This is a genomic window from Saprospira grandis str. Lewin, assembly GCF_000250635.1.
Lineage (GTDB): Bacteria > Bacteroidota > Bacteroidia > Chitinophagales > Saprospiraceae > Saprospira > Saprospira grandis.
Map to the genome: position 1 here is coordinate 2,967,843 of NC_016940.1, position 57,671 is coordinate 3,025,513.

43 protein-coding genes (2 of these 43 cut by a window edge) are annotated in these 57,671 nt (G+C 46.3%); 20 read left to right on the top strand and 23 right to left on the bottom strand.

What is annotated here, in order from left to right; all coding sequences use genetic code 11:
- The 4 genes in view from SGRA_RS13145 to SGRA_RS13160 are tightly spaced (at most 50 nt apart) and all read left to right on the top strand, a layout consistent with a single transcriptional unit that may run on beyond the window.
- Window positions 1-499: the end of an aminopeptidase gene (locus SGRA_RS13145; protein WP_015693221.1), read on the top strand. It extends 599 nt beyond the left edge of the window; 499 of the gene's 1,098 nt are visible here — the last part of the coding sequence; its start codon lies beyond the left edge, outside the window; the stop codon is at window positions 497-499.
- A 42-nt stretch (window positions 500-541) separates the two neighbouring features.
- Complete coding sequence (locus SGRA_RS13150; protein ID WP_015693222.1) at window positions 542-1,432, top strand: 3-hydroxyacyl-CoA dehydrogenase family protein; 891 nt, start codon at window positions 542-544, stop codon at window positions 1,430-1,432.
- Window positions 1,433-1,482: 50 nt separating this feature from the next.
- Window positions 1,483-2,586 (top strand): potassium channel family protein, encoded by a 1,104-nt coding sequence (locus SGRA_RS13155; RefSeq protein ID WP_015693223.1) that lies wholly within the window; start codon window positions 1,483-1,485, stop codon window positions 2,584-2,586.
- The gene (locus SGRA_RS13160) at window positions 2,579-3,238 is read left to right on the top strand and encodes a hypothetical protein (RefSeq protein ID WP_015693224.1); all 660 of its coding nucleotides are present in this window, start codon (window positions 2,579-2,581) and stop codon (window positions 3,236-3,238) included. Before SGRA_RS13155 ends, SGRA_RS13160 begins: the two co-directional genes overlap by 8 nt.
- 61 nt (window positions 3,239-3,299) lie before the next feature.
- Here SGRA_RS13160 and SGRA_RS13165 read toward each other — a convergent pair whose 3' ends face one another.
- The 4 genes from SGRA_RS13165 to SGRA_RS13180 form a co-directional block, all read right to left on the bottom strand.
- Complete coding sequence (locus SGRA_RS13165; protein WP_015693225.1) at window positions 3,300-4,001, bottom strand: SDR family oxidoreductase; 702 nt, start codon at window positions 3,999-4,001, stop codon at window positions 3,300-3,302.
- A gap of 245 nt (window positions 4,002-4,246) precedes the next feature.
- Complete coding sequence (locus SGRA_RS13170) at window positions 4,247-6,511, bottom strand: PD40 domain-containing protein (RefSeq protein ID WP_015693226.1); 2,265 nt, start codon at window positions 6,509-6,511, stop codon at window positions 4,247-4,249.
- A 42-nt stretch (window positions 6,512-6,553) separates the two neighbouring features.
- Window positions 6,554-8,800, bottom strand: a complete 2,247-nt coding sequence (locus SGRA_RS13175) for a carboxypeptidase-like regulatory domain-containing protein (protein ID WP_015693227.1) — start codon at window positions 8,798-8,800, stop codon at window positions 6,554-6,556.
- Window positions 8,801-9,926: 1,126 nt separating this feature from the next.
- A complete protein-coding gene (locus SGRA_RS13180) occupies window positions 9,927-10,442 on the bottom strand; it encodes a hypothetical protein (protein ID WP_015693228.1) in 516 nt (171 codons plus the stop codon).
- Between the two features lie 1,771 nt (window positions 10,443-12,213).
- Here SGRA_RS13180 and SGRA_RS13190 point away from each other — a divergent pair.
- The 4 genes from SGRA_RS13190 to SGRA_RS13205 all read left to right on the top strand — a co-directional run bounded on the left by SGRA_RS13190 (window position 12,214) and on the right by SGRA_RS13205 (window position 19,065).
- Window positions 12,214-13,110: a DUF6615 family protein gene (locus SGRA_RS13190; protein WP_041329659.1), complete on the top strand. Its 897-nt coding sequence runs from the start codon at window positions 12,214-12,216 to the stop codon at window positions 13,108-13,110.
- A complete protein-coding gene (locus tag SGRA_RS13195) occupies window positions 13,103-15,973 on the top strand; it encodes a caspase family protein (RefSeq protein WP_015693231.1) in 2,871 nt (956 codons plus the stop codon). The genes SGRA_RS13190 and SGRA_RS13195 overlap by 8 nt, the downstream gene beginning before the upstream one ends.
- 90 nt (window positions 15,974-16,063) lie before the next feature.
- Window positions 16,064-18,100 (top strand): AAA family ATPase, encoded by a 2,037-nt coding sequence (locus tag SGRA_RS19570; protein WP_015693232.1) that lies wholly within the window; start codon window positions 16,064-16,066, stop codon window positions 18,098-18,100.
- On the top strand, window positions 18,094-19,065 hold the full coding sequence (locus SGRA_RS13205; RefSeq protein WP_015693233.1) for an HNH endonuclease: 972 nt from the start codon (window positions 18,094-18,096) through the stop codon (window positions 19,063-19,065). The genes SGRA_RS19570 and SGRA_RS13205 overlap by 7 nt, the downstream gene beginning before the upstream one ends.
- Window positions 19,066-19,742: 677 nt before the next feature.
- Here the strand turns inward: SGRA_RS13205 and SGRA_RS13210 are convergent.
- From SGRA_RS13210 to SGRA_RS13220, 3 genes are all read right to left on the bottom strand, one after another.
- On the bottom strand, window positions 19,743-21,413 hold the full coding sequence (locus tag SGRA_RS13210) for an ArnT family glycosyltransferase (protein ID WP_015693234.1): 1,671 nt from the start codon (window positions 21,411-21,413) through the stop codon (window positions 19,743-19,745).
- Between the two features lie 1,661 nt (window positions 21,414-23,074).
- Window positions 23,075-24,943, bottom strand: coding sequence for a DNA mismatch repair endonuclease MutL (gene mutL, locus SGRA_RS13215; RefSeq protein WP_015693236.1), 1,869 nt, complete (start codon window positions 24,941-24,943; stop codon window positions 23,075-23,077).
- 20 nt (window positions 24,944-24,963) lie between these two features.
- Window positions 24,964-25,293 carry a hypothetical protein gene (locus SGRA_RS13220; RefSeq protein ID WP_015693237.1) on the bottom strand — a complete coding sequence of 110 codons (330 nt, stop codon included), beginning with the start codon at window positions 25,291-25,293 and terminating at the stop codon, window positions 24,964-24,966.
- Window positions 25,294-25,648: 355 nt separating this feature from the next.
- On the opposite strand from SGRA_RS13220, the gene SGRA_RS13225 reads away from it, so the two are divergent.
- Complete coding sequence (locus SGRA_RS13225) at window positions 25,649-26,227, top strand: hypothetical protein (RefSeq protein ID WP_015693238.1); 579 nt, start codon at window positions 25,649-25,651, stop codon at window positions 26,225-26,227.
- Here the strand turns inward: SGRA_RS13225 and SGRA_RS13230 are convergent.
- The 7 genes from SGRA_RS13230 to SGRA_RS13265 all read right to left on the bottom strand — a co-directional run bounded on the left by SGRA_RS13230 (window position 26,224) and on the right by SGRA_RS13265 (window position 34,104).
- Window positions 26,224-27,171 (bottom strand): WD40/YVTN/BNR-like repeat-containing protein, encoded by a 948-nt coding sequence (locus tag SGRA_RS13230; RefSeq protein WP_015693239.1) that lies wholly within the window; start codon window positions 27,169-27,171, stop codon window positions 26,224-26,226. The genes SGRA_RS13225 and SGRA_RS13230 overlap by 4 nt on opposite strands.
- Window positions 27,158-28,555: a M20/M25/M40 family metallo-hydrolase gene (locus tag SGRA_RS13235; protein WP_015693240.1), complete on the bottom strand. Its 1,398-nt coding sequence runs from the start codon at window positions 28,553-28,555 to the stop codon at window positions 27,158-27,160. The genes SGRA_RS13230 and SGRA_RS13235 overlap by 14 nt, the downstream gene beginning before the upstream one ends.
- A gap of 12 nt (window positions 28,556-28,567) precedes the next feature.
- Window positions 28,568-29,275 carry an SAM-dependent methyltransferase gene (locus SGRA_RS13240; protein ID WP_015693241.1) on the bottom strand — a complete coding sequence of 236 codons (708 nt, stop codon included), beginning with the start codon at window positions 29,273-29,275 and terminating at the stop codon, window positions 28,568-28,570.
- Window positions 29,276-29,654: 379 nt separating this feature from the next.
- Complete coding sequence (locus SGRA_RS13250) at window positions 29,655-30,824, bottom strand: pyridoxal phosphate-dependent aminotransferase (RefSeq protein WP_015693243.1); 1,170 nt, start codon at window positions 30,822-30,824, stop codon at window positions 29,655-29,657.
- A gap of 73 nt (window positions 30,825-30,897) precedes the next feature.
- Complete coding sequence (locus tag SGRA_RS13255; protein WP_015693244.1) at window positions 30,898-31,776, bottom strand: lycopene cyclase domain-containing protein; 879 nt, start codon at window positions 31,774-31,776, stop codon at window positions 30,898-30,900.
- On the bottom strand, window positions 31,777-32,619 hold the full coding sequence (locus SGRA_RS13260; protein ID WP_015693245.1) for a phytoene/squalene synthase family protein: 843 nt from the start codon (window positions 32,617-32,619) through the stop codon (window positions 31,777-31,779).
- A 12-nt stretch (window positions 32,620-32,631) separates the two neighbouring features.
- Entirely contained in the window at window positions 32,632-34,104 is a 1,473-nt protein-coding gene (locus SGRA_RS13265; RefSeq protein WP_015693246.1) for a phytoene desaturase family protein, read from the bottom strand.
- 570 nt (window positions 34,105-34,674) lie between these two features.
- On the opposite strand from SGRA_RS13265, the gene SGRA_RS13275 reads away from it, so the two are divergent.
- The 7 genes from SGRA_RS13275 (at window position 34,675) to SGRA_RS13305 (ending at window position 40,967) form a co-directional block, all read left to right on the top strand.
- Window positions 34,675-35,418 carry a hypothetical protein gene (locus tag SGRA_RS13275; protein ID WP_015693248.1) on the top strand — a complete coding sequence of 248 codons (744 nt, stop codon included), beginning with the start codon at window positions 34,675-34,677 and terminating at the stop codon, window positions 35,416-35,418.
- Window positions 35,419-35,421: 3 nt separating this feature from the next.
- Window positions 35,422-36,261 carry a DUF3822 family protein gene (locus tag SGRA_RS13280; protein ID WP_015693249.1) on the top strand — a complete coding sequence of 280 codons (840 nt, stop codon included), beginning with the start codon at window positions 35,422-35,424 and terminating at the stop codon, window positions 36,259-36,261.
- 188 nt (window positions 36,262-36,449) lie between these two features.
- Window positions 36,450-37,004: a 16S rRNA (guanine(966)-N(2))-methyltransferase RsmD gene (gene rsmD, locus SGRA_RS13285; protein ID WP_015693250.1), complete on the top strand. Its 555-nt coding sequence runs from the start codon at window positions 36,450-36,452 to the stop codon at window positions 37,002-37,004.
- Window positions 37,005-37,014: 10 nt separating this feature from the next.
- Window positions 37,015-38,064, top strand: a complete 1,050-nt coding sequence (locus SGRA_RS13290) for a cytochrome c biogenesis protein (protein WP_015693251.1) — start codon at window positions 37,015-37,017, stop codon at window positions 38,062-38,064.
- A 389-nt stretch (window positions 38,065-38,453) separates the two neighbouring features.
- On the top strand, window positions 38,454-38,669 hold the full coding sequence (locus SGRA_RS13295) for a CcmD family protein (protein ID WP_015693253.1): 216 nt from the start codon (window positions 38,454-38,456) through the stop codon (window positions 38,667-38,669).
- Window positions 38,670-38,755: 86 nt separating this feature from the next.
- Window positions 38,756-40,177, top strand: a complete 1,422-nt coding sequence (locus tag SGRA_RS13300) for a Glu/Leu/Phe/Val family dehydrogenase (RefSeq protein WP_015693254.1) — start codon at window positions 38,756-38,758, stop codon at window positions 40,175-40,177.
- A gap of 292 nt (window positions 40,178-40,469) precedes the next feature.
- Window positions 40,470-40,967: an Lrp/AsnC family transcriptional regulator gene (locus SGRA_RS13305; protein ID WP_015693255.1), complete on the top strand. Its 498-nt coding sequence runs from the start codon at window positions 40,470-40,472 to the stop codon at window positions 40,965-40,967.
- A gap of 385 nt (window positions 40,968-41,352) precedes the next feature.
- Here SGRA_RS13305 and rodA read toward each other — a convergent pair whose 3' ends face one another.
- The 4 genes from rodA to SGRA_RS13335 all read right to left on the bottom strand — a co-directional run bounded on the left by rodA (window position 41,353) and on the right by SGRA_RS13335 (window position 47,619).
- A complete protein-coding gene (gene rodA / locus SGRA_RS13310) occupies window positions 41,353-42,768 on the bottom strand; it encodes a rod shape-determining protein RodA (protein ID WP_015693256.1) in 1,416 nt (471 codons plus the stop codon).
- 116 nt (window positions 42,769-42,884) lie between these two features.
- Complete coding sequence (locus SGRA_RS13315; protein ID WP_015693258.1) at window positions 42,885-44,282, bottom strand: thioredoxin domain-containing protein; 1,398 nt, start codon at window positions 44,280-44,282, stop codon at window positions 42,885-42,887.
- A 9-nt stretch (window positions 44,283-44,291) separates the two neighbouring features.
- Entirely contained in the window at window positions 44,292-45,212 is a 921-nt protein-coding gene (locus SGRA_RS13320; RefSeq protein WP_015693259.1) for a hypothetical protein, read from the bottom strand.
- 877 nt (window positions 45,213-46,089) lie between these two features.
- Window positions 46,090-47,619 carry a SulP family inorganic anion transporter gene (locus SGRA_RS13335; protein ID WP_015693261.1) on the bottom strand — a complete coding sequence of 510 codons (1,530 nt, stop codon included), beginning with the start codon at window positions 47,617-47,619 and terminating at the stop codon, window positions 46,090-46,092.
- 408 nt (window positions 47,620-48,027) lie between these two features.
- On the opposite strand from SGRA_RS13335, the gene SGRA_RS13340 reads away from it, so the two are divergent.
- On the top strand, window positions 48,028-49,452 hold the full coding sequence (locus SGRA_RS13340) for a DEAD/DEAH box helicase (protein ID WP_015693262.1): 1,425 nt from the start codon (window positions 48,028-48,030) through the stop codon (window positions 49,450-49,452).
- 424 nt (window positions 49,453-49,876) lie between these two features.
- Here SGRA_RS13340 and SGRA_RS13345 read toward each other — a convergent pair whose 3' ends face one another.
- Window positions 49,877-50,098: a DUF2795 domain-containing protein gene (locus tag SGRA_RS13345; protein ID WP_002657397.1), complete on the bottom strand. Its 222-nt coding sequence runs from the start codon at window positions 50,096-50,098 to the stop codon at window positions 49,877-49,879.
- A gap of 291 nt (window positions 50,099-50,389) precedes the next feature.
- Between SGRA_RS13345 and dcd the strand changes: the two genes are divergently transcribed.
- On the top strand, window positions 50,390-50,926 hold the full coding sequence (dcd, locus tag SGRA_RS13350; protein WP_015693264.1) for a dCTP deaminase: 537 nt from the start codon (window positions 50,390-50,392) through the stop codon (window positions 50,924-50,926).
- Here the strand turns inward: dcd and SGRA_RS13355 are convergent.
- Window positions 50,923-51,171: a hypothetical protein gene (locus SGRA_RS13355; RefSeq protein WP_015693265.1), complete on the bottom strand. Its 249-nt coding sequence runs from the start codon at window positions 51,169-51,171 to the stop codon at window positions 50,923-50,925. The two genes, dcd and SGRA_RS13355, sit on opposite strands and share 4 nt — an antisense overlap.
- A 127-nt stretch (window positions 51,172-51,298) precedes the next feature.
- On the opposite strand from SGRA_RS13355, the gene SGRA_RS13360 reads away from it, so the two are divergent.
- Window positions 51,299-52,162, top strand: coding sequence for a hydroxymethylglutaryl-CoA lyase (locus tag SGRA_RS13360; RefSeq protein ID WP_041329663.1), 864 nt, complete (start codon window positions 51,299-51,301; stop codon window positions 52,160-52,162).
- A 209-nt stretch (window positions 52,163-52,371) separates the two neighbouring features.
- Here the strand turns inward: SGRA_RS13360 and SGRA_RS13365 are convergent, their stop codons facing one another.
- The 3 genes from SGRA_RS13365 to SGRA_RS13380 all read right to left on the bottom strand — a co-directional run bounded on the left by SGRA_RS13365 (window position 52,372) and on the right by SGRA_RS13380 (window position 57,155).
- Window positions 52,372-54,810: a bifunctional UDP-N-acetylmuramoyl-tripeptide:D-alanyl-D-alanine ligase/alanine racemase gene (locus SGRA_RS13365; RefSeq protein WP_015693268.1), complete on the bottom strand. Its 2,439-nt coding sequence runs from the start codon at window positions 54,808-54,810 to the stop codon at window positions 52,372-52,374.
- A gap of 264 nt (window positions 54,811-55,074) precedes the next feature.
- Window positions 55,075-56,016 (bottom strand): thioredoxin-disulfide reductase, encoded by a 942-nt coding sequence (gene trxB, locus SGRA_RS13375; RefSeq protein WP_015693270.1) that lies wholly within the window; start codon window positions 56,014-56,016, stop codon window positions 55,075-55,077.
- Between the two features lie 692 nt (window positions 56,017-56,708).
- Window positions 56,709-57,155: a Eukaryotic cytochrome b561 gene (locus SGRA_RS13380; protein WP_015693271.1), complete on the bottom strand. Its 447-nt coding sequence runs from the start codon at window positions 57,153-57,155 to the stop codon at window positions 56,709-56,711.
- Between the two features lie 190 nt (window positions 57,156-57,345).
- On the opposite strand from SGRA_RS13380, the gene folP reads away from it, so the two are divergent.
- Window positions 57,346-57,671: the 5' portion of a dihydropteroate synthase gene (gene folP, locus SGRA_RS13385; protein WP_015693272.1), read on the top strand. The gene runs 529 nt beyond the window's last position; the window shows 326 of its 855 coding nt (coding positions 1-326); it begins with the start codon at window positions 57,346-57,348; its stop codon lies off the right edge, out of view.

A 57,671-nucleotide genomic window follows, 5' to 3' on the forward strand; every position in this document is an offset into this window, starting at 1 on the left:
AATCGATATTCAGTTTAGTACAGCTGGCCGCAAATGGATCAACTCCGACGGAAAAACAAATATGCCTTCCGGAGAGGTCTATACCGCCCCCGTAGAAGATTCCGTAGAAGGCCAAATCCATTTCGCTTATCCCTCCATTTTTCAAGGCCAAGAGGTCGAAGGAATTACGCTTTGGGTTAAAGCTGGAGAAATTCAACGTTGGGAGGCCAAAAAAGGACAAAAACTATTGGACCAAATCTTTGAAATCCCCGGCGCCCGCCGCTTCGGCGAGGCCGCTATCGGCACCAACCGAGATATTCAACGCCCCGTCAAAAATATTCTCTTCGATGAGAAGATTGGCGGAACGGTACATATGGCCGTGGGACAAACCTATATGCAGTGTGGGGGCAAAAATCAATCTGCTATCCATTGGGATATGATCGCCGAAATGAAAAATGGCGGAGAAATCTGGGCCGATGGCGAAAAGATTTATGACTCTGGCCAGTTTTTATTAGGCTAAATAATTAAAAATCAGTTTAACAGAACTAAATAAAGTATTCAAATGAAAAATGTTGTTGTGATAGGTGCAGGAACTATGGGAAATGGAATTGCCCACGTTTTTGCCATGCAGGGCTATAAGGTCCAATTGGTAGATGTATCTGAACAAGCACTAAGCAAAGCCATGGCGACCATCGAAAAGAATTTGGACCGCATGCTGCGCAAAGAGAAAATTGATGAGGCCGGCAAAACAGCTACTCTCGCTAATATTACTCCCGGCGCTGATCTCACTAAGGCCGCAGCCAATGCCGACCTAATCGTAGAGGCCGCTACAGAAAATGTAGATCTCAAACTCAAGATCTTTAAGCAAATGGATGAGGCCGCTCCCGAAGGCTGTATTTTGGCCACAAATACCTCTTCTATTTCTATTACAAAGATCGCCGCCGTGACTAGCCGCCCCGAATTGGTCATCGGTATGCACTTTATGAACCCCGTACCCGTCATGAAACTGGTCGAGGTCATCCGTGGATATGCCACCTCCGATGAGACTCTAAATACCATTATGGAGCTCTCTAAAAACCTGAAGAAGGTCCCTGTAGAAGTGAATGATTATCCCGGCTTCATTGCTAACCGTATCCTCATGCCGATGATTAACGAGGCCATTTATAGCCTTTATGAGTCGGTAGCTGGTGTAGAAGAAATTGATACCGTGATGAAGTTAGGCATGGCGCATCCTATGGGCCCCTTGCAACTAGCCGACTTTATCGGACTAGATGTTTGTTTGTCTATTCTCAATGTTCTCTATGATGGCTTTGGCCAAGATAAATATGCTCCCTGTCCCTTGCTGGTCAATATGGTCACTGCAGGTAAACTAGGCGCCAAAACAGGCGAAGGCTTCTACCGCTATACACCTGGCAGCAAAGATAAAGAAGTGGCTCCCTTCTTTAAGAAATAGACTATTTCCTTAGGCAGTGGGCTTGCCCACTGCCTCTTTTTCCTCTTGCCATGCTCACGAATAAATTTAAGGTTAGAAAACATAAAAATAAAACTCGCTCTACTTCTCAACAGCATTATCAGCGAGTGAGTAAGTACCTGCGCAATATTGCTTTAGCTGCAGGCTTACTGGTCCTTACGGTCCTTATTGGGGTCGTGGGCTTTATGTTTATTGATAACTATAGCCTTTCCGATGCGTTTTATATGACCATCATTACTTTATCGACGGTGGGCTATGGCGAGATTCAGCCGCTTTCTTTTAATGGGCGCCTGTTTACCTCTTTCATCATTATTTTCAATATCGGAATTTTTGCCTATGCTATTTCGGTCCTTTCTTCTTTTATCATTGAAGGGGACCTGCGGAAATTCATGAAAGATTATCGTATGTATCAGAAAATACAATCTTTGCATAACCACACGATTATTTGTGGCTTTGGGCGACACGGTCGGGAGATTTCTCAGGAGCTGACCAAAAATAAGTTGCCCTATGTTATTATTGAAAGCGATGAGGAAAAGGTGGAGGAGCTCCGCAAAGGCGGCTATGCCTTTATTGAGGGAGATGCGGCTATGGACCAAACTCTTTTGGATGCGGGCATTGAGCATGCCATGTCTATTGTGGTCACTTTTGGCGATGATGCCTTAAATGTATATACGGTACTTACCGCCCGAGAACTAAATAAGTTGGTCCGAGTGATTGCCCGGGCCTCTAACCATTCGGTAGAGCGAAAACTCTTGCGCGCTGGGGCCGATTATGCCGTTTTATCAGAGGTGATTGGAGGCTTTTATATGGCCACTCTTATTTATCAGCCCCGAATGGTGGAGTTTCTCAACCTCTTGTCCAATTTGGGCAATGATGTCTCTATGAGCTTTAAGGAGGTAGATTATAAAGATTTGCGGCCAGAGTTTAAAGATAAACAGATTAGAGACCTGAATCTGCGCTCCCAAACTGGGGTAAATATCATTGGGGCCCGCTTGGCCAATGGTAAGTATATTATTAACCCTGGACCAGATACGGCGATTATCAAAGGGATGAGTCTGGTTATTCTAGGCGATGAGGAGCAGGTAGAAACCTTTGAGCGGGTAGTCATGCATCCCAAACATCGCCCACTTGCGTAGCTGGGTCATTTTGTTGTATGAAGGGCTGTTTCCTAGGCCTCTTCAACTGACTCAAGCGGAGGAGCAACTGCTTGAGCAGCTCTTCCCTGAGTTGCAAGGGGCCAAGATTGAATTATACGAGCAGCTGCCTTGGTTTATGCTGGGGAGTTTTGCCGTGGGGGTGGCCTTGCCGCATAGTTTTAGCCGCCGAAAAATTAGGCTGTACATTGATAAGCCCGAAGGCCCTTTGGGCCTGAATAATTTAGCCACTATTGTGCATGAGCTTTGCCATGCGCAGCAATATGCTTTATTGGCCCGCAAGCATTGGGGCTTTGGTTTTTTTAGGCCGTTTATGGGCTATTATTTTGGGCATTTTATGGCCCAGTTTTTCAACTTACTGTTTAGAGAGGGCTGGCGCAAAGCGGCCTATCTGGCTTATCGAGAACATCCTTTGGAGCGCTTACCTTATGCCTATGAGGCCGATTTTATGGCCCATTATCCTCAGTTAGCCTCGCTTTCTCCTTTTCGGCAGCCGATGCCTAAGCGCCCGCCTTTATGGGCCCATGCTCTGGGCTTGTTCTTTGCCTTTATACTGGCCCTGATTCGCCCATGTTTAGAGGGCTTGTTATTATTGAGCGTTTTTCCACTCTATCATTTGCTTCGACGGTTATAGCGGAAAGCAAAAAGGGAGCAACAGCCTAAGCTGTTGCTCCCTTTTTGCGCTGCGGTCCCGATTAAAACGGATTAGTGGCCCAGACGGTGAGTTCTGGAATAAAGCCGCGGTCGTCCATTTCTAGGGCAGAGGCAATGGCGTGTGCAATCTCTTGGCTGCGGAGCTTTTTGGCCTCTTCTGCTCGCTCGACCCGATCTTTTTGGTTAAAGGCCGTAGTGACCTCTGAGGGGTTGACCAACTGCACCCGAATATTGTGGGGGCGGAGTTCGGCCTGCCAGCATTGGGTGAGTCCACGAAGGGCAAATTTAGAAGAAGCATAGATAGAGCCGGTGGCAAAGCCTTTGAGGCCAGCGGTAGAAGCAATATTAACAATATTGCCCTTTTGGGCCTTGAGTTGAGGCAAAAAGGCTTGGGTGAGTAAGCTAAGGCCAAAGACATTGGTCATATAGACCTTTTGGAACTGCTCTAGGCTGAGCTCGCCCAAGGGGGCAAACTCTCCGATGCCCGCATTATTGATGAGGACATCAATGGGGGCGCCCATAATATCCTGGACCTTTTGAGCGGCTGTAGCAAACTGCTCGCTATCGGCCATGTCTAGGGCGAGGGCTGTAGCGCCAATTTCTTGGGCCACCTTTTCGAGCTTTTCGGCATTGCGGCCTGTGATGAGGACCTTGGCCCCTTTTTCAATGAGTAGTTGAGCCGTGGCTTTTCCGATTCCCGAGCTTCCGCCCGTAACGACTACTGTTGCATTTTGGAGTTGCATATTCTAATTTTATAATGGTGATTAATGGCGTTCTACAGGGCCGAAGGCCCGCAGGCCTAGCGATGTGAAAGGGGGGGCGTTAGGCCAGACCGAGCCAGCTTGCTGGCGAAGGGCCGAGCGAATAGCGAGCCCTGAAACGTAGCGCCGCAGCTTTGCTGCGGAGGCCCCAAATCAATATAACAGCAGAACAAAAAAAAGTTGAGCGAGCATAAAAAAAGCAGCCGAAAAAATCGACTGCTTAGGGCTTAATTCTTATCAATAAGTCCGGCATCTTCATCTAGGCCACGGAAGCCTTCTCCGACCCGTTCTCCATTTTCGTAGCGGCCCACAAAAGCCGTTTTGAAGCGGCTATGGTCCAGAATATAAGAGAGTACATTGAGGGCTTCTGACTTGGTTTTGAAGCCTTCGGAGCCGTCTGCATTGCTTTCTAGGGGCAGAATCATGACTCGGGTAATGCCGCCATCAATGGGTTCGAAGCCCAGGCGATAATCGAGTAGAGGGCCCTCTTGCAGTTCCTCGAAGCGGTAGGCGCGATATTTACGAACGGCGGCCACTTGGATTTGGTAGGCCACGCCTTCTTCGGCTTCGGGAGTGGGGGCATAGAGTTCAAAAATACCTGCTTCTTCGGGCGTTTCTTCGGGCTCGGTATTGGCGGTAGTTTCGCTCATATAAGGGACGAGGACCTCATCTTGCCAGTAGACCTCTCCGGTCATAGAGAGTTTGGCCACTTCTTGGGCTTTGATGAAGAGGTCATAGACCTCGCTATCCTCGGCATAGGGCTCGCCAGTGCTTTCATTTAGGGGCACTTCATCGGGTAGGAGGTAGGCCATGTCTCGGTCCGAAAACTCCTCGGGGACCACAATAAAGCGGGCCTCTATTTGGGGGGCTTCGGGAGTGATTTCTGGAACGGCGGCTACCTTGGCCTTGGGCAAAACGAAGTTGCGTTGTTTCTTTTCATTGGGTTGGGTGTCCTCTGTAGAGAGAGTTTTGAGGAGTTTGGGATAGCCCTCCGCGCTAATTTCAAAGAGATATTCCTTTTTGGTTTTGAGGTCAAACTTATACTCGCCCACGGCCAGCATTTTGTCGCTAATGAGTTCTTCATTGCCATCAATAACCTCAAAGAGTTTGATATTGACATCTTCTAGGGGGCCTTCTTTGCCCTCTCCCATAATTTTACCCGAGAGGAAGAAGCGGCTTCCTTCTTGGCCAAAATGGAAAATATCATCATTGGTGGTGGTCACTTTATGAGGGTCAAAGGTGCGGTTAGAGACCAAATAGCCGCCTTTGTGGGCTTCATTGATGATAAAATAGAGGTCGTCCGCTGCCGAGTTGAGGGGGAAGCCTACATTTTGGGCCACCTCCCATTTGAGCATTTCGCCCTTAGACTTAAAGATATCAAAGCCCCCTGCGCTAATTCTGCCATTGGTAGAAAAGTAGAGCGTTTGGGAGGGAAAGTGATAGAAGGGGGTGATTTCATCGCCTGCGGTATTGATATTGGGGCCTAGGTTTTTGGGCAAAGAGAATTTGGCCTCCTTATCCTTTAGGTCTCGGCTGGCATACCAAAGGTCGAGGCCGCCCTTGCCGCCTTCTCGGTCAGAGGCAAAGTAGAGAATTTCCTTATCCTCTTTGGTGATTACAAAGGGGTGAGTGGTATTGCTTTCGGGAGCATTGATATAATCGGCTAGGGCTTGGGGATTGGCCCAGCTGCCATCCTCATTTTGCGACATGATATAGATCATGCACTGTAGTTCTCCGGCTTTCACAAAATCACATTCGGTAAAATAAAAGCGTTTGCCATCGGCCGAAAAGCTACCGTTTCCATAATGGGGCTTTTCCATTTTGCCTGCAAATAGGGTAGGGACCTGTCGGCTGCTCCAGCTATCTTCGCCTGTTTTTTGGCTGCGGTAAATCTTAGAGACCCCACTAATAGAAGAAGAAAAATAGAGCACATTATTGCTAAAGGGGATGGGCGCAAACTCGGTTTTCTCTGTGTTGATATTGAGGGCCAAGTGATTGAGCGAAATATTGGGGTTGGTATACTCCTGCGCCTTAAGGGCAAAGTTACAGCCTTGAATTTCGGTAGTAATTTTAGCCTGCATCTCTGCCTGATCGCTACCTTTATAGACCTTCAAAAATTCATTAAAGGCATCTTTGGCAGCCTGATATTGCCCCGTTTGCTTTAGGGCTAGGGCGTATTGGTAGCCGGGCTTATCATAGTTTTTCTCATTATTCTTATCCTTTACATCGGCCAAGCATTTTACGGCATTGGCATAATCGCGGACCTTGAGATAGCAAACCCCAGCCATATAGAGCAATTCTGGTTTAGAGCTCTTTTGCGTATAGGCAGATTCATAGTAGAGCGCTGCTCGACTATTATCGCCCAGCTTTTCAAATTCTGCAGCTTCTCGCTTTAGCTTTTTCCAGCTTTTCTGTGGAGCTCTTTGAGCGTCAAGCATAAAAGGAAGGAGCAGTAATCCGAGAGAGAGTAAAAGGTAATTTGTTCGTTTCATTCTAATTAGTCGTGGTTAGTTCTATTGACCGCTTAGGCCCATTTAGATTTCATCATCTTGGCTCAGGCCTCTAAAGCCCTTACCTACGCGTTCGCCATCTTTATATTCAACGACAAAGGCTTTGGTAAATTGAGTAGAGTTGATAATATGATATAAGATGTTTAGTGCTTCCGTTTTCTTTTTAAAGCCAATGCTGCCGTCTATATTGCGGCCCGGCGGCACCACCAACACCCGAGTAATATTGAGCTCGATGGTCTCAAAGCTCAGTTCATAGTCGCCCAAGGGGCCTTCTTGTAGCTCTTCGTATTTAGCGGCCTTGTATCGGCGCACGGCAGAGACCTGAATGACATAAGAAACGCCTTCTTCGGCTGCATCTTCTTGGCTTTCGTCATAGTGTTTATGTAGGCCTTTGCCTAGCTTTTTATTGTTGCTGGGCGTTTCTTCTTTGGGTTCTTCCTTGGGGGGCGTATTGGCCACAATAGGCTCTTCCTCTTCCATCAGTGGCAAGAGGTTGTTTTTGGCCCAATAGACTTTATTGGAGGGCGAGCGGGCGGCAATTTTAGCCACTCGTTCATAGAGCTCGGCCTCGGTACTGCCTGCTGGATAAGCCTTGCCCGTTTGAGGGTCTTCTGCTCGCTTGGGCAATTTAAAGGCCTTTTCTTCTCCAATATATTCTTGAGGAACAATGGCAAAGAAGGGGCTCTTAAATTCCTTTTTGGGAGCTTGAGCAACAAGCTCCGCTGCTCTTAAAGCAATGGGGTTGTTCTGCGTCTCCGATCGCTTAATGTCTAGGGTGGCCAGCTCAAAACTAGCCGTTTGATAGCCTTCTGCGGTGAGTAGGACCAAATAGCGCTTGTTGGCGTCTAGGCTGATGCTATAGCCCTGAGCAGTAAGTTTGGCACTATAAACCAGTTCTTCATTGCCTGCGGTTTGCTCAAAAAGCTGTAGTTGTACGCCTTCAATTGGCGTCTTTTTGGGGTCGTTCTCGGCATAGATAATTCCCTCCACTTTGAGCTCGATATTTTTAGCGGCTCCCAGATAGTAGATGTTTTCGTTGGCTGGAGCGGTCTGTCCTTCTATGCTGCGGTTAGATACAAAGAAACTCCCTTTGGCCCCTTCTGTATAATAGAGCTCATCGGCGGGAGAGTTGATGGGGAAGCCCAGGTTTTGGGCCAGCTCCCAACCCTTGCCCGTAGATTGGGCCTTGAAAAGGTCTAGACCGCCCGCACTCAAATGCCCATTAGAGCTAAAGTAAAGCGCCTGATCTTTTTCCGAATAGTAGGGACTCAATTCATCGGCAAAGGTGTTAATATTGGGTCCTAGATTTTGGGGCAAAGAGAAGTTGAAGGACTTGCTTTCTGCCTGTCGAATCGACCGCCAGATGTCATAACCGCCCTTGCTACCTGGACGATCCGAGGCAAAGTATAGGATTTCTTTCCCATCTTGCTCAACCACAAAGGGGTAGCTACTATTATAGTCGCTTCCATTGATATAAATGGGCAGCGGAATGGGGTTGGACCAGCGCCCACTTTCCTGCACGAGTAGATAGATGGCATATTTCCCCTTATTATTTTTCATCGAAAAATAGAAGCGGCGACCATCTGCGGTAAAGCTTCCCCCGGCAAAGTCGCCATTGATTTTGGCATTGCCATCAAAGGGGGCGGCCTTGCTCCAGCTATCTATATCGCCTGTTTTTTCACTGCTATAAAGCACCGTTTTGCGGTCTCTGCTCGAGCTAAAATAAAGCTGTCCATTTAACCAAATGGGGGCAAACTCATTCTTTTCGCCGTTAATCTGGCTCGACAAGAGCTGTAGGGGCAGCTCTTTGGCCTGTTCTGCGGCCTTGATTCCAAACTGGCAGCCATCAATTTCATGGCTAGCCCGCTCCTTCCAATAATCGGCTTGGGGACCATCATACTGTCCAATAAACTGTCGAAATGCCGATTCTGCCTGTTTATACTCTCCAGTTTGCTTTAGGGCCAAGGCATATTTCATCCCCACCAATTCATAATCTTTTTTGTCTTCGGCCTTGGCAATGACCAAATACTTTAGGGCCTGGGAATAATCTCTGGCCTTCAAAAAATAGTCTCCAGCCAGATAGGCGAGGTCTAGTTGGCTGCGCTTAAGCTCAAAAGCTTGTCCATAACGGATGCCGGCCAGGGCAAAGTCTCTGTCGGCCGCTGCGGCCTCGGCTTCTTTCTTTAGGTCTTTCCAATTTGTCTGTGCAGACAAACTCCCCCATCCCAAACACAATAGAAGCAAAAAAATAGAAGTGGTTCGTAGTATCATTATTTACACCTTTTAGCGCGCCTTTTAGCAAAAGAAATTCCTAACTGGCACTTTAATCAAACTTTTTTTGGGGGCTAATTATTTCCTCAAGCAGAATTTTGCTGCCTACAAAAATACAGCTTTTAATCATAATGAGCACTGCCCCTATAGTTTAGAATCGCTTTTTTTGTCTTTTGATGCGGCCTTTAGGTCCTTATAGTGAGTGGTTTTGGGGCCCGCGGCCGGCTAGCCTTTGGCTAGCTCGGCCGCCGCTATGCTTTGGGGCTCGCTATTCGCTCGGCCCTTCAGGCTTCACTTCGTTTCGCCTTTGGTCTGGCCTTCGGCCACCCCTCCGCAGCGCTGGGCCGTTTGGCCTTCGGCCATGGCGGCTTTGCCGCCTGCTACTTATGGCTTAGGGGCTTGGCCCTAGGGTAAATGGATGTAGAGGAGTAAAACAGGAGCAGCCAATCATCGCCTAGGGACAAGCCCCTAGGTTAATCTAATGGGGTCAGCCCTAAAGGGCCTCAACTGCTAAATAAGGCTTGGCTCAATCATTATAGCAAAGAAGGGCCTGAACCAAAGGCCCTCTTTAGAGGGCTGTCTAAAAAAGTTAGCCTAGGGGCTTGTCCCTAGGCGCAGGAAAGGGCTGTGGGTTTCCCCCATAATTAAAAAAGGTAGGGTGTTTTAGCTAATTGATTATAGCTAGGGAGCAATTGTTTTTCTTTGCACATCAGGTTGTTGCTGGGGTAAACAGAAAATCCCCTCGGATGAGGGGATGCTGTTTTGGGGGTAGATGTAGAGGAGTAAAAAAGGAGCGGCTAATCATCGCCTAGGGACAAGCCCCCAGGCTAATCCAATGGGGGCAGCCCTGACAAGGGCCTCAAATACTAAAATATAGGGCTTGGCTTAATCATTACAGCAAAGAAGGACCTGAATCAAAGGCCCTCTTTAGAGGGCTGTCTGAAAAAGTTAGCCTAGGGGCTTGTCCCTAGGCGCAGGAAAGGGCTGTGGGTTTCAACCCAGAGGTATTATAATTTCTAACAATTAAAGCAAGTGTGTGGCCAATAGGGATGATAAAAAAGTAGCCAAGGGGGTATTCCTCGGCTACTAATTAAAGGCTTTATGCCTTTTCCATTTTCCAACAATCCTAATCCTCTTGTTCTGCAGTATTATCCACATCTTCTTCTTCGGCCATGGCCTCTAGGTTGATGCGGCTACGTTTGAAGAACTGGGCCATTTCGGCTACCCAAAAATCAACACCAGGTACGCCAGATTCGCTCATGTTCTTTGCCTGCTTATACATTTGAGAAGAAAAGCGCATAGAGTCATAATCAAGTAGGGTGCGGGTATCGCGAAGCTTTTCATAAAGCTCATTGGTGCGACCTTCTAGACCCTCAAAAACCTGACGAGCATTAAAGTCTTTTTCGTACTCCACTCGATCAAAGTAGCTAGGAAGCAATTGCCCCTTTGCTTGATAAAAGCTGTGTGCTTTGAGGATAAAGAGCTTGTTCTGCTCATTGATGCTTCCATAACGTTGACGGTCGCTGGGGCTGAGGTTAATGACCTTGCCATCTAGAAGCTGATCAATTAGGTCAAAAGCGCCGTTAATCTGCTGAATAGCAGTCGCTAGCAATTCAATGCTAATCATATTGTTTTTAGCCATAACTAAAAAAGATTTAAGTAATTAAAAATAAACAGTAGAGACTAGGTAGAGCAATCATAGCCTAAAAGCTATGGGGGAACTCCTGTCTTTTGTTTATATATTGTGTTATAGTTATAAATGTAGGGGTAACTTTTTGTAAATGCAAGTTATAACTAAATTTATTTACGCATTTGCTTTAAAAAAGCATCTATTTTAACGTTTTAGTTAGTTTTTGGGCTTGTATAAGGTCTAAAACCTCGTCTTGGAAGGTAGTTTTAGTGCTTCTGAACCTTAAAGGATAGGTCTTATAAATACTTGCGTATCGTTCAGTAGCTAGACAGTGAGGTCCTAACCCTTAATTTAGAGCTTATAAAGTGCATTGCTGCGGTCCTTTACTTCAAGCTTTAGCTTCCTAGACTCCTTTTTTGAGGTCTGTTAGATCGTAATTGAGCTTATTTACCTAATTTTCTAGGTCGCAATACTGCATGCAACTACTTCATTTATATATGACATAGCTTCATTACTCTAGCTATGTAGTTCTAATACTCTTTTCAAGGACTAACAAGACCTCAACAAAGGACTTCGACAACTTATCTGCTGGAGTTCGGGACGTCTCTCATGCAGTTTGACAACTTATCTGCTGGAGTTCGGAACGTCTCTTATGGGGTTCCACAACCTATCTAATGGAGTTCGGGACGTCTCTTATGGAGTTCCACAACCTATCTAATGGAGTTCAGGACGTCCCTCATGCAGTTTGACAACCTATCTAATGGAGTTCGGGACGTCTATCATGGGGTTCCATAACCTATCTGATGGAGTTCGGGACGTCTCTCATGCAGTTTGACGGCTATTCGGGACTGTTCAGGATTTTGTGTATCCGAATAAAATTTAGGCCTTTAGCTGCTTAGGATTTGGCCAATAGTTGCCTAGGGACAAGCCCCTAGGCTAATCCAATGGAGTCAGCCCTGACAAGGGCCTCAACTATTAATATATAAGACCTTGTTCAGTTGTTATCGCAGAGAAGAACCTTATCCAAAGGCCCTCTTTAGAGGGCTGTCTAAAAAAGCTAGCCTAGGGGCTTGTCCCTAGGCGCAGGAAAGGGCAGACACAAAACTTTAAATAGACTCTAAAGCCCAGTTTGGCAGCCCTTGGGCTGGGGCATGAAAAAGCCCAAGCAAGCTTGGGCCAGAAAAAAATAATTCTTCAAATCTATATAGGGTGGATAGTTGTGGGGTAGGTTTGTGCTGTTCAGGCTTTTGGCTCTTCTAGCAAAGGTTGGGCCTTTAGGCAGTTTAATAAAAGTAGAGCTTGGTCAATCAGCGCCTAGGCTAATCTAAATGGGAGCAGCCCTGACAAGGGCCTCAAAGGCTGATATATACGGCTTTGCTAAATAGTTATTGCAGAGCAGGTCCTTGTCCAAAGGCCCTCTTTAGAGGGCTGTCTGAAAAAGCTAGCCTAGGGGCTTGTCCCTAGGCGCAGGAAAGGGCAGGCACAAAACTTTAAATAGACTCTAAAGCCCAGTTTGGCAGCCCTTGGGCTGGGGCATGAAAAAGCCCAAGCAAGCTTGGGCCAGAAAAAAATAATTCTTCAAATCTATATAGGGTGGATAGTTGTGGGGTAGGTTGGGGGGAAGAGGCTAAAAAGCTGGCCAAAGCTCTTGTCTGCAAATACTGCTTTGGGGCGTTTAGGCTTTTCGTTTTATAAGAAGTAAGGTATCTAAACATCAGTCAGTTCTTGTTATAAATATTTATATTAGGAGTGAGTTTTCTATAACCGAATAAAGTAAATGCAAATGATTGAGCTAATTAAAAACTTTTGCTTTCAAAGAGATAATTTGATTTACAAGATCTTGAAAGAGTGTTCTAAAGAGGTCTGGGCTAGACAAAAAGCGGCTAGCGAGTCTGCTGCTTCAAAGGTTAGTGAGGTGACATTGACTGAAAATCTTATGTACAAAATCTACTCTTATGTAAAAGAGAAGAAGCTAGGAGATCGAATTGGTCTTTATCATTCAAAAGATGAAAAGACAAATGGGGCAGATATTGAGATTTGTCTAAAGGTTGGTAGTAACCAATATCTCTGTTTGGCTTGTCAGGCTAAACGACTCTATATGTTTGACACAACGAAAAACAAAACATTTAATAAGCCAAGATATGGAGCACTTAATCACTATGTAGGAGGGGATAAAAGCAAGAACCAAACAGACCTTCTTATTAAGTATGCAAAAAGGAAAAAGGCAATACCGTTGTATCTACTGTATAATTATCATAAGGATGAGGCTTATATGAAAGGACTGGAAGATGATGCTGAACTTTATGGCTGTACACTTTTAAGTGCTTATTATGTACAAGATACGTTGAAAGCATCTTCTAAATGTTTTGAAAGTGCGCATGGACCAGCCAAGCCTATTACTAGTCTTAGTTGTTTGTTGTTTAACAGCAGTCTAACTGAGCTCCAAAATAACTGGGGCCAGATAGACAGTGCCCATCGAATATCATTTTTGACAGCAAGAGAAATAGAACGAGACGGAAATTGGATCAAATCTATTGACTCTGATGAACCTTTTCGTTTTGTAGCGACGGGGGGACCTGAATTAGAAACTGTACGAAATGAGGATATTGTATACCCTCATAAATTTTCACCTAGATACCGAATTGTTATTTCACCTAAAGAGACAGAAACAGATGAATAAATCAAAGACATATATTATAAGTGTAGCCCTAGATTATGAATCTAAAGAGGAAAAAAAACTTGAAAATGCAGTGATTGATAGTCAGCTGATTGTAGATGCGATAACTAAAAAGTTTGATTTAGGAGGGGTGGAACCCTATTTCTTGGTGAACAAAAATGCTACAGAAGAAAAGCTAAGAGAAACCATAAAAAAAATTGAAGTCCTAGCAAGTGTTGGCGATAGCTTACTGTTTATTTATAATGGTCATGCAGAGAAGACTAATGAGGAGAAAGTAACTTGGAACCTTTATGATAAAAAAATTAGCGCAAGTGACTTTATTGAGGATATAGCCTATAGTAACCTTAAAGATGAGGTAAACTCTATGGTTTTTATTTTAAACCATTGTTATGCTACTAGTCTTCAGAATCGACCAGAATTAGAGCTGCAGAAAAGGGGGGACGAAGATAGTCTTATGGAACTCGCTTATCTGATTACAACAGGAACTGTAGGTAGTAAAGTGGAGGATGAAGGATATAGAGAAGCATTAGTTGAAGCTATAGAAAGTGTTAAATATTATGAGGAGAAAACTAACTGGGGAAAGTTACTAGAAGAGGCAAATAAAAAATTAGAGAAGTCTGAGCAGGAATTTAAGAGTAAAAAAATCCTCATAAGGACAGACAAAGAGTTTAGAGCAATTCCCCTCTATGTTAAGCAGTCAGAAGAAAAAGAACGAGAAGAGCTAGAGAAAGACGGCGGTCCCATATCTGCTTATGAACAATTTATCAATAAGTATCCAAATTCACCAGCTGTAGAAAAATTTAAGCTAAAAGTTGATTCGGCTAAAGAAATTCAAAGAATCGACTTGAACCGCATTAGAGATGCTATTAAATTTTTTATTGAGCGATTTCCAATCCAAGAAAAAACACTAGAGGATGCTCAAGATGTAGAAGATGTAAGAGAACTTCGTGAGTTATTGCTAGAGGTCAAGAATAGTAATAGTAAATATATAGATGAGGTATTCAAGGTTCAAAATACAGGCGAACAACTAAAGAAGATACAAAAAATAATAGATGATAGGGAGGTAGATAAGGCAAAAGCTGAGCTTAATAAGTTAAAAGCAAATAAAGTTGAGACTCGGATACTTAGTATTTTTGAATCTAAAATTCAGAAACTTCAGTCTTTTATTGATGCGGAAGAAGAATGGGAAGGTATAAAGGTTAATGTCAAAAGAGGGCTCCTAGCAAATCTTTCTACTAAGGTGGCAAATTTTATAGGAAGATACCAAGATGTTGATTTGTGTAAAGATTTAGTTGTAACTGCTAACCGTAACTTAAAGTCTATAGAACTCTATAAAAATTATAAAGCAAAAGAGTCTTGGGAGGAGCAGTTGGAAATACTAGAGAAAGCTGTAAGCACTGATGTCCCAGAGTTATCTAAAACTCGCCTAGAAAAAGAAATTAGTGATGTTTTAAATGAGGTGCCATTATTTACTCATAGTGATACGGCCTTAGTTGCTGAAGAAGATGAGGAATTCTTTGCTAAGCTAGATGATGTTGCGACTAAAATGCTAAGGTTGAAACTATTAGCTAGACCACTAGCTAGCATTAGAGAGAAGGTGTGCAACTGGGATCAGTATAAGAATGTTGTAAATCGTTTAGAACAAGCTGAAGAGCAAATCAAAAAGGTTCTAGCTGCCTTTAAGCGTAATGTCTCGGCTAAAAAGAAAATAATTGCTAATCAAATTTTACTGCAAGCCCTGAATAAAGATAGTCACTTCTTCGAACTTGCGGAGTTGTGTGGAATGCATGAATGGATTTCTATTCTACCTATATATAGGGAAGTAAGTGCTAAACTAAATCAAGAAGATTTGCCAGAGGGTTTGTTTGATGCTTTGAAAAACGATGTGAAATCTGAAAAATTGATGAGTGAATATGAAAGTATATGTATTGACTATATTCGATCAATTGAATTGACGTGGCACTTAACTCAGGAAAACAAAGAACTTAAGGACTTTGAAGAATTAGAGCGTGAATTTAGCGATATCATTGCTAGTTCGAAACTAAATGATTATATCCAAGAAAAGAAAAATGCGTGTAGACTAAAAGATGCAAAAAGAGAGCTAAAGAATGAAAATCTTAGCCCAGAAGCAAGGCTAGAGATTTACGATAGAATCCTATCCTTGGAATTGAGTGAGGAACAAAAAGCCCGCTATCAGCAACAACGTGATGAGCTAATAAGTCAGATTGATCAACAAGAAGAGCAGAAGAAAAGCGAAGAAGTAGGTCCTCTGTTGGAGAACTTAAAGGACAAGCTCTTAGTACTTTCCGTTGATGAAATAAAAGGGGCAATTCTCGAATTAAAAAAATATCTCGACTTAGATTCTGTTAGAGGAGAGGTTGAACGAATTATAGAACGGTCAGAATATTTTTTGATGCTTGTTGAAAAATGGCAAACTGCACAGCATAAAGAAGAAACTATTGATGAGTTCTTAACTGAACTTTTATCAAGCCCTTATCAGTACACCGATATTTCAAACCATTTTGACCTTGAAGTAAAAAAGGCAAGAGCTGCTTGTCGGGAAAAGCAAGAGCAGTCAAGTATTACAAGACTCTTAGAACAACAGCTTGTCCTTTTAGAGCAACAGAGGGCAAAGCAAGAAGAGCAAGAAAAAAGGCAAGAAGAACAACAAGCTTCTCTTTTCGAGAAGCAGAACGCCAAGCAAGAAGAACGAGAAAAACAACAAAGGGAACAGCAGAAGGAAATTATAGCAGTATTAAAGGATCACTCAGAAAAGCCAGTAAAATTGCCAAGATATTTTTTGGTAGTTATCCTGGCGCTTGTGGGAGTACTTATTGTTATAGCAGTTAAGCTATTATGGAGCTAGAGACTCGTCTCATCCCCCAGCCCAAGAACAATACTTAAGCAAAAAAACTATTTTAAAGGGCTTCCCTTTTCACACAAAAAAAATAAATACATGCAACTCCTCTATCTGTGGATCAAGGATTACAAGAGTATCAAAGAAACAGGGTTTAACTTTAGCTCTGAATGGAATTTCAGTTATGATGCGCAGCAGAATAAATTGACAGCAGAGCGCCAAACTTCTATACCCAAAAACTTTTTTGGAGAGCAGTTTTTAGATGTAACTGTTATTGTTGGTGAGAATGGAACGGGGAAAAGCTCTTTGTTGGATTTTATTGTATTGCCTATAGGACATTACCTACAAGAGAAAGGAGTAATTTTTTTATTGGGAGATGAATTTGGCAATTTGTATACATTTAGCCTGTATGAAGATATTCAATATGTTGGCTTAGATGGAGTTAGCATATACTCTTGCAAAGACTATCCCGAAGATTGTGTTACTACTATTTTCCAGTTTTTTGATTCAGGGAAAAAGAATGCCATTCTCTACTATTCTCCAGTTATAGATTATCAAAATGTAGAAAATATTAACCTGCGTTTTGATAAAAATACAGAAGCTGGTATGGATGATAGAATATTTAATATCTCATCTAATTACTTCCTGAAGAAAGAGGAGAGAGGATATGTCTATAATGATGTATTAAGATCAATCAGGTTTTTGAATAGTAGTCTAGTAAGGTCATTAGGAAATCTGATATTTAGCTATACACCTAATGATATTACAATTTTTTATAGCAAAGTTTTAGGAGAAGAGAGTTACCTTTTAGACTCTCCTAGTAGCTTTAAAGAGGTTGTTGCTAGCTCTATAATTCATCTTATAGAGAAGGAGTATCAAAAAAATGAGGGTTTTTCTGTACAAGGTCTTGAAGAACTAAAAGCTTTTTATGTACAGATAATTAATGGAAGAAAAGAAGAGGACAGTGATTTTGAGGTGTTAAAGAAGGCGCTAAATGAGGCAGGTGTAAACAATAAATTTTTGGATTACTTAGATGAAATAAGTAGCAAAGGAAGTTATAATGCTTCAGAATGGGCTTTTGATATCCCTCTAAAGGGCAATACTAACTTGATTTGTGATTTTATTGAGTCGTACCAAAGCTTAAATCTAGGATATCGATTTAGAAGCAAATGGGGGGATTCAATAACAGATATACTAACATTTTCTTGGAGAGATTTAAGCTTTGGAGAAAGGACCTTGTTAAATATTTTAAGCCGATTCTTTAGCTTAAATGAAAAGATTCATGAAGATAATGAGGTCTTACTGATAGCAATAGATGAGGGCGATTTAGGCTTTCATCCCGACTGGCAAAAGAAGTATTTTAGCATTCTTGTAAAGTTCTTGCCATTGATTTTTAAAAATCAGAAAATACAACTAATCCTCAGCACCCACTCCCCATTCATCCTCTCTGATATTCCCAAGTCTAACTGTATCTTCTTAAAGAAGGATGAAAAGGGCAATAGCAAGGTGGATGAAGGCTTAGCCATTAGCAATACTTTTGGGGCTAATATACATGAGCTTTTAGCTGATGCCTTTTTTATGAAAGGGGGGCTTATTGGAGATTTTGCTAAGGGGAAGATCAATGAGTTATTAAAGCGGCTTAGTCCTATTGTGCGCTATAAGCAGTTGCGCTCAAAGGCTATACTGGCTGGGGTAGTGGGGACAATAGAACAACTTCTAGAAGAAAGAGAGGATTTAGAAGCTTGTATCAAATGGCTAGATAGTAGTGCAAAAAGAACGAAAAAGATAAAAGCCATTATTAAGAAGCATAATTTAGCTGAGTTGGATAGTAACTTTTCAAACTGGAGGAAAGTGCTAACAACAGAAGAGAAGAGTATTATTAAGGACTACATTCCCGCGCATTATGGCTTCAAAGCAAAGCAAGAAGAGGATAGGAAGTTTATTGAGATGATTGGGGATCGTTTTGTCCGACAAAAGTTAAGAGAGCTCTTTGCGGAGGCTAAAAACTGCATCCCAAAGCCCCTGAAAGAAGATGAGAAAGAAGGTAAGAAAGTAACTGGAGTAACAGAGGAAATCGCACTTCTTGAGCAGCAAATAGAACACTTGAAATCTAAACTGAAGAATAAGTCATGCTAAAAATTAACAGTACTGAGTTGGATAAGTTGGCAAAGGCTTATTTAGATGAAATGAAAGAAAAGATAGAAGATTATCTTTCCATAGAAGAAACAGAACCTGCAACAGAAGATACAGAACTTAGGCTACCTGGAAAACTCATAAAAAAGATTCGAAAGCACTTAAATAAGGACTTGTTAGATGGTAGTCCTGATGATTTGGCTAGGATTATTAGTGATCTAAGTTTGGACTTTGATCTAAAAACAGTTAAAAAATACAAGTTAGCATTAAAGAGAATATTCTCATATGATGATTATAAATGGGGAGCCTACAAGCTTGCTAAAGCCTTAAAAGTAGATTCTTGTTGCTATTGTAATCGGCAATATACTTTTACGCTGGGGACGGATAAAGAGAAAGTGAGTCGCCCTCAGTTTGATCATTTTTTTCCTAAGAGTAGATACCCCTATTTGGCCCTGTCTTTTTATAATTTGATTCCCAGTTGTTCGGTCTGTAATAGTGGTCTGAAAGGGGATGTAGACATGACCTTGGAAGACAATGTACATCCTTATAAAGAGGGCTTTGAAGACAGTCATTCCTTTGCAAGTTTGCCCTCCTGCTATGAAGACTTAATGGGCTTACCCTCTACTGGCGAGCAGCAACTAGAGCTGTATTTTCGCAGTTTTGTCAATGAGTCTAAGTTTGAACATAGGGTGCGGCAAAACATACATCTGTTTAAGTTGCGAGAGCTGTATAGTGAGCATCGGGATTTTGTCCAAGAACTATTGCGATTAAGGGCTATCTCTAGTGGGGCTTATTTCAAGAACCTTATGGAGCAATATGATGGCCTATTTCAGTCAGAAGAAGAATTCTATCGGCTAGTATTTGGGAATTATTATGCAACTGAGGACTTACTCAAGCGGCCATTGGCCAAGCTCCGCCGAGATATTTTAGAAGAATTAGGGGTCGTTCGGCCTATAGATATCAAATAGTAGCTAGCTTAAAAAAGGCTGTATCAGCTCCTAACAAACTGAAATCCTCAAGCGGCGAAGCTGTTACAATCAAAGCGGAGAACTCCTATTTGGCCTAGCGATGTGCAGCAGTGGCCCGCAGGGCCAGACCAAGGCAGCGAAGCTGCCGAAGGGCCGAGCAGACCTGCGAGCTGCGAAACGTAGCGCCGCAAGGCGAAGCCGCAGCGGAGGCCCCAAAACAACATCGAGCTGCGACAACAAGAACTTTAGTTCGTCTTCGACGACCCAAGGGAGTAAACGTAGCGCCGCAAGGCGAAGCCGCAGCGACAACAAAGACTTTAGTCTGCAGTTCGACGACTGAAAGGAGTAACGCCCCAAAACAACAGCATCTAGTATATGCTTATAAATAGCGGGACGGTTCAGGATTTTATGTATCCGAATAAAATTTGAGCCTTTGGCTTGCTAGGATTTGGCTAATCATCGCCTAGGGACAAGCCCCTAGGCTAATCTAAATGGAGTCAGCCCTAAAGGGCCTCAAAGGTGGATATATAGTGCCTTACTAAGTGGTTATTGTAGATAAAGGTTTTATCCAAAGGCCCTCTTTAGAGGGCTGTCTGAAAAGCTAGCCTAGGGGCTTGTCCCTAGGCAGCAAAAAGGAAAAACACAAAATTTTAAATAGTCTCCAACAGTAGCAAGACCTATTGGGGGAAAAGTAATTGGGGCCAAGCCGCTTTGGGATCAGTGATTTCGAGGAGGAGAATGGCCCCCTCTTTTTGGCTCTCGATTAGTTTTAGGGGAAGTTGTTTTTGGTCCTGATAATAGGCCTGTACCAAAGGGGGGAGTTCCTCCCAACTGCTATTGCTTTGATAGCGACTAAAGCCATTGAGCAATAAATAATAGCGGGTATTGGGCTGGGGCTGTTCTTGCGCCGCCTGTTGGTAGTCCCAGAAAAGGACCTGAGATTGAGGGGCAAACTGCATATAGTATTCGCCAAAATTGCGCTGTACCGGATTGCTAATGACTATGGCCGCCTGCTGCTGATCGGGAGAGAAATGCCGCAGGATTAGCTCCCGCTGTTCGATATAGCCTTGGGTTTGGGCATATTGCATACTTTGGTAAGTCGGGTAGGCCAAAGCCAAAATAAAGAGCGAGATAGAGAGTGCCCTTGCCCCAAGCATTAAGCGCTGGGGAGAAAGCGCAAAAAGCGAAAGGGCCAAGGCCCAAGCCCCAATAGATAAGGCATTGCCATAGTCTAGCCAATAGGCTAAGGCGGTCCAAAGCCACAAGGGCAGCAGTAGTCCAAGCGCATACTGCTTGCGCTGCCAAAAGGCCTGCAAATAAGGGGCGGCGGCAATGGCGGCCAAGGGGGCCAAATATAAAAAGTGACGGACATCCGTGCCGCACATGGGCACATAAGCCTTATAAGAAATCGTCATGAAATAGGCCGAAAAAACACTGAGGCCCAAGCTAAGGCTCCAAAAGGCGGACTCGCTGTCTAGTTTCCAGAGCCTGCCTTTTAGGAAAAAGAGACTGCCTAGGCCCATGCCCAAAACAGGCAGCAAACCGCTGCGAAGAAATAAAAGGCCCAAACCATAGCTAATGCGTTCTAGTAAATGGGAAATTGGGAGTTGGTCGTAGCTGCAGGGATTGAAATAACTGCCCAGCTCTATGGCTTTGAATCGATAGAGAAAACTACCTGTTTGGCCATAAATTACCCCAAAATAAAGGGTGAAAAAGAGGATCGAAAAGCCAATCGCCCAAGTCCAAAAGGCGAGGTATTCACGGCGGTAAACATCTAGAAGAAAGAAGACAAAAAAGACCGGCAGCGATAAGATAATCGTCTCTTTGGCCCAAAAAGAATAGAGTAAAATCAGGCTAAAGCTCAGGGCATAGGGCCAGCTTGGACCGCCTTGCCGCTTAAAGCGGAGTCGCCAAAGACAGAGAAAAAGGCCTAGGGTCCCTAAAGCGACAAGAATATCGGGCATGACCTTATCCGAATAAAACAGGCTCCATTCATTGAAGAAAAAGAGCAGAACGCCCCAAATGCCGGCCCCTTTCCAAGGGCCGCCCAAACTCCAAAAGATCAGTAGGGCCGTAGCGCCCGTGATGAGCATGGCGGGTATTGCTCCAGCAAAATCATTGATGCCAAAAAGGGAGTAGGAGAGGGCCGTGGGGAAGATCGTTCCCCAGCGATAGGCATAGTGGTCGTCGCCTAAATGAAACTGCCCTTGTACCAATTGAGCGGCCTGATACATATAGCCCATGACATCATCATAGCCATAGTGACCATAATAGCCAAAAAAATAATGCCCCAACAATAGGAGGGAGAGCAGGGCGCTAAGGCCCAAATAGGAGAGAAGTGATTTCATGCTGCTTGTTCTTGGGCCAAAGGTAAGCAGTGGAGGGCAGAAGAAAAAAAGATATAGGTTGCTGTGGGGGAAATGCTTGGCTCCTAATGAGTAGATTGGAGCGGCTAATCATCGCCTAGGGACAAGCCCCCAGGCTAATCCAATGGGGTCAGCCCTAAAGGGCCTCAACTGCTAAAATATAGGGCTTGGCTCAATCATTATAGCAAAGAAGGACCTGAATCAAAGGCCCTCGCAGAGGGCTGTCTGAAAAAGCTAGCCTAGGGGCTTGTCCCTAGGCGCAGAAAAGGGTTGTGGGTTTCAACCCAGAGGTATTATGATATTCAATATTTAAAGTATTCATTTCAAAGACTAGGAATGATAAAAAAAGGAGCCCAGGGTTAAAACCCTCGGCTCCTAACAAGCAGATATTGTTCTGAGCGGAAGGTTTCAACCTTCCGCTCAGCAGCAGGATGTTCTAAAGATCCTTTGTTGCTGTGGGTTTCAACCCAGAGGTATTATAATTTCTAACAATTAAAGCATTTAATTCAAAGGACCTGTAGGTTAAAACCTACAGCAAGTGTGTGGCCAATAGGGGCGATAAAAAAGGAGCCCAGGGTTAAAACCCTCGGCTCCTAATGAGTAGATTGGAGTGGCCAATCATCGCCTAGGGGCAAGCCCCCAGGCTAATCCAATGGGGTCAGCCCTAAAGGGCCTCAAATACTAAAATATAAGGCTTGGCTTAATCATTATAGCAAAGAAGGGGCTTATCTAAAGGCCCTCTTTAGAGGGCTGTCTGAAAAAGTTAGCCTAGGGGCTTGTCCCTAGGCGCAGAAAAGGGCTGTGGGTTTCAACCCAGAGGTATTATAATTTCTAACAATTAAAGCATTTAATTCAAAGGACCTGTAGGTTAAAACCTACAGCAAGTGTGTGGCCAATAGGGGCGATAAAAAAGGAGCCCAGGGTTAAAACCCTCGGCTCCTAATGAGTAGATTGGAGTGGTCAATCATCGCCTAGGGACAAGCCCCCAGGCTAATCCAATGGGGTCGGCCCTAAAGGGCCTCAAATGCTAAATAAGGCTTGGCTCAATCATTATAGCAAAGAAGGGCCTGAATCAAAGGCCCTCTTTAGAGGGCTGTCTGAAAAAGCTAGCCTAGGGGCTTGTCCCTAGGCGCAGAAAAGGGTTGTGGGTTTCAACCCAGAGGTATTATAGTAATTCAAAAGACCAAGGTCGGCCAATCATCGCCTAGGGACAAGCCCCCAGGCTAATCCAATGGAGTCGGCCCTAAAGGGCCTCAACTACTAAAATATAGGGCTTGGCTCAATCATTATAGCAAAGAAGGGGCTGTCTGAAAAAGCGAACAAGGACTTTAGTCCGTCAGTTCGCTCAAGTTTACAAGCCTAGGCTTCAGCCCAGGGCGCTAAGCACAGCAATTGTTTTTACCCCTGAATTTTTTGTGTGGAGTTGTGTTGTGGCCATGGGCTGAAGCCCATGGTTGCGGGGCTATGCAAACTGGCGGGCTAAAGCCCTTGTTTGCTGATGGAGCCTAGTGGAACAGAAAATCCCCTCGGATGAGGGGATGGTATTTTTTAGTTAGCCTAGGGCCTTGGCCCTAGGGGTGTATATGCAGAGGAGTAAAAAAGGAGTGGCCAATCATCGCCTAAGTCTAGAGCAGATGACAAAATTAAGACTCAAAACGGCTATCGAGTTCTTCAAAATTGTAGCGAATAAAACAGCGACGTCCTCTAGGCGATCGCTCTGGATTTTGGCAGGCAAAGAGTCGATCAATAAGGGCCTGCATTTCCATGGGGCTGAGCCGTTTAGGTTGTTGTTTGGCCATGCGCATGGCCATGGCTCTGGCCATATTTTGCTCAAAGGAGAGCGAGAGCGATTGGCCCAACTGGTATTGCTCCAAGATTTCTTCTAGCCAGCCATCTTCTTCGCCCAATTGTTCTAAATAGGCGGGTACCGAAGAGATGACAAAGGTGGTTTCGCCCATAGGAACCAGCTCAAAGCCCATCTTCTTGAGTTCGGGCAGCAGCTCTTGTAAAAGCTTGGCATCTCGCAAATTTAGGCTCACACTAATAGGGAAGAGGCTGTGTTGTTGGACCAGCCGCTTATGTTCTAGCCGCTGCAAATAATCATCATAAAGGATGCGCTCTAGGGCGGTCTGCTGATGAATCAATAAATAACCCGCTCTTAATGGGCTAATCATATAGCCTTGGCCCAAATAAAAAAGCTCTTGCTTGGGACCTTGGCCCATTTGCAGGGTCTCTTCCTCTTCCTGTTCAAAAAGTGGGGTTTGCTTAGACAGCTTGGAAGGGAGGGGCTGTTGCTCTTCTTCCTCCTCATTTTGTAAACCCGCATAGAGCTTCTCCCAATGCGCCAGATTGTTTTTTTCCTGCTCCGTTTTTTGAGGGGGACGATAGCCACCGCCACCGCCGCTAGTTGTAGACTTTGGGCTGCTCGTTTTATTGGAAAATAGCTGTTGTTTTTCCATCTGTTCCCGCTCCAATTGCTTACTAATGCTCGACTCCTGATCAAAATCAATGCTGGGCGTCACATGATGCTGGGCCAAAGCATGGCGGGTACAAACTCTGAGGTAATTATAGATCAGACGCTCATCCTCAAACTTAATTTCTTGTTTGCTGGGGTGGACATTCACATCAATTTTGGCCGGGTCTAGCTCAAAGAAAACCACATAAAGCGGATACATCTTTTGCGGCAAGAGGTCCTCATAGGCCTGAAAAAGCGCATGCTGCAAATAATTGCTTTTGATATAGCGCTGATTGACGTAGAAATATTGATCCCCACGCATCTTGCGAGCAAAATCGGGCTTGCCCACATAGCCCCAAATCTTAATAATATCGGTCTCTTCCGAGATCGGAATCAGCGCTTGGGCGTATTTCTTCCCCAATACCTGAATAATCCGCTGTTTGAGGTTGCTGGCAGGCAGATGAAACTGCTTTTGACCATTGTGGTGCAGGGCAAAAAAGATATCGGGATGAGCAATGGCAATCTGCTGAAACTCATCGAGAATATGCTTAAACTCTACCTTATCAGACTTGAGAAAGTTGCGTCTAGCGGGAATATTATAAAAGAGGTTCTTGACCGAAATACTGGTCCCCGCCGCCGCCTGACAAGGCTCTTGCAAAATGAGTTCAGAGCCTTCTACTTGCAGACGAACGCCCAGTTCTTCGCCCCGCTTTTTGGTCCGCATTTCTACCTGGGCCACCGCAGCAATAGAGGCTAGGGCCTCGCCCCGAAAACCCATCGTGTGCAGGTTAAATAGGTCTTCTGCCTTCTGAATTTTAGAGGTCGCATGCCGCTCAAAACTCATCCGAGCATCAGTTTCACTCATCCCAATGCCGTCATCAACCAACTGAATGAGGGTTTTTCCCGCATCATTAATGATTAGCCGAATGTTTTGCGCCCCAGCATCAATGGCATTTTCCATCAATTCTTTTACCACAGAAGCGGGCCGTTGCACTACCTCTCCGGCGGCAATTTGGTTGGCAATATGATCGGGCAACAGGCGAATAAGGTCTGCCATAAGGAATATAAATTAAGAAACTAGGAATTGGGAAACCAAAAGTTAAGCAAGCCGGGCAACCAGCGCTCTAGGGCCGCATAGGCCGCAGCCGTCAAGATGCCCAAGATAATTAATAAGCGCAAAATACCACCAGACCAAAGCCCACGATGCTCCCGCTTGGCAATCTCTCTGGCCAAACGCAGCTCTTCACGAATGCGCATTTTGGTCACTTCTCGGTCAATATCTCCCGTTTTTCGGCCTTCCGCCGCACGTACGCGGTTCTCCAAAGCCTCTTTGTCCGCATCATAAAAACGCGGCTGATAACCAAATCCACGAGGCTGATGCCCCCCTAGTTTGAAGAATTTAAGCATAATGATTTCTCTATTAATTGGAATGAAGATAACGAACTTATCTCAAACTAAAAAGCTTTGGCAAATCTCCTAATATCTACAGCCATTTTAGCTTTTTGTTTTATTTTTTTGGGGCCTCCGCAGCTTTGCTGCGGCGCTACGTTTCAGGGCTCGCAGGTCTGCTCGGCCCTTCGCGGGCTTTGCCCGCTCGGTCTGGCCTTCGGCCACCCTTGCACATCGCTAGGCCAAATGCCCCTGCTTCGCTTTGGGCCTCAAATCCATAAATAATAAGATTATTTAGACAGAAAACTGGCAATTCTAAAAAGAAAAACTTACCCTACTGTTACATTAGTTATTTACGACAAAAACGACAGTTATGAAGTTACCTTCTTTTTATGCTCTTTTCTTTTTGCTTTTTGCCGCCCTTCCTCTTTTGGGCCAAAGCCTTCCTACAGAGGTCATCACCGCCGATAGTCGGCTCGCCAAAGCCTCCGATGCAATGATCGCACATTTGGTCAGTCGGGCTCAGGCCTATCATATTTGTGCCGAAAAGCCAGAAATTAGGGCCAAAATCAAGTCCTTTAATCGCCGCTCCAAAAAAGCAATCAAGGCCTATAATAAAGCCAAAACCACTAGCGAAAAACTAGCCGCTACCAAAGAATTGCTGCTGCTCATTGAGCTACGGCTTGCCATTTTAGACTGCTTGCCCTATCATGATAATGCAGTGCTCTCTCCTGAAGCAGAACAAGCAGAGTTTTGTAAGCTGCTCGGGCGTAGCCATATACCAGAGCTGGACCGAGAATATATGCTGGCCCAACTTGAGCTAAATCTCTATATTCTAGAGCATTTGCCCGGCCGCAAGAAAAAGAAATGGCTGTTGAAGTATGCACAGCAAAGTATTGACTTTATAGCGGCCATGCATGAAGTGAATAAGGGCCTAAAAAAACGAGACTAATCGCTAAAGCGCCAGATATGTCCCTGGGCCGTGCCCAAATACCAAAACTGCCCATCATGGGCCAAGGATAGAATTTCTTCGCCCTGTAAACCCTGAAGTTTTTGCCAGTTTTCTCCGCCATCATAGGAGAGGAGCAGGGCCCCATCTTTTCCCCCTACGGCCAGACGGTTTTGGTCTAGGGCCAAAATAGAGCGCCAGCGGTATTTGGGGTTCATGGTTTGGCCAGACAGCAGCTTTTGCCAGCTTTCTCCGCCATCTTCGGTTTTATAAACACTACCGTAATCGCCCGCTACAAAGGCGTTTAGGCTGTCTGGCCAACTGATGGCCCTAAAGTAGTTGCCTTGGGGCGGCATAGGGCTCCAGTTTTGGCCCCCATCAGTGGTCTTTAAGATCAGGCCATAGCCTACGGCTAGGGCTTGGCCATTGGGCCTGCCCGCCAAATCGCTAAAGCTGTGCAAAAAGCTGTCGGCTTGTAGTAGGTTGGGAAATTCTCCATTGGCCCTTAGGCGATGGATGCGCCCCTGGCCCAGATTTTCGCCAGCAACGACTAGTCCCGCAGAGTCAGAAAAGAAATGGCCGGCAGAAAAAAACTCCCAGCCAGGCATATAAAGGCCCGACCAAATTCCGCCTTCTCGATAATAAACGGTATTGCCAATAGGGTAGGCATAGAGTCGGTCCTCTAGCCACTGTAAATCTCGGACGGCATGATTGAGCAGGAGCAAACTATCCCAATTAGGGCTATCTAAGGCGGTGGCCCAAACTCCTCCACGGTCAAAAAGATCGCCCAAGCCAACATATAGGCTATCGCCATGAAGCAATAGGCTATTTACTGGCAATTGATCGGGGGCTTGCCATTGCGTCATGGGCCGTTCTAGGGGCGCTATCTTTTGGCAGGCCAAGCAACTCAAGCCGAGCAAAAAAAGTAGAAATTTATTGTAGGCCATATTTATCAATCAGGTATACCCAGGCGGCAATACCTGCGGCGCCTAGTTCTAGTTCTCTGCGATGCACATTTTCAAAAACATCAGTTCTAGAGTGGTGGTAGTCAAAATAGCGTTGCGAGTCGGGACGGAAGCCAAAAAGGACCACGCCCAATTTTTTGAGGGGACTAATATCGGCCCCAGAACCTCCAGTTGTGAGTTCATAAAAGCCATAAGGGGCCACTAAACTTCTCCAGTTTTGGGCCTTGGCATAGGCGGGTTTTAGAACATGGGGCAGGGCATCCATGGCAAAGCCTCTAGGGGCATGTCCCCCTCCATCAGATTCAATAGCGGCAATATGTTTTTCGCCTTTGCGCTCGGCTTCGGCGGCATATTTACGGCCACCAGCTAGGCCGCTTTCTTCATTGGCAAAAAGCACGCAGCGAATCGTATGTTTGGGCCGAATACCTAGGGCTTTAAAGCTGTGTAGGACCTGCATGGCATGCACGCAGCCGGCACCATCATCATGGGCCCCTTCACCCAAATCCCAAGAATCGAGATGGCCACCAACAACAATAATCTCATCGGGATAGACCGAGCCCTTAATTTCGCCAATTACATTATAGGTTTTGCGCTTGCCCAAATCTTGGCAATTTAGCTCTAGCAAAACCTTGGCCTTGGGTTCTTGGGCCAAAAGGGCCGATAGTTTATCGGCGCTTTGGATGCCTAGGGCCGCGGCTGGAATGGGCTTTTCTTGTTTGAAAATGGTCACACCAGAGTGGGGAACATCATCATTTTTGAGGGTAAGAGAACGGACCAGGGCGCCTACTGCTCCTTTTTGGGCAGCTACTCTTGGTCCAGAGGTCCGCTGTGAGCCTGCGGCCCCATAAGCGTGAAAGGTATTGATCTTTTTGGGGTCCATAGGCCCATTAAAAAAGACAAACTTGCCTTTGACTTGGCTGCTGGGCAGTTTGCGCAGCTCGTCTAGGGATTTCACCTCGATTACTTCTGCCTTTAGGCCCAAGTTTGGGGTGGGGGCAGAGTAACCCAAAGCGACCACAGAGAGCTCCAAATCGCCTAGGGTATTAGATTGGACTACCTTACATTTTTCTATGCTTCCGCGGCTCCAGTGGCGGACCTCCACCTCTTGGGTCCAGACCTTATCGCAGCCAATGCTATCTAGAATTTGCTGGCTATATTCTACAGCGGCAGCCCCAGCGGCAGAGCCTGCTACTCTATGGCCTACTTCTTTGCAGAGATAGTGCAACCAAGGATAACATTGTCCTTCGGTCAAAACATGGTCAAAGAATTTAGCAACTTGTTCTACTTCCTCATCTCCGCTTTGGCCAAATGCCTTTGGACCAGATAAAAAAAGAGAGCAGACTAAAAGAGCAAAAAGGGAGCGCATAGCGTAGGTAATTTAGGCAAGGAAAAGAAATACGGTAGGCCGTTTATGGAGTTCGGGCAGCTCTCCTTTTTTCCATTCGGCTACAGTTTGGCTTTTAATATACTGGCTGGGCAGGCTAATATCTGCGGCCACACAAAGTCGGCAATGCTTGGGCAACTGGGCCAAAAGGTCCTCTAGCATGGCCATATTGCGGTAAGGCGTTTCGATAAAAATTTGGCTACGGCCTTCTTTTTTAGATTGGGCGTAAAGCTGTTTAATTTTTCTTTGGCGATCTCCTTTTTTGATGGGCAGATAGCCCTCGAAGCCAAAGCATTGGCCATTGAAGCCAGAAGCCATTAGGGCCAATAGGATAGAAGAGGGACCAACTAAGGGGACCACCTCAATGCCTTTGGCATGGGCCATTTCGATAACGGCGGCGCCGGGGTCGGCTACGCCGGGGCAGCCTGCTTCAGACATCAGGCCGATGCTTTTCCCCATCTTGAGGGCAGGCTCTAAGAAAGAGGGGAGTTCGGCTAGGTCGGTGCGTTTGTTGAGTTCAAAAAAGGTCATTTCTTGAAAGGGGACGGGGGTTTTCCAATCCTTGAGAAAGCGGCGGGCGGTTTTGCCTCGCTCCACAATAAAATGGTCCAAACTATGCACCACTTGAATCACTTGTTCTGGGACAGGTAAATAATCGGAGGGGCCCAAAGGGACGGGGATAAGGTATAATTTAGCCGGCATAAAGGCAGAAGGTTGAGATAGTTTAATGCCTACAAGATACGGAAGTCCGCCAAATTCTTAAAACAGAGGACCAAAAGCGGCAGAACTCTTTTGCTGCAGGGGTTAGTTGGGGGGCTTTGGCGGCTGGGCGGACCCTGCGCTGGGCGCAGCCCAGCGCAGTGGCTGAGGGATGGACAGCAGTGGCCGCAGGCCAGACCCAGCCGCCTTTGGCGGCGCAGGGCCGAGCAGACCTGCGAGCTGCGAAACAGCCCGACCCGACCGAAGGGAGGGGCAGCCCCAAAAAAACAGCAGGATAAAAAAGAAGAAAACCTTAGTGTTGGCGCATAAAAAAAGGGAAGAACAGCCTGTGCTATCCTTCCCTAGAGGTATTGGAATATGGTTACCCAATGATTTTTTTGAAAACGCCCATGCCTAGAATCAGGCTCGCATTTTTGAGGCCTTGGCCGAGTTGCTTCATGATTTTATGGCGCAGAGAGGTTTTGCTGGGCATCTCTTTGAGGGCCTTGATGAGGCGTTTATTTTGTTCCTCTTGGCCGACAGAAATGCGGATACAATGCTCTAAGTTTTTATCAATTTGGAAGGCGGGAAAGACCTCGATGCCTTCTGACTGCAGGTATTCATAAGTTTTTGGGCCCTCTTTGACCTTAAAGAGAATGCAATTGCTGTTGGAGAGGAACACCTCTTGGACTAGAGGCAATTGGTCGAGTTTTTCGATAAGGATTTTGCGTTGTTCTAGGGTTTGTTCGAGCACGCGATCCTTTTGGGCGGGCAGGCGCATGGCCTTTACGGCGGCAGCTTGGGCCATGGCATTGACACTAAAGGGCGTTTGCATTTTTTGCAAAATCTCGATCAGTTCGGCAGAGCCGAAAGCCAGTCCTAGGCGGAGGCCCGCCAGGCCCCAGAGGCTAGAAAAGGAGCGAATAATCACTAGATTTGGAAAATCTTTGAGGTAGGGGAGTAGGCTAAGATCTTGTTGATAATCCAGTTGTCTTTCATCTAGGATGACCAGGCCCTTAAAGCCCTCGATCGCATCTACAATATCGATCCCTCGGAGGCAGCGGCCAGAGATGGGGTTGGGATGGCTCAGGAATAGGATTTTGACCTCTTTGCGGAGTTCTGCCCGCAGTTTGAAGAGTGAAATTTGATGATCTTCATTGAGGGGGAGCAGCTCGAGATGGCTACCATTGAGATCGGCTAGGTGGCGGACCTCGGGAGCGATAGGGCTAAAGCTGAGAATATGGTCCTTATCATTTTGGCAAAAGACGCGAAAAATCAGGTCGATTAGGGCGCTACCGCCATTGCCGGCGATAATTTGTTCTTTTTTGAGGCCATAAAACTCGGCGGCTTCGTCACGGAGCAGCTGGCATTCGGGATCGGGATATTGGCTATAGTCTTGCTCGCTGCCTAGGCTGCCCCAAGGGCTTTCGTTTTGCTCCATACGCAGGCAATTCCGAGGCAGGCTATGGTAGCGGGCTCGGCGGCGGCTATTTAGAATTTTCCGGCTGCGGCGGGGCAGCAATTCATAAATATCAAAATCGCTGGAAGGCATAGGGTAGGGCTAGATACATGAGTAAAAAAGTAGCGAATAAAGGTATTATTTTTTGCTCAAATTTCGTGCTAGTCTAGTCCTTGTTTTTAAAGCTGTCTGATAGTTTTGCACCCTTTTTCTTGAAGTACTCGAAGAAAGCGACATTTAGAAAAAGGAGTAAAAAGCCGTAAATAAAGTCATCCCAGGGGATACTGCCGCAGCGAAAGCCGAGTAGATTTTGCAGTTGTTGGCTATTATTATAGAGGACCACAGGTTCTTGATTGAAGCCTCCGGTCAGGATGCCATTGACCAATAAAAAGGGAAAAATGCTAATGAGATAGGCCAGATAAAATCGGCTGCGATAGTGATTGGGGACAAACAGCAGTTGCCAGAGCAAAAAGCTGCCGGCCAGCAGAAAGGTCCAGGCGGTATAGCTCATCCAGAGGCCCAAAAAGCCAATCGCATAAAAGCCAAAAACCAAAAGCCAGCTTAGGGGCCGTTCTATGGGGGCCAAAACATCTTTAGGGATATAGGCCAAGAGGCATTCATGAATAAAGACACAGGCATAGGGAACGGTAATAAAAAACAGCCATTCGCCTAGGGGGAGGCCCAGAAAAGAGTAGGTAAAATAGCGGGGATTGAAATCCCAGACGCCCATTTGGGTGAAGAAAACATCCCAGGCCAAAAAGAAGCCGCCTACCATGAGCAGGCCGGGGAGGAGAAAGCGCCATTTTTTATAGAAGTGGACCTTTTTATCAAAGGAGAGCAAAAAAGGGAAAAAAATCGTCCCGATGTTAATCCACAAATACCAATAGGCATGCTCGCCAAAACTGAGTTTTGGTCCCATAGCGGGCACTTGCATAGACTGCTCGGCCTGCCAGTCTAGGGGCTGCCATAATAAGTAAAGGACCCAAAGCAAGGGCAGCCCTCCAAGAAGAAGAGCCGCCCCCCATTTTTTTGTTTGCTGCTGCATTTATAAGAGATTAAACTGTGCCCGAATCATGGATTTGCCCAAGATATACAATTTGCTGCCATTGGGAATTCGGATGCGCTCTTCTGTTACCCGATCGGCAGGCGATTGCTTAATTTTGTGAAAGAGATTGAGGTAATACTTATAGGCCACATAGACCCCAAAGCGGCAGCCTTTGGGCAGGCCCAAAATGCCATGATAGGCCAGTTGAAAATCAAGCAGGATATCTGCCTCGATTTCGGCCTTGATTTGGTCATTGAATAACTTATAATCTACCCCCGGAAAATACACCCGACCTCTTTCTGCATAATCGCTTTTCATATCGCGCAAAAAGTTGACCTTTTGAAAGGCGGAGCCCAGGGCGCAGGCTGGTTCTTTTAGCTCCTCATAAAGGCCCGGCTGATCTTTGCAAAACACCCGCAGACACATCAGGCCCACCACCTCGGCAGAGCCATAAATATACTTTTTGTAGAGGCTATCTTCATAGCGCTGAAAATGCAGGTCCATCTCCATACTATACAAAAAGGCATCAATCAGTTCTCGCTCAATTTGGTATTCATTGACCACCATTTGAAAGGCCTGCAAAACAGGGTTTAGGCTGATCTTTTCCTCAATGGCCCGATAAGTATCTTGCCGAAACCGCTCGAGCAAATCGGCTTTGTCATGCCCATGAAAAGTATCTACGATTTCATCGGCAAAGCGAACAAAACCATAAATGGCGTAAATAGGTCCTCTGAACCGCTTAGAAAACATCCGAATGCCCAGCGAAAAAGAGGTGCTATAACGCTCTGTAATGAGCTGGCTGCAAGCTTGGCAGCTGTCCTGATAAAGTTTTAAGTGATCCATAGGAGATGTATTTTAGCCCTTAGACTTAATGATTTCTCGGGCGACAACCTCTCCAGAAATAAGAGAGGGGGGAACACCCGGACCGGGCGTGGTCAATTGCCCAGCATAATAGAAGTTGTTTAGTTTTTTGTTCTTCAAGCGCGGCTTGAGAAAGGCCGTTTGCGATAAGGTATTGGCCAAACCATAGGCGTTCCCTTTATAGGCATAGTAGTCTTTCTTAAAGTCCTTATGTGCATAACTCAGTTTGTAATCTACAGCCGAGCGGATTTCCTGCCCCGTTAGGGCTTCCAAACGGTCCATCACCAAGTTGTAGTAATGCTCTCGAGTAGCTTCGGTATCCTCTAGTTCTGGGGCCACAGGCACCAATAAAAAGAGGTTTTCATGCCCTTCTGGAGCACAAGAAGGGTCGGTTTTAGAGGCCAAACAAGCATAGAATAAAGGCTTGCTGGGCCATTTTGGGGTTTTGTAAATTTCTTGAGCGTGTAGCTTAAAGTCCTCATCAAAAAAGAGGTTGTGGTGCAGTAGGTTGTTCAGCGGCTTGTTTACCCCCAAATAAAAGAGCAGAGAAGATGGCGCCATCACTCGCTTATCCCAATAGCGCTCATTATAGTTACGATATTCAGGCGCAAGTAGTTTTTGGTCCACATGATGGTAGTCGGCGCCCGCTACAATGATATCGGCCTCAAAACGCCCATTTTTGGTAATGGCTGCCTTGGCTTGCTTGCCCGAAACTTCAATACTTAAGACTTCTTCATTGAGCAATATTTCTACCCCCAATTCTTCGGCTAAACTAACCATTGCCGCCACAATTTGATACATACCGCCCATGGGAAACCAGGTCCCCAAAGCCAAATCTGCATAGTTCATCAAGCTGTACATGGCCGGCGTTTCTTCTGGAGTAGCCCCCAAAAATAAAACGGGAAATTTCAATAATTCCCGCAAATGCGGATGCTTAAATAGCTTTTCTACATGAGTGGCAATAGAAGAAAACATCTGTAGCTTAAATAGTGCTCGAACCACCCGCAAATCCGCAAACTCTAAAATGGATAAAGAGGGCTTTTGCACAAACTCGCCCATGCCTACTTTATATTTGTATTCGGCCTCATCCAAAAATTGTTGCAATTTGGCCGAACTCCCCGGCTCATAACTTTCAAACAACTCTTTTAAGGCCTGCATATCGGCCGGAACCGCCAATTCTTCGCCCTCCCCAAATACAATTTTATAGGCCGGGTCCAAGCGCTTGAGCTCATAATAATCCGACACTTTTTTGCCAAATTGCTCAAAAAATTGCTCAAAAACCTCTGGCATCCAATACCAACTCGGCCCCATATCAAAATGATATCCCTGTACCTCCATTTTGCGAGCACGCCCGCCAGCACAATCATTTTTTTCTAATAACTGAACGCTGTATCCAGCTTTGGCCAAATGACAGGCCGCAGAAAGGCCCGCAAATCCAGACCCAATAACAATGACTTTTTTCGACATATTGTGGTTGTTCTCCAGTAAAGCAAAAAGGCTTTTTAGCCAAGAGACAAGTTAAACGATTATTGGCTCTTTAACTTATTCCTAAAGGTTTTGTTTAAAAAAGCGCTATTTTTTTTGCCTAAAGTCTCCACATTTATAGCGTAAACATACTATTTTAAGGCTGTTGTAATATTTTTTACTGCTTTTATGTTTTGGGGCTGCCCCGCCCTGCGGGCGGGTCGGGCTGTGCCGGGCTCGCAGGTCTGCTCGGCCCATCGCTTTTTCGCTTTGCTCAAAAGCTCGGTCTGGCCTTCGGCCACCCTATCCATCCCTCAGCCAGTCGCTACGCTCCTCTGCGGCGGCTGCGCCGCCTGCTATGGCCCAAAAGAGAAGCCGCAGCCAAACACCAAAAAAGGGCCTTTTCCTCATCTAATGACTAACTTTGGCCCCCGCTGCTAAAAACAAAAAAAGAAGAGAGGACCAATTTTTTTTAAAAAATACTTATACTTGCAAGCAGGATTAAAGGGCCCTAGCCCGCCTGACATAAAATTTTATTTTGCGCTACTTTATTAGATTTAAAATAATAGCCCGATGAAGATCGTACTCAATATCGTATTTATTTTGGCTGCTCTAGCCTCTGCCTATTACCTCATGGAAAGCATCCGCCGACCTGTAGATTTTAGAGATACTTGGGCGGAGCGCAAAACTGCCGTCCAAGAAAAACTAGAAGAAATTGCAGAGCTCCAAAAGATGTATACTAGCATTAAAGGAGATACCCTTTTTGCCGCTTCTTTTGAAGAACTAGAAACTTCTTTCCTCAAGGATAGCTTCTTTATCCTTAAAATTGAAGGTGACCCCTTTGATACGACAATCACGCCCGATACTACGGAGCTGATGTATCCCGCCCGCGATTCTGTCCTCTCTTTTATTGCCGCAGCCGGCAAATTAGATCAGGCCAAACTTAAGGAGTTGCAAGGCCCCGCTTTGGAGATTATGGAAAACTGGCAGGATACTAGCCAAGATGTTCGCCAAGATCCCGCCGTTGCCGCTTACCTAGATTTTGCAGAGGCTTCTATTAAAGATTATTTCAAGAAAATTCGTAGCGTTCCTTTCTCTGATAATAAGGAGTTTATTGTCGCTGCTGGCGAAGTGGCTATGGAAGGTCGCCGTGCTTTTGGCCGCCGCCTCCCCACCTTTGAAGTGAAAACTACGGTAGGTGATTATATGAAAGAGTATTCTGTAAAGGAATACGGTATGTATGACCCTAGCTTTGATCATGCAGCAGAGGTGAAAGTGGGAGATCTCACTAAACCCTCTACTACTGGTAACTGGTAAGTTATGGACCGCTATACAAGCGCTAAGTTTTCGCTAGACGAAAGCAAAAATTATAACCTATCCCTCCTGCTTGGAGCGGATAGGTTGTCTTATTTGGTGCATGCCCAAAAAGAGGTCTTGGCCCTAGGCGGCCTCGATTTTGTTCAGGTAGAAGAGGAGTATAGTTTGGTCGATGCGCTAAATCAGGCTTATGACCAAAGAGAAATTCTGCGGGCGCCTTATCAAATGGTCCAGATTTATTTGCGGAGCAATAGAGTAATTTCTTTGCCCTTACCGCTTTATCAGGCAGAACAACAATATAGCTATTTTGAGGCCCTGCTCCCTATTGATGAGGGCGATTATCTGTTGGAGGCCCAAATGCCTTCGCTTGATTTGGTCTTTTTGCAGTCGGTCCGCTTAGGCCTAAAAGATCAGTTGCAGGACCTTTTTCCGCAGGCCGAAATTTATTCTGCCCTGCCCAGCCTGCTCCAAATTAGCCAAGAACTTATTCCCAAATTGCCCGAAAATAACTACCGCTTGCTGGCCTATTTTAGCCCCAGAAGCATTCAGTTGATGGCCTGGCATAAAGATAAGTTGCTGCTGCACCAGCTTCGGCCTTTCCGAAATGCAGAGGATTGCCTCTATTATTTGCTCTGGATGTATAAAGAGCTGGGACTTTCGCCCAAAAAGATTCCGCTGCATTTTGGCGGAGAACTAACTGTAGATTCGGCGATTCATCAGTTGCTTTATACCTATATTGCGGCCCTAAAACCCTTGCCCCGCCCCCAAGATTTTGCCCAAAGCGATTGCCTGGCCGAACTAGAACCCCAAAGAGCTGTTCAGCTTTTAGCCACGATCTTGTAGCTGGCCCTTTTTGGACCTAGAAGCGGGCGCAGCCCGCTGGCTGAGGGATGGATAAGGGGGGCCGAAGGCCAGACCGAGCTTTGAGCCTAGCGAAAAGCGAAGGGCCGAGCAGACCTGCGAGCCCTGACACAGCCCGACCCAAGCGAAGCGCAGGGGCAGCCCCAAAACAGCAGAAAAAACAAAAATATATGCGAATCATCAGTGGCCGATTGAAGGGCCAACGCTATGAAATGCCTGGCAAAAGCCAGAAAACCCGCCCCACCACCGATATGGCCAGAGAGGGGCTTTTTAATATCCTCCAACATCAAATTGAACTGCAAGATTTGCGGGTTTTGGACCTCTTTGCCGGAGTGGGAGGCGTCGGCTATGAGTTTTTATCTAGAGGGGCCGAACAGGTCGATTTTGTAGAGAAATATCGGGGCTGTTGCCGCTTTATCCAAAGCCAATTGCAGCGTTTTCGGATGGAAGAAAAGGCCAAGGTCCATCAGGCCGATGTCTTTGCCTTTTTGGGCCAATTGCCCGAAGAAAGTTATGGGCTCGTCTTTGCCGATCCGCCCTATGCCCTGAATAAAATGCAGGAGTTGCCAGCGCTTATTTTTTCTAAGAATATATTAAAAAAAGGGGGCTGCCTGATAATAGAGCATGACGAGCGCCAAGATTTCGCAAATCATGCTAACTTTGCGCAAATTCGTAAGTATGGGCAGGCCCGATTTAGCATCTTTTGGGCCGATGATGCCCAGTAAATAGAGAAACATGTTGAAAAAACATTGGTGGAAGGCCCTAGCGGCGGTCTTGTTGTTCTACAGCCTCTCGGCTGGTTTGTTGATTCCGCTAAGGATGGGAATTGTATCGGATAAAAGTAGTTTGAGCCTGAAAACGGGCCAAAGTCAATCGCTAGATGTTTGGGTCTACAATGGCCGCTTTGAGTCGGGCGAGGAGGTCCAAGCTCGCATTTTGCTAGCCGAAGATCAAGTATATTGTGCCCAAAAAATCGAAATTGGCCAGGCCCGCCAACTCAAATTGGAGGTGGCTTTGCCGCAGTTGGACCCCAACAAAATTAAGGCGCCTTTTCCCCTGATTGAGATTAGCACGCCCAAATACGGAACCGCTTTTACGGATTTATACATCCAAAAAGGAGAGGGTGATTTGGCCGTAGACGCCTGCCAATCTGAGCCTTTTGCGATGACGGCAGGGACCAATTTCCCCTTTCTAAATATCCTAGAAGAAAGCATCCGCAACTTGTTTTATCATGTGCCCATGTGGTTCGGGATGATGTTTATTTTGCTACTTTCTGTGGTGGCGAGCATCAAACAACTGATGGCGGGGCAGGGCCTCAAAAATGACCATTGGGCCAGAGCCTTGGCCACGGTGGGCGTGAGCTACGGCCTTTTGGGCTTGGTCACGGGCGCCATTTGGGCCAAACACACCTGGGGGGCCTATTGGAGCTGGGATGTCAAGCAGAACACCTCTGCGGTGGCGGTCCTCATTTATTTGGCCTATTTCGTTTTGCGCTCCTCTTTTGAAGACCCCGACAAACGGGCCAGAATTGCGGCCACCTACAACATTTTTGCCTTTGCTACCCTCATTCCGCTGCTCTATGTGGTGCCCAGAATGGTGGATAGCCTGCACCCTGGCGCCGAGGGCAATCCCGCTTTTAGCAGCTATGATTTGGATAGCAGCCTGCGCCTACTTTTTTACCCCTCGGTTTTGGGCTGGATCATTTTTGGCCTTTGGTTGGCTCAAATCTGTTTTCGGGTCTATCGCCTAGAACCCAAGGTTTGGGAGAATCAATTTAGGGACTAATTTTTTGGGGCTTCCCTTCGGCCTGCGGCCTCAGGTCCTGCCCTTCCGGGCTCGCAGGTCTGCTCGGCCCTTCGGGGCTTTCAGCCCCTAGGTCTGCGGCTTCGCCGCCCCCTACAGGCCAGTAAGCCGCTCATCTTTGGGGTTAGCTTTTGGCCTTGGGCTTCGGCCGCTTTTATTTTGGCACTAAAAGAAGGGGCCAATAAGAATAATTTTTAATATAGAGTTTTAGATATTTCTTTGGGAAAATAGCTAGTTCACAAAAGATTATATAAGTAAACTAGCCCAAATTTGCCTCAAACGGTAGACTCTTCTTTAAAATATAGTTGAGGATAAATTTTTTTTTCCAAATAAAAATTCCAAAGTTTACAATACAAACGGATCATAAAAGCATGAGAAAAACATATAATAGCTTGATTTTGATGCTTTTGGCTACTGTTAGCCTAAGCGCCCAATCTCCTTCTACACAGACTGATTTTTTGGAGAGTACGGGTAAAATTTATGTAGTAGTGGCCGTTATTCTGTTGATCTTCATAGGCATTATTGCCCTTTTGGTTTATCTAGAGCGCCGTTTGGCCAAGATAGAGCGAGCGCATGAAGATTTATAAATAAATCGAAACACTTGAGGGGCCTTATCAAATGGATAGGTCCACTTTAATACATTTGACTTTTTCAATTATCAATTTTCCGAATTATGGCGGACAAACATTATAGCTTTTTTGAAGGCGTAGAACGCAACTTTGATAAAGCAGCAAGTTACGCTGGCCTTTCTGAGGGCCTATTGGGCCAGATTAAGGCTTGTAACGCGATTTTTGCAATGAAATTCCCTGTACGTACCAAAGACGGCGATGTGAATGTAATCGAGGCTTACCGCGTACAACACTCTAATCACCGTATGCCCACTAAGGGGGGGATTCGCTATAGCTTAGGGGTAAACCAAGATGAGGTAAAAGCACTTGCGGCCCTGATGACCTATAAGTGTGCTGTAGTAGATGTACCTTTTGGTGGCGCCAAGGGAGGAGTGAAAATCAATCCCAAAGATTATTCTGAAGAGGAGTTGGAGCGCATTACTCGCCGCTATGCTGCTGAGTTGGTCCGCAAAAACTTTATTGGCCCCGGCCTAGATGTACCTGCTCCCGATTATGGAACAGGCCCCAAAGAAATGGCTTGGATCATGGATACTTACATGACGCTTCGTCATGGCGAACTAGAAGGCGCAGGCTGTGTAACGGGTAAGCCCGTAGAGCAAAATGGTGTAGCTGGACGTACAGAGGCTACTGGCCGTGGCGTTTTCTATGCTATCCGCGAAGCCCTTTCTTATAATGAAGATGTAGAAAAATTAGGCCTGACTACCGGAACCGAAGGAAAAACTATGGTGATCCAAGGTATGGGTAATGTAGGTTCTTATACCGGAACAATTTCTCAGGAAGAAGGCGGAATCAAAGTAATTGGCGTAGCCGAGTACGAAGGTTCTATCCATAACCCTGAGGGAATCGATGTAACTGAACTATTGAAGTTCCGCGCCAAAACGGGTTCTATCCTAGGTTTTCCTGGTAGCACTACTTTGGAGCACCGTGGTAGCGCTCTAGAGCTAGAATGCGATATTCTTGTTCCCGCTGCCCTAGAAAACCAAATTAACGCCGAAAATGCAGACCGCATTAAGGCTAAAATTATTGCAGAAGCTGCCAACGGACCTGTTACTCCTGAGGCAGAAGCCATCCTCCTCAAAAAAGGCATACTCATCATTCCCGATATGTATGCAAATGCAGGTGGCGTAACTGTATCTTATTTTGAGTGGTTGAAAAATATCTCTCACTCTCGCTTTGGCCATATGGAGAAGCGTTTCACCTCGAACCGCTACACCCATTTGGTAGATATGATTTTGGAAATGACAGGCAAAGACCTCAGCCCCGCCCAAAGAAGTATGCTTACTTCTGGTGCCGATGAGCTGGACCTCGTACGCTCTGGTCTAGAAGAAACTATGGTGACTTCTTACCAAAATATTCGCGCTACTTGGAAGTCTAATCCTGCTATTCCCGATCTACGTACCGCAGCATTTGTTTACGCCATTAAGAAAATTGGCGCAGACTATATGTCTCTCGGTATTTGGCCATAGCCAAAATCGGCCAATTTAAAGTTGGTTTATACCGCTAACAAATAACGAAAAAGGAGGCTTCGGCCTCCTTTTTTTGTGATAACTAACACAATACTACTGTATAAGCAGAAGTTTAGTTGGCCAAACAAAATTTTATTTTGTTAAATTCCTGCTAAGCACTTTAGGAATAGAAAAAAAAGACTATTTTTGTGTATCTAAATAAATAGATATTTGGCCCTAAGCCATACCGTTTGACATTAGGATATATATTACTATAACAAAAGGGCAGAAGCCCTTTGCTAAACAACGCATTATGCCAACAGGAAATCATAAGTTGGATAAGATTGACCTGAAGATTTTGAAGATTCTTCAGCAGAACAGTAAGATTACCAATTTGGAACTATCAAAGCGAATTGGTTTGTCTCCAGCTCCTACTTTGGAGCGAGTAAAGAAGTTAGAGAACTCAGGTATTATTGAGAGCTATCATGCCCAAGTGGCCCCCGCAGCAATGGGCCTTAGCGTAAAGACTTTTGTTTTGGTTTCTTTGGCCTGGCAAAAAGAAAATGCGCTAGAAAGCTTTTTGTCTAAGGTGGACCAAATTGACGAAATTGTAGAGTGCTATATCATTACAGGAGAAGCCGACTTCTTGATGAAGTTGGTTTGTAAGGATATCCCCACTTATGAGCAGCTCTTGTTCAAGACCCTCTCTAAAATTGAGGAGATTGAGCGACTCAAAACTTTGATGACTCTATCTACTGTGAAGGATTCTAAGTTGTTGCCTTTCAATTATGAGAAGTTGCATCAGCACTAAGTCTTATCTCCTGTTTTACTGTTGACAGCAGAAGCGCTAAACCACCCACTGGTTTAGCGCTTTTTTTTGGTCCTACAGGCCCGAAGGGCCGCAGGCAATAGCCAGATTTAAACGCACTCACTTTTATAGTTTGCAGCAATTTTCCGCTAGTCGGCCCTATTTTTCTCGGCCATAGCGAAGGCTATGCCCTTAAAAAATAGCTGGCCTAGCCAAAAATTCATAGCAAACTATGGTCAAAGCAGCGCGATTAAATCTGGCTGAGGGGCTGTAGCAGGGCCGCCGAAGGCGGCAGACCTAGCAGGCGAAGCCTGCGCAGGGCCGAGCAGACCTGCGAGCTGCGCAATGGCCCGACCCGCCCGCAGGGCGGGGCAGCCCCAAAAACAGCTTATCGAAAAATAGATTTTCGTTCAAAATCGAGTTTGAAGAGGATGGCCAGCAGGATGCCAAAGGACATTAGGGAAGAGCCCCCATAGCTAATGAAGGGGAGCGGAATGCCGATCACGGGGACCAGGCCGACCGTCATGCCGATATTGACAAACAGGTGCATGAAGAGAATGAAGGCCACGCCATAGGCGTAATATTTGGCAAAATCGGAGCGTTGGCGCTCGGCTAAGTACAGAATGCGGAGCAAAAGAGCCGTAAAGAGGCTAATGAGGAGAAAGCTGCCCATAAATCCCCATTCTTCGCCCATAGTGCAAAAAATAAAATCAGTAGATTGTTCGGGCACATAGTCTAGTTTTGTGCGCTCTCCCTCTAAGAAGCCCTTGCCCCAGAGCCCACCAGAACCAATGGCAAATTTAGATTGCTCTACATTGTAGAGTGCGCCTAGAGGGTCGCATTTTTCGGGCCGAAGCCAGACCAAAATGCGCTCTTGTTGGTGAGGGCGTAGGAGTTTGTAAATGGCATAATTGACGGTAGCGCTATAGCCCATACTTAGGGCCAAAACGCCTAAATTGAAGCCCACAGCCTGCCATTGGCCGCGCTTTTTGAGCCCTGCCAAAGCCGATAAACTGATTAGGCTGGCCGAAAATAAGAGGAGTAGGGGCCAAAAATAGGCGGCTTGATAGAGGAAATAGAGTACTGCGCCAAGAGCAACAGCAGCGAGCAGCCAGCGTTCATCTTTCTGCCAAAGTCGAAGCGCCACCAAATTGGCCAAGAAAATGAGGCTTAAAATTAGCCCACTCACATCATCGACCATCAAAGAGGCAATGCCCAAACTGGCCATACTGAGGCCCAAAATGTAGATGAAAGGCGGAAAACCCGCACGAAAAATGACGAGAAAAAAGGCCACATAGACCAAACAAGAACCCGCATCGGGCTGTAATGCAATGAGAATAACGGGACTAAGAATGAGGCCTACGGCCTGTAGCTGATACTTGAACTCCTGCATCCTAAATTGCGGTCGAGTGAGTAGGGCGGCTAGGGCCAAGTTGGTGGCTGTTTTAGAAAACTCGGAGGGTTGTAGCCTAAAGCTGCCAATGCCAAACCAGGAGCTAGCGCCATTGACAGGTGGAGTAAAGAGCACCGCAAAAAGTAAAAACAAGACCGCAGCAAAAGCCAAGGGACTCATGGTGTGAATAAACTTAGAGTCGACAATTTGGACCCCCACCGCCAAAACGATAGCTGCCGTAATCCAGATGAGCTGCTTGCCGTAGTTCTTGTCTAGATCTAGCAAATGGGTATAGCTCTCGGCATGATACTCCGAGGCGAAAATCATCAGCCAGCCGATGGCCATCAGCACTAGGGTTAGGCCAATGCCCAGCCAATCATAATTGCTAAATTCTTTTCTCAGGTCATTCATGAATAACAAAATTAGGCTCAAAGATAAGAAAGGGGGGGCGGCCCTTGGTCCAAAAGCGAAAAAAAAGCGGAAAAACCCAGAGGTTTTTCCGCTTTTTTGAGCTGTCTAAAAAAGGCCTAGCTATTTAGGGCCTGCCAGCTTTCGTCGCCAGCCTTAACGGCTCCTGTTTGAGGGAGCTCATTGGCGGCTTGGAATTCGGTAATAATAGCGGCTAGTTCGCTGCTATATTCTCCATCTGCTGCGCAGCTATAGCCATTTTGGGCCAAAAGGACCTGGATAGTATAGACATCAGAGGTTTCGTTTTTGCCTCCTTTGCCCACGCTGCCATCTAGGCGGCTTTTGAGGTCCATGCTAAGCTGTTGAGCAGAAGCTTGGTCATACTCCATCCCGATCAAATCCACCTCATTAGAGCTGCTATTGCCTACTTTTCCATTGGCTAAGAAGCGACGCATATCTTCTTTGAGGTTAGAGGGGTTAATATAGCCTTCATGACGCCCTACTTCATTGCCATCGCGGAGATAGACCATAGTGGGTACTTTGTCCACCTTAAAGCGCTCATGCAATTTGGTGCGGCCATCAATCAATACATTTTCATATTTGATGCTGGTCGTTTTATTGGCCTCTGCGGCTAGTTCGAGAACGGCATCTTTGACCGAGCTGCCCACTTTTTTACAAGCGCCCGACCAAACGGTTTCGAAGTAGACCACCACAAATTCGCCCAACTCGAAGAGCTCTCTTTCCGAGATAGTTTTTTGGTCCTCCATAGAAATCACCTTGCTACTATCCGAGAACTTAGCGCCCTCGAGCATCGTATTGATTTTTTGTTGGAGGCTAGCCAAGCTAATTTCGCCTTCATGTCGAGCAAATTCCTTATTGTCCACCATAAAGAGGAGAGTGGGGAAGTGCTCGATATTATGTTTTTTGCGCAAGCCTTCTTGGCCATCATCTACATGTTTTTCTAGGCTAAATTGCCCGGCATGTTCGGCTACCAAATCATCTAGATGTTTGGAGAGCTTGCGGCTTTCGCCAGTTTGAGCGCCAAAGAAAGCAATTTTGTAATTGCCTTCAGCTTTTTGGGCCGAGCCGAGCAATTGTTTGGCTCTATCGCTTAGGCCGGCTACGGTGGCCTTAATATTTTGGGGCACCTCGGCTAGGTCGGCAAATTGTCCATACCAGTTGCTGGCCAACTTTTGGGCTTCTCCGGCTAATTTTTGAACGCCTTCATCTACTTTTTTGCCAGCGGCTAGCAGGTCTTCTGCTGCGGCAAAGCAATTGGCAAAGAAGGGTTCTTGTTCAAATTTGGCCTTGAGTTTATCGAATTCTGCTTGCCAGTCTCCGCTACTGCCTTTGGCCTTGGCCAAAATCTGATTGCATTTTTCTAGGGTGGTCTTCATTTCTTGGGCCTGAGCGGCTAGGGCTGCATCTTGGCCAAAATCCCCAGCCTCATAGTGCTTGAGCCACTTTTGGGCCGCGGCCTGAAGTTCCTTGACTTTATTTATAGTTGCTTGATCCATTTCTGTGGTTTATACAAGTTGCTGCAATTGGCTCTCTTGGATGAGCTGATTGATTTCCTCAAAAAGGGCGGCATTGCTCGCAATGGCCTCCGCTTTATTTTCGGGAGCGGCTACTGTTTCTTCAGCAGCGGCAGTGGCCGTTTCCTCTTCTTCTAGCTCGCCCAATTCAGCGGCTAATTCGGCATTGAGTTCTGCTTCAAGAGCCTTGGCAGCAGCAATTTCTTCTTCTAGTTTCTTAAAGAGCTTGCGGGTTTTGATAAAGGCCGCACCAAACTCTTGGCGGAGTCCAGCGTCTGCGTCTTTAAGCAAAAGGGCAAATTGGCGAATAGCCGTTTTTAGCTCTTCGGCCTGGCTGATGTCCTCTGGCTGAAGTCCATCGGCTAGGTTAATGCCTTTATTGAGGTCCGAAATCTGGACCAAAAGCCCTTGAATTTGTTCTTTGGGGCCAGCGGGCGCCTCTTCTGCTGTGGCTTCGCTAGCATCGGCTACAGCTTCGGCAACGGCTTCTTCTGCAGCGGCCATAGCCACTTCTACGCCTGTACCTTTTAGGGCCGTTTTGGTCAATTGCTTGAGCAATAGGGCCTTTTTAGCATTCCCCTTCAATGGTTCAAGTTGAAGAACGGGATTGTCATATTCATCTAAGCTAATGTAGCATTGTCCTAGGCTGATCTCTTTTTTGTTGGCTTTGAGCAGCTCTTTAGAGAGTTTGGTCCAGCTAGCCGTTTGGTCGCCAGGAATAATAAGGCCCATTTTTTTGCCCGGCATATCGGCAAACTCATAATTGGTGAGGGCCAAATATTTGGTGGGCAAATCGGCACTGTTGTGCTCCGATTGCATGCTGTTGAGCAAGGCCTTAATGACCTTTTTATACTCTTTGTATCCCAGGCTCTTATCCTGAACCTGTTCGGGCGTAAGCTTCTTAATTTTCATAATCTGGTTCGCTTAATTTTTTTGGCAAATGTATTTGGAATCCGAAAATACAAAATTTATTAGGCTTCAGCCAAGCAAAAAGGGAAAAGCCCATTTTTTTTTCGCTTTTCTAAAAAACTATTGTTTATCTGTCTTTTATGCCTTATTTTATTCGCTTTTTTTTGGGGCTGCCCACTCGCTTCGCTCGGGTCGGGCCATTGCGCAGCTCGCAGGTCTGCTCGGCCCTGCAGCCCTGCGGGCTTTGGTCTGCCGCCTTTGGCGGCCCTGCTCCAGCCCCTCAGCCAGATTTAATCGCGCTGCTTTGGCCATAATTTGCTATGAATTTTCTGCTAGGCTAGCTATTTTTTAAGGGCATAGCCTTCGCTATGGCCGAGAAAAATAGGGCCGACTAGCGGGAAATTGCTGCAAACTATAAAAGTGAGTGCGTTTAAATCTGGCTATTACCTGCGGCCCTTTGGGCCTGCAAGATGCAAAAAGCGGTATTCGTCGCTGCGCTCCTCATGCGTTTATATGTCCCCGCCCACCCACCCCTCTGCGGGATTCCTTGAAGGAATCCCTCGGGGCAGCTGGGCCATTTTGGTCCAAACAGGCGGCAAAGCCGCCTGCTGGCCGAAGGCCAGAACGGCCACAACAAGGCCTTTAGGCCGCAGTTCGACGACCAAAGGGAGTAACCGATGCGCAGCAGTGGCCGCAGGCCAGAACGGCCTAGCGATGCGGCGGGGTGGCCGCAGGCCAGACCGAACAAAACGAGCGCTAGCGAAGTTTTGTGAAGGGCCGAGCAGACCTGCGAGCCCCAAAGCGTAGCGCCGCAGCTTGCTGCGGAGGCCCCAAAAAAAACGCCTCACAAAAAAATGCGAGGCGTTTAAAGAAAGGGCTTTTATTTTACATCATCGACCAGCAGTTTGTAGCTGGGATCTTCAATAACATTCACATCGACCACCTTATCGGCATTGGCCAAAAGTTTTCGGCAATCCTCAGAAAGGTGTTTGAGATGGACCTCCTTATTGGCTTTTTGGTAGCGCTCCGTCAGTTTATTCAGGGCCTCAATGGCCGACATATCCACCACTCGGCTTTCGGCAAAATCAATAATTACAACTTCGGGGTCATTTTGCACATCAAACTTCTCATTAAAGGTAGCCACAGAGCCAAAAAAGAGTGGCCCATAAATTTCGTAATGCTTATGGCCATTTTCGTCGATATGCTTGCGGGCGCGAATCCGAACGGCGCTATCCCAAGCAAAAACCAAGGCAGAGATAATCACGCCCACCACCACGGCAAGGGCCAAATTATGCAAAACCAAAGTGACCACCGTAACCAGCACCATCACAAAAATATCAGACTTTGGCATCTTGTTGAAGACCGTAAAACTGGCCCATTCAAAGGTACCAATAGCCACCATAAACATCACGCCAGCTAGGGCCGCAATAGGAAGCTGTTCAATCAAGCCCGCACCAAACATGATAAAAATGAGGAGCATCACTGCCGCCGTAATGCCCGACAAGCGAGCGCGGGCGCCACTAGAAATGTTAATTAAACTTTGGCCCAACATAGCGCAACCACCCATGCCCGAAAACAGGCCAGAGAGAATATTGGCGGTTCCCTGTGCCACGGCTTCGCGGTTGCCAGAACCCCGACTTTCGGTAATCTCATCAATAATATTCAGCGTCAATAAACTTTCGATTAGGCCCACAGCAGCCACCACGCCAGCATAAGGCAAAATAATCTCTAAGGTTTTGAGGCTAAAAGGGACCTCAGGAATATGAAAGGGTGGAAAACTTCCCTGAATCGAGCTAATATCACCCACCGTTTTGGTGTCAATCCCAAAAGCCGAGACAATGCCAAAAACGGCCAAAATAGCCACCAAAGAAGAGGGAATGGCTCGAGTCAATTTAGGCAACAGCCAGATAATCAGCATAGAAAGGACCGTCAGGCCAAGCATCATCCACATTTCACTGCCTATCATCCATTGGCCATCTTGCTTAAAATGATCAAATTGAGCGGTAAAAATGATAATGGCCAAACCATTGACAAAACCAAAAATAACAGGATGCGGGACCAGCCGCATAAACTTGCCCAAACGGAAGAGCCCGGCCCCAATTTGGAAAATCCCGGCCAAAACAACGGCCGCAAAAACGTATTCGACCCCATGATGCAAGGCCAATTCGACAATCACCACCGCCACGGCACCCGTTGCGCCCGAAATCATGCCAGGACGACCACCCAAAATAGCGGTAACGATTCCCATCATAAAAGCGGCATAGAGTCCCGTAAGCGGATGCAGACCAGCAATCATGGCAAAGGCTACGGCCTCGGGAATCAAGGCCAGGGCCACGGTTAGGCCCGAGAGTAATTCTTTTTGATAATCTACTTTTTGAGAGAGATCAAAGAGCTGATATTTCTTTTTCATTGCTTAAAACTATTGATTTTCAGTGGGTTGTTTTTTTATTGGCCCAAGCTTGGGCAAAACGGCCACAAAACTAGGCTTTTTTGGGCAAAAGACCCTAAATAACTGAAAAACTTTGTCTTAACAGATGGCAGATTTAATATTAAATCTGCTAGGCAGAATACCGATTTTATCCATTTTAGGCTCAGCTCTGCAATATTTTACGCATCTTTGCGGCGAGCAATGCCAAAAAAAACAATTGGCAAGCGCTCACTAATGATCATTTTGGCCTAAGGGCTCCTATTACTTTTGAATGAATTTGAGAAAGATTTTTGATGAAGGGGGCGAGTGGGTCGAGTTTAAATTAATACTACTTTGCTAACCTTCAAGGAGTTGGGTCTTTCGCAGCCCACGCTAAAAGCAATTGCGGAAATGGGATTTGAGAATCCTAGTGAAATTCAACATGAAGCTATTCCAGAACTACTAGAGCAGGAACGCGACTTTTTGGGCTTGGCCCAAACGGGAACCGGAAAAACTGCTGCCTTTGGTCTGCCGCTCATCGAGCGCATGGATAGCCAAATGCCCCTGACACAGGCATTAATCTTAGCTCCTACTCGTGAGTTGGGCCAACAGATTGCCAAACAATTAGCGCTTTTCGGAAAATACCAGCAGCGAATTAATATGCTTGCCGTTTATGGTGGTGCTCCCATCGTTAAACAACTCAAAGCCCTCCGCTCGGCCCCTCAGCATATTATTATTGCTACGCCTGGCCGCTTGATCGATTTACTCAAACGTGGCGCTGTAGACCTTAGAGGTTTGCGCTATTTGGTCCTCGATGAAGCCGATGAGATGCTCAATATGGGCTTCAAAGAAGATCTAGACGAAATTCTAGAATATACCGCCGAAGGTAAAAACCTTTGGTTGTTCTCTGCCACCATGTCTAAAGATATTAAGGGCATCGTAAAACGCTATATGACCAACCCCCTAGAGGTGCAGCTCAATAGCAAGCAAGAGGTCAATGAAAATATCGAACACCAATATGTAGGCCTACACTATAAGGATAAGTCAGAGGCTTTGGGCCGTTTCCTAGACGCTCAACCCGATATGCGGGCCGTGGTTTTCTGCCGCACTCGTCGCAATACTCAGGAATTGGCCGAGCTCTTAATCCAAAGAGGCTATACTGCCGATGCTTTGCATGGCGATTTGTCGCAAGCGCAGCGCGACCAAGTGATGCGCCGCTTCCGCCAACATAGTTTGCAGGTGCTTATCGCTACCGATATCGCCGCCCGTGGTATCGATGTGGATGATCTAACGCATGTTTTCCACTACCATTTGCCCGATGACCTTTCTTATTATACGCACCGAAGTGGCCGTACCGCTCGTGCGGGTAAAAAAGGCTTGTCGATCGCTTTTGTAGAAAAACGCGATTTCCACCGTCTTCGCCATATCGAAAAGATGTTGGGCCTCAAAATTAAGCAAGTGCAGGTGCCTTCTGCGGAGCTGATCCGCAACGAACGCCTCAAAACTTGGTGCAAAAATGTTTTGGACCAATCTATCCGAGCCAACCTTACCGAGGAAATGAAGGAAGAAGCTAATCTGCTTTTTGCCAACCTCAGCAAAGAAGAGCTCATCGGAAAGGTCCTCGCTCATGAGTTGAGCAAAATCCAACTCGGCAAAATGGGCGCCCCTCAGTCTTTCTCTGAAAAAGGTGGAGGAGACCGTGGCCGCTCTGGCCGCAAAGATGGTCGCCGTGGTGGCTATAAAGGCAAGAAAAAAAGTGGTGGTTACGGCAAAGGCCGTCCCAATGATCGCTTTAGTAGCTTCAAGAAAAAGAAGAAGAAAAGAGGCAAGTACTAGACAGCCTTTCAACTTCTAAGTAAAAAACCTTCTCCAGTTTTTGGGGAAGGTTTTTCTTTTTTTGGGGCTGCCCCGCCCTGCGGGCGGGTCGGGCTGTGTCGGGGCTCGCAGGTCTGCTCGGCCCTGCGCGGGCTTTGCCCGCTAGGTCTGCGGCTTCGCCGCCCCCCTGTCCATCCCTCAGCCAGATTTAATCGCGCTGCTTTGGTCATGCTTTGCTATGAATTTTTTGCTAGGCCAGCTATTTTTTAAGGGCATAGCCTTCGCTATGGCCGAGAAAAATAGGGCCGACTAGCGGGAAATTGCTGCAAAGGATAAAAGTGAATGCGTTTACATCTGGCTATTGCCTGCGGCCCTTTGGGCCTGCAAAACCGCAAAATAGGACCAAAAAAAAGCGCTCTGGGATTTACCAGAACGCTTTAAGCATTTAATATTCGTCTTCAGGAAAGAAGAAATCACTTTTGGTGGGATAATCATCCCAGATGTCTTCAATGCCTTCATAATGCTCTCCCTCATCTTCTAGGGCCTGAAGGTTTTCAATCACCTCGATAGGCGCACCAGAGCGGATAGCATAATCAATAAGTTCGTCGCGAGTGGCAGGCCAAGGAGCGTCCTGCAAATAAGAGGCGAGTTCTAACGTCCAATACATAGAGAAATAGAATTTTCGATGGTTTGCTTTTATGTTGTCTTTTACAGGATTACCCTCTATTTATTCGGGCCCCTCAAAGGCCTGCAAATGTAAGGGCTAGCCGTTAATTTCCATAACGAAAAGAGCGAAAAAAAAGTGGGTCGGCCAAGAAAAAAAAGGACAAAAGTTTAATAAAATCTTATCCTGAGAAATAGCGGCCAAGTCCATTTTTCTTTTTTAATTCGCCCAAAATTATTATTATTCAAAATAAAGATTGGTCTAGCTCATAGAGCAGTCTTCAAGAAGAACAAGATGATTCTATCAGATAAAGCCATTTTAAACTGTATAGCGCAAGGCGAAATCGTTATTGAGCCTTTTGACAGAGCCTGCCTAGGCAGCAATTCCTATGATGTTCACCTAGGAGCCAGCCTAGCCGTTTATGAGGCCGAGGTCCTAGATGCTCGAAAACACAACTCGGTTCGCCGCTTCGAAATTCCCGAAGAGGGCTATGTTTTACAGCCTGGCCAACTTTATTTAGGCGTGACTCAAGAGTACACCGAAACCCATAAACAAGTTCCTTTTTTAGAGGGGAAATCTAGCGTGGGCCGCTTGGGCATTGATATTCATGCCACCGCAGGTAAAGGCGATGTGGGCTTCTGTAACTATTGGACCTTAGAGATTTCTTGTAGCTTGCCCGTCCGCGTATATGCAGGTATGCCTATTGGCCAATTGATTTACTTTGCCCTAGATGGCGAAGTGGAAAATCGCTACAATAAAAAACAAAATGCCAAATACGTAGAGAAAACGCCTTATCCCGTAGAATCTATGATGTGGAAAAATAAGTTCTAATCAAACTTGTCCCCATCAAAGTATTCATCATAAGGCTCCTTTTCTGGGCTATTGGCAAAGACCGCCAAGCCTAAACCGAACATGACCAATACAAGTTTTAGTAAGAAACCTACGGCCGCACCAAAGAGCTGGTTGAGCCAATCAGTCAGCATAAATGGCAGACCAATAAGGTTGACGATAAGCCCCACAAAACCAATGAGGAAAAGCCCAAAGGCAATGAGGGTTAGGGTTGTTTTGTTTTTCATAATTGTAGATGCTATTTCCGTTGAAGCCGCAAACTTACTAAAGAACTATTAGAATTACATTTTGTTCTCGCTCCTTTTCCATCCGAGCAGGCAAAATTAGAGCGAACTAACTAGATACTAACAGCTAATGATCAAACTAATTGAATGTCCAAGGGATGCCATGCAGGGTTTGCATGATTTTATCCCCACTGAAGAGAAGGTAAATTATCTCAATCAATTGCTAAAAGTGGGCTTTCATACCCTAGATTTTGGCAGCTTTGTCTCGCCCAAGGCGATTCCGCAAATGAGAGATACGGCCAAGGTCCTCAGCCAGCTAAATTTGGAGCAGAGCAGCAGCCAGTTGCTGGCTATTGTGGCCAACCAAAGAGGGGCCGAGGATGCCTGCCAATTTGAAGAAATTCGCTACCTAGGCTATCCCTTTTCGGTCTCCGAAACCTTCCAACAACGCAATACTAATGCAAGTATCGCCGATTCTTTGGGCCGAGTAGAGGCGATCCAAAAGCTTTGCCTCAAGCATAATAAGCAGTTGGTGGTTTATGTCTCTATGGGCTTTGGTAACCCTTATGGCGACCCCTGGAATGTAGAACTGGTCCAAAATTGGGTCAATGTCTTGGCCGAGATGGGCATCAAAATTATTTCGCTTTCAGACACTATTGGGGTGGCTAACCCCCAAATTATCGAATACCTTTTTGCCAACCTGATTCCCCCTTATCCAGATGTGGAGTTTGGCGCCCATTTCCATACTCAAGCTCACAACTGGGAGGAGAAAGTTGTGGCCGCTTACCAAAATAATTGCCGCCGCTTTGATGGGGCCCTCAGAGGATATGGGGGCTGCCCTATGGCCAAAGATGATCTAACGGGCAATATGCCTACCGAAAATCTGGTCTATTATTTTAATGGCCAAAAGGAAGAGCTGGCCCTAAATGAAACGGCCCTGCAAGATAGCTTAGCCATGGCACTTGCTGTCTTTCCTCAAAAAACAACGATCTAAGCTAGCACAGAGACTAGCGCAAGCCCCAAACGGCCAACGGCCGTTTGGGGCTTTTTTATTGGCCCTATCGGCTGAGGGGCTGGAGCAGGGCCGCCGAAGGCGGCAGACCCAAGGCTTTTGAAGCAAAGCGAAAAAGCCTGCAGGGCCGAGCAGACCTGCGAGCTGCGCAATGGCCCGACCCGAGCGAAGCGAGTGGGCAGCCCTAAATCCTAATCCTCATAATACAAACGCGGAACCCTTGGCCCTATCCGAGTCAGGAGCTCATAGGGAATGCTGCCCAAGGCCTTGGCCTGCCCCTCAATGGGCAGCTCGGGACCAAAAAATATGGCCTTGTCTCCCGCCCGAACCCTTAGGCCCGAGACATCGGCAAAGCACATATCCATGCAAACATTGCCCACCAATGGACAAAGTCGCCCCCCTATATACACCTGCCCCTTGCCATTGCCCAAACCCCTCGGCAAACCATCGCCATAACCAATGGCCAAGGTGGCAATTTCTCTAGCCTGCGGAGCCGTTGCCGCTCGCCCATAGCCAACAGCCTCTCCCGCCTCTAGTTGCTTGACCTGCGAGACCTGGCTGCGCAAACGAGCCACCGCCTGCAAATTCAAGCGCTCGGCAGGGTCTACGCCATGCAAACCAATGCCCAAACGAACCATGTCGTATTGGTAGTTGGCATAGGCCGAAATCCCCGCCGAATTGAGCAGATGCCGCAGGGGGTTCTCTTCTAAAACGGCTTCTATTTGCTCGGCCCAATGGGCAAAACGCTGGGCCTGCAAATGGGTAAAGGCCTGCTGCTCGGCCTCATCGGCTGCAGCTAGATGCGAGAAGATGCCCGCCACTTGTATATATTGCTTTTTCTCTTTCAAAAAGGCCAAAAGGGCCGGCAATTCCTGGCCCTCAAAGCCCAAACGATGCATGCCCGTATCCAACTCGATGTGAATGGGATGAGCAGGGTAGTGGTAACGCTCCAAAAATTGCACAAAGGCCTTGAGCTGGGCCAAACTAAAGATGGAAGGAGCCAAGCGAAATTGTAAGAGGTCCTCAAAGGCCAGGTTTTCACTGTTCATGACCATAATCGGTTGCTGAATGCCCTCTTTCCGCAAACGAACCCCCTCATCCGCATAGGCTACTCCAAAGTAATCTACCCCCTGATTGGCCAATAAATGGGCCATCTCATAGCTGCTGCCATAGGCAAAGGCCTTGACCATGACCATCAGCCGAGTGGAGGGCTTGAGCTGCTGCTTGTAGGTCCGCAAATTATGCAAAATAGCCGATTTAGAGAGCTCCAAAACCGAGCGATGCCGCTGCTCGAGTAGGCGCTGACTCAGGCGCTCCAAACGAAAAGAACGCGCCCCCTTGACCAAGATATATTCCGATTGAAAAAGCAGCTCATCCGAGACTAAGGCGGCCAAGGCCTGCTCTGTATTGGGATAAAAATTGCGCTCCGGAATAAAGTCAAACTGTGCTTGTTGTCGCTGCATGGCGGCCCCAATGCCCAAGATCCGCTCGATCTGATATTGCTCCAATAATTGGGCAACCTCCGCATAGAGTTGCTCTTCCTCTTGGCCCGATTCCATGATGTCGGAGAGGATGATGCTGGGCCGCAAAAAACGATGCTCCTGATGCTGGGCCATAAATTCTAAAGCATGCCGAAGGCCCAATAAATCGTTGCTATAACTATCGTCTAAAATGAGGCAATCTCGACTCCCTTTTTTCCAGCTCAGCCGCATGGGCAATTTGCGCAGCTCCCTAAATCCAGCCTGAATATCGGCCCAAGATAAGCCCCAAAGCAGACAAAAACTCAGGACTTGCATCGCATTTTCTATGGCGGCTTTTCCCCAAAAGGGCAAAACAACTGTTTGCTCGTTGCCCGCATAAGCTAGACGCAAAATGCTCTGGCTGCCTTGCTGTTTTTCCGATAAAAGCTGCAACTTAGCCAAGGGCGAGCGGCCCCAACTAAAGCGGCGATCTTCCTCAAAATGCTGCGCGACATACTGGGCCAATTCTCTTTGGTCCAAACAATAAACTAGCTGCTCCACCCCCTCAAAAAGACGCATTTTCTCGGCTAGTTTTTCGCTTCTATTGGCAAAACCTTCATCATGTGCCGAGCCCAAATTACTAAAGAGCCCATATTGGGGCGAAATCATCTTTGCCAGCCGCTGCATCTCGCCTTGCTTCGAAATTCCCGCCTCAATTAGGCCCAACTGATGTTCTGCCCGAAGCTCTAGCAGCGAAAGCGCCACCCCCAACTGAGAATTATAGCTCTTGGGGCTTTTGAGTAGGGCCAAATGCGGCGAAAGCAACTGATAGAGCCATTCCTTAATAATCGTTTTGCCATTACTGCCCGCAATGCCCAATATCGGCCCCTCAAATTGCTGCCGATGCCAGGCCGCCCAAGCTTGCAAAATGGCCAAACTATCAGGAAAATGAAGAAATTCGGCCTTGGGATAACGCTCTTCCCAACCGCCTTCTTCTACCACAAAATGCCGCAAACCTTTTTCATAAAGGGCCGGAATATAATCGTGTCCATTGTGCTGCGGCCCCAAACGAGCAAAAAAGATTTGCCGCCCAGCTTCTACCGCCTGCCGACTATCCGTTAAGGCCCGCTTGCCTTGCCAAAATGCTCCTCCAAAATCTATTGCTTCCATCCTTCCTGTTTTTTTATGCTGTATCGATTATTTTTTGGGGCCTCCGCTGCGGCTTCGCCTTGCGGCGCTACGTTTCGGGGCTCGCTATTCGCTCGGCCCTGCGCGGGCTGCGCCCGCTGGGTCTGGCCTGCGGCCACCCCTGCACATCGCTAGGCCAAGAGCGGCATGTCGCTAGGCGGCCTTTTGGACCAAAATGGGCCCTAGCCAAACAAAAAAAAGGCTGTCGAAGAGAAATTCGACAGCCTTTTTTGCCAAGCTATAGGCTTAAATAATGCCTTCTTCGGCTAGGTAGCGCTCGGCATCTAGGGCCGCCATACAACCTGTTCCTGCAGCGGTAATCGCCTGGCGATATACTTTGTCTGCAGCATCTCCACTAACAAAAACACCAGGAATCTTAGTTTTAGAAGTACCCGGCTGATCTACAATGAGGTAGCCAGTTTCATCTGTGGGCAACCACTCCTTAAAGATGTCTGTATTGGGCTTGTGGCCAATAGCAATAAAGACAGCGCCTAGGCTGAGCTCGCTATTTTCTTTCGTTTTATTGTTGATGAGGCGAACACCAGTTACACCCTCATCGCCCAGAATCTCTTCGATCTCGGTATTCCAGTGTACCTCTACATTTTCAGCCTTCTCAATGCGCTCTTGCATGATCTTAGAGGCCCGTAGCTCGTCGCGACGAACAAAGAGGTGTACCTTCGGACAAAGTTTAGACAAATAAAGGGCCTCTTCAGCAGCAGTATCTCCACCACCAACTACAGAGACTTCTTGTCCACGGAAGAAAAAGCCATCACAAACTGCACAGGCAGAAACGCCTTTGTTCATTAGCCTTTTTTCAGAATCTAGCCCCAGCCATTTGGCCGAAGCACCCGTGGCAATCACTACAGAATGAGCATGGATCTCTTCTCCACCTTCGGTCCAAGCCTTATGCACAGGACCAGAAAAGTCTACTTTCTCAATCATAACTCCTGTGTGGATCTCCGTGCCAAAACGGGCCGCCTGATTGCGGAAGTCTTCCATCATTTCAGGTCCCATGATGCCTTTGGGATAACCTGGAAAGTTTTCTACATCTGTAGTGATCATGAGCTGACCACCTGGCTCTTTTCCTGTATAAAGTACAGGCTCCATATTGGCTCTAGAAGCATAAATTGCAGCGGTGTAGCCAGCAGGGCCAGAACCGATAATGAGACATTTGACTGTTTTGGGCATAACTATATATATATTATGTGTAGGTATAAGATTTATATTAAAAATTCCTGCTACAAAGGTATTGAATTCCAGTTAGGCAAACAAGTTTTACCGCTTAGGGTTTGTTAAGCCTAAAATAAAGTCTTTTCCTTTTGAGGCCGCTTTTTATCCATTATGCTTAGTCAGAGGGGCTGTTAGACGAATTTCTACTTGCTCCCCCAGCCGCCACGGAGCCAATCTGACGTGTCAATACGGTCCCGTGGCGGCCACGGAGCCAATCTGACGGCTCAATACGGTTCCGTGGCCGCCACGGAGCTAATCTGACGGATCAATACGGTCCCGTGGCGGCCACGGAGTCAATCTGACGGCTCAATACGGTCCCGTGGCGGCCACGGAGCCAATCTGACGGCTCAATACGGTCCCGTGGCGGCCACGGAGTCAATCTGACGGCTCAATACGGTTCCGTGGCGGCCACGGAGTCAATCTGACGGCTCAATACGGTTCCGTGGCGGCCACGGAGCCAATCCAACGGAGCAATACGGTCCCGTGGCTGGATCTAAGCGCATATTATTTCTACAAGCTACTCCCCTAAGCTAAATGATTAGCAAGGGATTAGCGCTAAAAATACGGCCTTGGGGTATTTTGAAATAGAAAAAGGGGCAAAACTGTAGTTTTGCCCCTTTGAGTGTAGTCTTATTTTTTTGCTTAATGGTTTAGAACCATCCAGCGCCCAAGGCTTCACGGAAAGGCCAAGGGATACCCGCTAGCATAAGGACTAGGCCGATAAGGTAGAACATAAACTGCGTTTTATAGCGAGCGGGGGCATCGTCTAGGCGTTTTGCACGGCTATAGCCAATCGTAATAGCCACCACAGCAAGGACCATCATACTGATATGCTCTACGGCATAAAAGCGGAGATAAGTATCTTTCATCATGCCTTCTACAAACTGCACCTTAGGGCTCATAAAATAGAGAATGAGTCCGATAAGGAACTGCGTATGTGTAAAAATGAGGGCAAAAAGCGGTAGTTTTTTATCGCTGTTTAGGTACTCTTGTTTATTGGCTCTCCATTTTTGGAAAGAGGTCACAATAGCGAGCAAAAGAAAGATCAGTACTAGCCAGCGGAGGCCCGAGTGAGCGTGTTGTAGTCCGTTTAACATAAGTTTAGTTGCATTTATACATTAAAAAATGATCCTTGTCAGAAGGGGCTTCAAAGGTAATTAGGGGGCTTGATATAAGGAAAAAAAGAACTGTTTTTTATCAGACTTTATCTAAATAAGCGGCAGGGTCTGGGGGCTTAGTTTCTCAAAAAAAAGGCTTATTTTAGCCGCATTAAAGTATAAAAGCAGTATGCAAACAACGATTAATGCGGCGGGGCGACTTTTGGACCTCTCTTCTCCGAAGATTATGGGGATACTCAATCTAACGCCAGATTCATTTTATGATGGTGGGCGTTATTTGGGGGAAGAGGCTTATTTGGAGCAAGTGGAGCGGATGATTGGGGAAGGGCTAGATATTTTAGATATTGGTGGTGCATCGACTAAGCCTGGGGCGCTGGCAGTTTCTGCAGAGGAGGAATTAAAGCGAATTTTGGGGCCATTAAGGCGTATTCGGCAAGAGTTTCCAGATTTATTGATCAGCATTGATAGTTATTGGGCCGAAGTGATTGAGGCTAC

Coding starts and splice junctions, on each gene's coding strand:
- SGRA_RS13150 (WP_015693222.1), top strand. CDS start 542: ATGAAAAATGTTGTTGTGATAGGTGCAGGAACTATGGGAAATGGAATT.
- SGRA_RS13315 (WP_015693258.1), bottom strand. CDS start 44,282: ATGGATCAAGCAACTATAAATAAAGTCAAGGAACTTCAGGCCGCGGCC.
- SGRA_RS13295 (WP_015693253.1), top strand. CDS start 38,454: ATGAGAAAAACATATAATAGCTTGATTTTGATGCTTTTGGCTACTGTT.
- SGRA_RS13255 (WP_015693244.1), bottom strand. CDS start 31,776: ATGCAGCAGCAAACAAAAAAATGGGGGGCGGCTCTTCTTCTTGGAGGG.
- SGRA_RS13190 (WP_041329659.1), top strand. CDS start 12,214: ATGATTGAGCTAATTAAAAACTTTTGCTTTCAAAGAGATAATTTGATT.
- SGRA_RS13260 (WP_015693245.1), bottom strand. CDS start 32,619: ATGGATCACTTAAAACTTTATCAGGACAGCTGCCAAGCTTGCAGCCAG.
- SGRA_RS13345 (WP_002657397.1), bottom strand. CDS start 50,098: ATGTATTGGACGTTAGAACTCGCCTCTTATTTGCAGGACGCTCCTTGG.
- SGRA_RS13240 (WP_015693241.1), bottom strand. CDS start 29,275: ATGCCGGCTAAATTATACCTTATCCCCGTCCCTTTGGGCCCCTCCGAT.
- SGRA_RS13250 (WP_015693243.1), bottom strand. CDS start 30,824: ATGCCTTCCAGCGATTTTGATATTTATGAATTGCTGCCCCGCCGCAGC.
- SGRA_RS13305 (WP_015693255.1), top strand. CDS start 40,470: ATGCCAACAGGAAATCATAAGTTGGATAAGATTGACCTGAAGATTTTG.
- trxB (WP_015693270.1), bottom strand. CDS start 56,016: ATGCCCAAAACAGTCAAATGTCTCATTATCGGTTCTGGCCCTGCTGGC.
- SGRA_RS13180 (WP_015693228.1), bottom strand. CDS start 10,442: ATGGCTAAAAACAATATGATTAGCATTGAATTGCTAGCGACTGCTATT.
- dcd (WP_015693264.1), top strand. CDS start 50,390: ATGATTCTATCAGATAAAGCCATTTTAAACTGTATAGCGCAAGGCGAA.
- SGRA_RS13360 (WP_041329663.1), top strand. CDS start 51,299: ATGATCAAACTAATTGAATGTCCAAGGGATGCCATGCAGGGTTTGCAT.
- SGRA_RS13335 (WP_015693261.1), bottom strand. CDS start 47,619: ATGAAAAAGAAATATCAGCTCTTTGATCTCTCTCAAAAAGTAGATTAT.
- SGRA_RS13235 (WP_015693240.1), bottom strand. CDS start 28,555: ATGCGCTCCCTTTTTGCTCTTTTAGTCTGCTCTCTTTTTTTATCTGGT.
- SGRA_RS13175 (WP_015693227.1), bottom strand. CDS start 8,800: ATGATACTACGAACCACTTCTATTTTTTTGCTTCTATTGTGTTTGGGA.
- SGRA_RS19570 (WP_015693232.1), top strand. CDS start 16,064: ATGCAACTCCTCTATCTGTGGATCAAGGATTACAAGAGTATCAAAGAA.
- SGRA_RS13365 (WP_015693268.1), bottom strand. CDS start 54,810: ATGGAAGCAATAGATTTTGGAGGAGCATTTTGGCAAGGCAAGCGGGCC.
- SGRA_RS13355 (WP_015693265.1), bottom strand. CDS start 51,171: ATGAAAAACAAAACAACCCTAACCCTCATTGCCTTTGGGCTTTTCCTC.
- mutL (WP_015693236.1), bottom strand. CDS start 24,943: ATGGCAGACCTTATTCGCCTGTTGCCCGATCATATTGCCAACCAAATT.
- SGRA_RS13340 (WP_015693262.1), top strand. CDS start 48,028: ATGGGATTTGAGAATCCTAGTGAAATTCAACATGAAGCTATTCCAGAA.
- SGRA_RS13155 (WP_015693223.1), top strand. CDS start 1,483: ATGCTCACGAATAAATTTAAGGTTAGAAAACATAAAAATAAAACTCGC.
- SGRA_RS13195 (WP_015693231.1), top strand. CDS start 13,103: ATGAATAAATCAAAGACATATATTATAAGTGTAGCCCTAGATTATGAA.
- SGRA_RS13230 (WP_015693239.1), bottom strand. CDS start 27,171: ATGGCCTACAATAAATTTCTACTTTTTTTGCTCGGCTTGAGTTGCTTG.
- SGRA_RS13205 (WP_015693233.1), top strand. CDS start 18,094: ATGCTAAAAATTAACAGTACTGAGTTGGATAAGTTGGCAAAGGCTTAT.
- SGRA_RS13275 (WP_015693248.1), top strand. CDS start 34,675: ATGAAGATCGTACTCAATATCGTATTTATTTTGGCTGCTCTAGCCTCT.
- SGRA_RS13320 (WP_015693259.1), bottom strand. CDS start 45,212: ATGAAAATTAAGAAGCTTACGCCCGAACAGGTTCAGGATAAGAGCCTG.
- SGRA_RS13165 (WP_015693225.1), bottom strand. CDS start 4,001: ATGCAACTCCAAAATGCAACAGTAGTCGTTACGGGCGGAAGCTCGGGA.
- SGRA_RS13170 (WP_015693226.1), bottom strand. CDS start 6,511: ATGAAACGAACAAATTACCTTTTACTCTCTCTCGGATTACTGCTCCTT.
- SGRA_RS13290 (WP_015693251.1), top strand. CDS start 37,015: ATGTTGAAAAAACATTGGTGGAAGGCCCTAGCGGCGGTCTTGTTGTTC.
- SGRA_RS13220 (WP_015693237.1), bottom strand. CDS start 25,293: ATGCTTAAATTCTTCAAACTAGGGGGGCATCAGCCTCGTGGATTTGGT.
- rsmD (WP_015693250.1), top strand. CDS start 36,450: ATGCGAATCATCAGTGGCCGATTGAAGGGCCAACGCTATGAAATGCCT.
- SGRA_RS13225 (WP_015693238.1), top strand. CDS start 25,649: ATGAAGTTACCTTCTTTTTATGCTCTTTTCTTTTTGCTTTTTGCCGCC.
- SGRA_RS13300 (WP_015693254.1), top strand. CDS start 38,756: ATGGCGGACAAACATTATAGCTTTTTTGAAGGCGTAGAACGCAACTTT.
- SGRA_RS13210 (WP_015693234.1), bottom strand. CDS start 21,413: ATGAAATCACTTCTCTCCTATTTGGGCCTTAGCGCCCTGCTCTCCCTC.
- SGRA_RS13380 (WP_015693271.1), bottom strand. CDS start 57,155: ATGTTAAACGGACTACAACACGCTCACTCGGGCCTCCGCTGGCTAGTA.
- SGRA_RS13280 (WP_015693249.1), top strand. CDS start 35,422: ATGGACCGCTATACAAGCGCTAAGTTTTCGCTAGACGAAAGCAAAAAT.
- rodA (WP_015693256.1), bottom strand. CDS start 42,768: ATGAATGACCTGAGAAAAGAATTTAGCAATTATGATTGGCTGGGCATT.
- SGRA_RS13265 (WP_015693246.1), bottom strand. CDS start 34,104: ATGTCGAAAAAAGTCATTGTTATTGGGTCTGGATTTGCGGGCCTTTCT.